Source organism: Pseudomonas sp. CFBP13509, assembly GCF_005233485.1.
Lineage (GTDB): Bacteria > Pseudomonadota > Gammaproteobacteria > Pseudomonadales > Pseudomonadaceae > Aquipseudomonas > Aquipseudomonas marginalis.
In genome coordinates this window covers 1-54,176 of sequence record NZ_QGAA01000012.1, presented here as the reverse complement: position 1 = coordinate 54,176, position 54,176 = coordinate 1, and the positions used below count along the sequence as shown (strand labels likewise).

58 protein-coding genes (1 of these 58 running past the window's edge) are annotated in these 54,176 nt (G+C 60.3%); 38 read left to right on the top strand and 20 right to left on the bottom strand.

From position 1 onward, the window contains the following. A protein-coding gene (locus PspCFBP13509_RS20170; protein ID WP_065924312.1) for an acyl-CoA dehydrogenase family protein crosses the window boundary here: on the top strand, nucleotides 1-415 show its final stretch. It extends 722 nt beyond the left edge of the window; only the last 415 of its 1,137 coding nucleotides appear in the window; its start codon lies beyond the left edge, outside the window; its stop codon occupies nucleotides 413-415. Between the two features lie 60 nt (nucleotides 416-475). Here PspCFBP13509_RS20170 and PspCFBP13509_RS20165 read toward each other — a convergent pair whose 3' ends face one another. Further along, nucleotides 476-1,516, bottom strand: a complete 1,041-nt coding sequence (locus PspCFBP13509_RS20165; RefSeq protein WP_065924311.1) for an NADP(H)-dependent aldo-keto reductase — start codon at nucleotides 1,514-1,516, stop codon at nucleotides 476-478. Nucleotides 1,517-1,764: 248 nt separating this feature from the next. Between PspCFBP13509_RS20165 and rplM the strand changes: the two genes are divergently transcribed. The 8 genes from rplM to PspCFBP13509_RS20125 all read left to right on the top strand — a co-directional run bounded on the left by rplM (nucleotide 1,765) and on the right by PspCFBP13509_RS20125 (nucleotide 7,557). Next, complete coding sequence (gene rplM / locus PspCFBP13509_RS20160; protein WP_003171742.1) at nucleotides 1,765-2,193, top strand: 50S ribosomal protein L13; 429 nt, start codon at nucleotides 1,765-1,767, stop codon at nucleotides 2,191-2,193. A gap of 14 nt (nucleotides 2,194-2,207) precedes the next feature. Next, nucleotides 2,208-2,600 (top strand): 30S ribosomal protein S9, encoded by a 393-nt coding sequence (gene rpsI, locus PspCFBP13509_RS20155; RefSeq protein WP_003171743.1) that lies wholly within the window; start codon nucleotides 2,208-2,210, stop codon nucleotides 2,598-2,600. Nucleotides 2,601-2,866: 266 nt separating this feature from the next. After that, complete coding sequence (gene petA / locus PspCFBP13509_RS20150; protein WP_027604843.1) at nucleotides 2,867-3,460, top strand: ubiquinol-cytochrome c reductase iron-sulfur subunit; 594 nt, start codon at nucleotides 2,867-2,869, stop codon at nucleotides 3,458-3,460. Continuing rightward, on the top strand, nucleotides 3,460-4,671 hold the full coding sequence (locus tag PspCFBP13509_RS20145; RefSeq protein ID WP_003171746.1) for a cytochrome b: 1,212 nt from the start codon (nucleotides 3,460-3,462) through the stop codon (nucleotides 4,669-4,671). Before petA ends, PspCFBP13509_RS20145 begins: the two co-directional genes overlap by 1 nt. Further along, complete coding sequence (locus tag PspCFBP13509_RS20140; RefSeq protein WP_074843894.1) at nucleotides 4,671-5,450, top strand: cytochrome c1; 780 nt, start codon at nucleotides 4,671-4,673, stop codon at nucleotides 5,448-5,450. The genes PspCFBP13509_RS20145 and PspCFBP13509_RS20140 overlap by 1 nt, the downstream gene beginning before the upstream one ends. Nucleotides 5,451-5,598: 148 nt before the next feature. Further along, on the top strand, nucleotides 5,599-6,216 hold the full coding sequence (locus PspCFBP13509_RS20135; protein ID WP_027604841.1) for a glutathione S-transferase N-terminal domain-containing protein: 618 nt from the start codon (nucleotides 5,599-5,601) through the stop codon (nucleotides 6,214-6,216). 17 nt (nucleotides 6,217-6,233) lie between these two features. After that, on the top strand, nucleotides 6,234-6,653 hold the full coding sequence (locus PspCFBP13509_RS20130; RefSeq protein WP_065924310.1) for a ClpXP protease specificity-enhancing factor: 420 nt from the start codon (nucleotides 6,234-6,236) through the stop codon (nucleotides 6,651-6,653). 157 nt (nucleotides 6,654-6,810) lie between these two features. Beyond that, a complete protein-coding gene (locus tag PspCFBP13509_RS20125; RefSeq protein ID WP_027604839.1) occupies nucleotides 6,811-7,557 on the top strand; it encodes a FadR/GntR family transcriptional regulator in 747 nt (248 codons plus the stop codon). 36 nt (nucleotides 7,558-7,593) lie between these two features. Here the strand turns inward: PspCFBP13509_RS20125 and PspCFBP13509_RS20120 are convergent, their stop codons facing one another. Both PspCFBP13509_RS20120 and PspCFBP13509_RS20115 read right to left on the bottom strand, forming a co-directional pair. After that, nucleotides 7,594-7,836, bottom strand: coding sequence for a hypothetical protein (locus PspCFBP13509_RS20120; protein ID WP_065924309.1), 243 nt, complete (start codon nucleotides 7,834-7,836; stop codon nucleotides 7,594-7,596). A gap of 275 nt (nucleotides 7,837-8,111) precedes the next feature. After that, nucleotides 8,112-9,266 (bottom strand): phospholipase, encoded by a 1,155-nt coding sequence (locus PspCFBP13509_RS20115; RefSeq protein WP_137212589.1) that lies wholly within the window; start codon nucleotides 9,264-9,266, stop codon nucleotides 8,112-8,114. Nucleotides 9,267-9,508: 242 nt separating this feature from the next. On the opposite strand from PspCFBP13509_RS20115, the gene kdgD reads away from it, so the two are divergent. The 5 genes from kdgD to PspCFBP13509_RS20090 all read left to right on the top strand — a co-directional run bounded on the left by kdgD (nucleotide 9,509) and on the right by PspCFBP13509_RS20090 (nucleotide 16,105). Then, nucleotides 9,509-10,420, top strand: a complete 912-nt coding sequence (kdgD, locus tag PspCFBP13509_RS20110) for a 5-dehydro-4-deoxyglucarate dehydratase (RefSeq protein ID WP_027604837.1) — start codon at nucleotides 9,509-9,511, stop codon at nucleotides 10,418-10,420. A gap of 54 nt (nucleotides 10,421-10,474) precedes the next feature. Continuing rightward, the gene (locus tag PspCFBP13509_RS20105; protein WP_027604836.1) at nucleotides 10,475-11,920 is read left to right on the top strand and encodes an aldehyde dehydrogenase family protein; all 1,446 of its coding nucleotides are present in this window, start codon (nucleotides 10,475-10,477) and stop codon (nucleotides 11,918-11,920) included. 99 nt (nucleotides 11,921-12,019) lie between these two features. Then, complete coding sequence (locus tag PspCFBP13509_RS20100) at nucleotides 12,020-13,384, top strand: MFS transporter (RefSeq protein WP_027604835.1); 1,365 nt, start codon at nucleotides 12,020-12,022, stop codon at nucleotides 13,382-13,384. An 11-nt stretch (nucleotides 13,385-13,395) separates the two neighbouring features. Beyond that, nucleotides 13,396-14,949: a galactarate dehydratase gene (gene garD, locus PspCFBP13509_RS20095; protein WP_065924307.1), complete on the top strand. Its 1,554-nt coding sequence runs from the start codon at nucleotides 13,396-13,398 to the stop codon at nucleotides 14,947-14,949. Between the two features lie 214 nt (nucleotides 14,950-15,163). Further along, entirely contained in the window at nucleotides 15,164-16,105 is a 942-nt protein-coding gene (locus PspCFBP13509_RS20090) for an AEC family transporter (protein WP_027604833.1), read from the top strand. Here the strand turns inward: PspCFBP13509_RS20090 and PspCFBP13509_RS20085 are convergent. The 6 genes from PspCFBP13509_RS20085 to gatC all read right to left on the bottom strand — a co-directional run bounded on the left by PspCFBP13509_RS20085 (nucleotide 16,102) and on the right by gatC (nucleotide 21,326). After that, nucleotides 16,102-16,482 (bottom strand): carboxymuconolactone decarboxylase family protein, encoded by a 381-nt coding sequence (locus PspCFBP13509_RS20085; protein ID WP_065924306.1) that lies wholly within the window; start codon nucleotides 16,480-16,482, stop codon nucleotides 16,102-16,104. The two genes, PspCFBP13509_RS20090 and PspCFBP13509_RS20085, sit on opposite strands and share 4 nt — an antisense overlap. Further along, nucleotides 16,479-17,525 (bottom strand): calcium/sodium antiporter, encoded by a 1,047-nt coding sequence (locus tag PspCFBP13509_RS20080; RefSeq protein WP_065924305.1) that lies wholly within the window; start codon nucleotides 17,523-17,525, stop codon nucleotides 16,479-16,481. The genes PspCFBP13509_RS20085 and PspCFBP13509_RS20080 overlap by 4 nt, the downstream gene beginning before the upstream one ends. 58 nt (nucleotides 17,526-17,583) lie before the next feature. Next, the gene (locus PspCFBP13509_RS20075) at nucleotides 17,584-17,955 is read right to left on the bottom strand and encodes a septal ring lytic transglycosylase RlpA family protein (RefSeq protein WP_065924304.1); all 372 of its coding nucleotides are present in this window, start codon (nucleotides 17,953-17,955) and stop codon (nucleotides 17,584-17,586) included. 159 nt (nucleotides 17,956-18,114) lie between these two features. After that, on the bottom strand, nucleotides 18,115-19,560 hold the full coding sequence (gene gatB, locus PspCFBP13509_RS20070) for an Asp-tRNA(Asn)/Glu-tRNA(Gln) amidotransferase subunit GatB (protein ID WP_065924303.1): 1,446 nt from the start codon (nucleotides 19,558-19,560) through the stop codon (nucleotides 18,115-18,117). 10 nt (nucleotides 19,561-19,570) lie between these two features. Then, nucleotides 19,571-21,022, bottom strand: a complete 1,452-nt coding sequence (gene gatA, locus PspCFBP13509_RS20065; protein ID WP_074843898.1) for an Asp-tRNA(Asn)/Glu-tRNA(Gln) amidotransferase subunit GatA — start codon at nucleotides 21,020-21,022, stop codon at nucleotides 19,571-19,573. Between the two features lie 16 nt (nucleotides 21,023-21,038). Further along, nucleotides 21,039-21,326 (bottom strand): Asp-tRNA(Asn)/Glu-tRNA(Gln) amidotransferase subunit GatC, encoded by a 288-nt coding sequence (gatC, locus tag PspCFBP13509_RS20060; RefSeq protein WP_003171764.1) that lies wholly within the window; start codon nucleotides 21,324-21,326, stop codon nucleotides 21,039-21,041. Nucleotides 21,327-21,536: 210 nt separating this feature from the next. Between gatC and mreB the strand changes: the two genes are divergently transcribed. From mreB to tldD, 8 genes are all read left to right on the top strand, one after another. Beyond that, nucleotides 21,537-22,574 (top strand): rod shape-determining protein MreB, encoded by a 1,038-nt coding sequence (mreB, locus tag PspCFBP13509_RS20055; protein WP_002555108.1) that lies wholly within the window; start codon nucleotides 21,537-21,539, stop codon nucleotides 22,572-22,574. A 138-nt stretch (nucleotides 22,575-22,712) separates the two neighbouring features. Further along, nucleotides 22,713-23,834, top strand: a complete 1,122-nt coding sequence (mreC, locus tag PspCFBP13509_RS20050; protein WP_137212587.1) for a rod shape-determining protein MreC — start codon at nucleotides 22,713-22,715, stop codon at nucleotides 23,832-23,834. Further along, nucleotides 23,834-24,322 carry a rod shape-determining protein MreD gene (gene mreD, locus PspCFBP13509_RS20045; protein WP_027604826.1) on the top strand — a complete coding sequence of 163 codons (489 nt, stop codon included), beginning with the start codon at nucleotides 23,834-23,836 and terminating at the stop codon, nucleotides 24,320-24,322. Before mreC ends, mreD begins: the two co-directional genes overlap by 1 nt. 51 nt (nucleotides 24,323-24,373) lie before the next feature. Beyond that, complete coding sequence (locus PspCFBP13509_RS20040; protein ID WP_027604825.1) at nucleotides 24,374-24,970, top strand: Maf family protein; 597 nt, start codon at nucleotides 24,374-24,376, stop codon at nucleotides 24,968-24,970. Nucleotides 24,971-25,041: 71 nt separating this feature from the next. Next, entirely contained in the window at nucleotides 25,042-26,499 is a 1,458-nt protein-coding gene (gene rng, locus PspCFBP13509_RS20035) for a ribonuclease G (RefSeq protein ID WP_010213134.1), read from the top strand. Between the two features lie 76 nt (nucleotides 26,500-26,575). Further along, nucleotides 26,576-30,391, top strand: a complete 3,816-nt coding sequence (locus PspCFBP13509_RS20030) for a YhdP family protein (RefSeq protein ID WP_065924300.1) — start codon at nucleotides 26,576-26,578, stop codon at nucleotides 30,389-30,391. A gap of 48 nt (nucleotides 30,392-30,439) precedes the next feature. Next, a complete protein-coding gene (locus PspCFBP13509_RS20025) occupies nucleotides 30,440-31,288 on the top strand; it encodes a carbon-nitrogen hydrolase family protein (protein ID WP_065924299.1) in 849 nt (282 codons plus the stop codon). A 16-nt stretch (nucleotides 31,289-31,304) separates the two neighbouring features. Further along, entirely contained in the window at nucleotides 31,305-32,747 is a 1,443-nt protein-coding gene (gene tldD / locus PspCFBP13509_RS20020) for a metalloprotease TldD (protein WP_065924298.1), read from the top strand. Between the two features lie 45 nt (nucleotides 32,748-32,792). Here tldD and yjgA read toward each other — a convergent pair whose 3' ends face one another. Further along, nucleotides 32,793-33,314 carry a ribosome biogenesis factor YjgA gene (gene yjgA, locus PspCFBP13509_RS20015; RefSeq protein ID WP_017138246.1) on the bottom strand — a complete coding sequence of 174 codons (522 nt, stop codon included), beginning with the start codon at nucleotides 33,312-33,314 and terminating at the stop codon, nucleotides 32,793-32,795. Nucleotides 33,315-33,422: 108 nt separating this feature from the next. On the opposite strand from yjgA, the gene pmbA reads away from it, so the two are divergent. From pmbA to PspCFBP13509_RS19985, 6 genes are all read left to right on the top strand, one after another. Continuing rightward, nucleotides 33,423-34,769: a metalloprotease PmbA gene (gene pmbA, locus PspCFBP13509_RS20010; RefSeq protein ID WP_065924297.1), complete on the top strand. Its 1,347-nt coding sequence runs from the start codon at nucleotides 33,423-33,425 to the stop codon at nucleotides 34,767-34,769. 147 nt (nucleotides 34,770-34,916) lie between these two features. Continuing rightward, a complete protein-coding gene (locus tag PspCFBP13509_RS20005) occupies nucleotides 34,917-35,312 on the top strand; it encodes a hypothetical protein (protein WP_027604820.1) in 396 nt (131 codons plus the stop codon). Beyond that, nucleotides 35,305-36,681, top strand: a complete 1,377-nt coding sequence (locus PspCFBP13509_RS20000; RefSeq protein WP_137212586.1) for a class II fumarate hydratase — start codon at nucleotides 35,305-35,307, stop codon at nucleotides 36,679-36,681. The genes PspCFBP13509_RS20005 and PspCFBP13509_RS20000 overlap by 8 nt, the downstream gene beginning before the upstream one ends. A gap of 27 nt (nucleotides 36,682-36,708) precedes the next feature. Beyond that, nucleotides 36,709-37,137 carry a hypothetical protein gene (locus tag PspCFBP13509_RS19995; RefSeq protein ID WP_024073462.1) on the top strand — a complete coding sequence of 143 codons (429 nt, stop codon included), beginning with the start codon at nucleotides 36,709-36,711 and terminating at the stop codon, nucleotides 37,135-37,137. A gap of 1 nt (nucleotide 37,138) precedes the next feature. Continuing rightward, nucleotides 37,139-37,750 (top strand): superoxide dismutase, encoded by a 612-nt coding sequence (locus PspCFBP13509_RS19990; protein WP_137212584.1) that lies wholly within the window; start codon nucleotides 37,139-37,141, stop codon nucleotides 37,748-37,750. A gap of 33 nt (nucleotides 37,751-37,783) precedes the next feature. Continuing rightward, nucleotides 37,784-38,677 carry a ZIP family metal transporter gene (locus PspCFBP13509_RS19985; RefSeq protein WP_065924294.1) on the top strand — a complete coding sequence of 298 codons (894 nt, stop codon included), beginning with the start codon at nucleotides 37,784-37,786 and terminating at the stop codon, nucleotides 38,675-38,677. Between the two features lie 23 nt (nucleotides 38,678-38,700). Here the strand turns inward: PspCFBP13509_RS19985 and PspCFBP13509_RS19980 are convergent, their stop codons facing one another. The 10 genes from PspCFBP13509_RS19980 to PspCFBP13509_RS19935 form a co-directional block, all read right to left on the bottom strand. Next, nucleotides 38,701-38,973, bottom strand: coding sequence for an HPr family phosphocarrier protein (locus PspCFBP13509_RS19980; RefSeq protein WP_027604815.1), 273 nt, complete (start codon nucleotides 38,971-38,973; stop codon nucleotides 38,701-38,703). A 16-nt stretch (nucleotides 38,974-38,989) separates the two neighbouring features. After that, entirely contained in the window at nucleotides 38,990-39,847 is an 858-nt protein-coding gene (gene rapZ / locus PspCFBP13509_RS19975; RefSeq protein ID WP_027604814.1) for an RNase adapter RapZ, read from the bottom strand. 2 nt (nucleotides 39,848-39,849) lie between these two features. Beyond that, a complete protein-coding gene (gene ptsN, locus PspCFBP13509_RS19970; RefSeq protein ID WP_065924293.1) occupies nucleotides 39,850-40,314 on the bottom strand; it encodes a PTS IIA-like nitrogen regulatory protein PtsN in 465 nt (154 codons plus the stop codon). Nucleotides 40,315-40,324: 10 nt separating this feature from the next. Then, complete coding sequence (hpf, locus tag PspCFBP13509_RS19965) at nucleotides 40,325-40,630, bottom strand: ribosome hibernation-promoting factor, HPF/YfiA family (RefSeq protein ID WP_027604812.1); 306 nt, start codon at nucleotides 40,628-40,630, stop codon at nucleotides 40,325-40,327. A gap of 75 nt (nucleotides 40,631-40,705) precedes the next feature. After that, complete coding sequence (locus PspCFBP13509_RS19960) at nucleotides 40,706-42,199, bottom strand: RNA polymerase factor sigma-54 (RefSeq protein ID WP_137212583.1); 1,494 nt, start codon at nucleotides 42,197-42,199, stop codon at nucleotides 40,706-40,708. Between the two features lie 197 nt (nucleotides 42,200-42,396). Then, nucleotides 42,397-43,122: an LPS export ABC transporter ATP-binding protein gene (gene lptB / locus PspCFBP13509_RS19955; protein ID WP_027604810.1), complete on the bottom strand. Its 726-nt coding sequence runs from the start codon at nucleotides 43,120-43,122 to the stop codon at nucleotides 42,397-42,399. Further along, the gene (lptA, locus tag PspCFBP13509_RS19950; protein WP_027604809.1) at nucleotides 43,122-43,655 is read right to left on the bottom strand and encodes a lipopolysaccharide transport periplasmic protein LptA; all 534 of its coding nucleotides are present in this window, start codon (nucleotides 43,653-43,655) and stop codon (nucleotides 43,122-43,124) included. Before lptA ends, lptB begins: the two co-directional genes overlap by 1 nt. Then, the gene (gene lptC, locus PspCFBP13509_RS19945) at nucleotides 43,642-44,214 is read right to left on the bottom strand and encodes an LPS export ABC transporter periplasmic protein LptC (RefSeq protein ID WP_065924291.1); all 573 of its coding nucleotides are present in this window, start codon (nucleotides 44,212-44,214) and stop codon (nucleotides 43,642-43,644) included. The genes lptA and lptC overlap by 14 nt, the downstream gene beginning before the upstream one ends. 8 nt (nucleotides 44,215-44,222) lie before the next feature. Beyond that, nucleotides 44,223-44,747, bottom strand: coding sequence for a KdsC family phosphatase (locus PspCFBP13509_RS19940; protein ID WP_065924290.1), 525 nt, complete (start codon nucleotides 44,745-44,747; stop codon nucleotides 44,223-44,225). Then, nucleotides 44,748-45,722 (bottom strand): KpsF/GutQ family sugar-phosphate isomerase, encoded by a 975-nt coding sequence (locus PspCFBP13509_RS19935; protein ID WP_137212581.1) that lies wholly within the window; start codon nucleotides 45,720-45,722, stop codon nucleotides 44,748-44,750. Nucleotides 45,723-46,033: 311 nt separating this feature from the next. Here PspCFBP13509_RS19935 and PspCFBP13509_RS19930 point away from each other — a divergent pair, with 311 nt between their 5' ends. From PspCFBP13509_RS19930 to hisC, 10 genes are all read left to right on the top strand, one after another. Next, on the top strand, nucleotides 46,034-46,843 hold the full coding sequence (locus tag PspCFBP13509_RS19930; protein WP_003171811.1) for an ATP-binding cassette domain-containing protein: 810 nt from the start codon (nucleotides 46,034-46,036) through the stop codon (nucleotides 46,841-46,843). Further along, complete coding sequence (mlaE, locus tag PspCFBP13509_RS19925) at nucleotides 46,843-47,640, top strand: lipid asymmetry maintenance ABC transporter permease subunit MlaE (RefSeq protein ID WP_010213107.1); 798 nt, start codon at nucleotides 46,843-46,845, stop codon at nucleotides 47,638-47,640. Before PspCFBP13509_RS19930 ends, mlaE begins: the two co-directional genes overlap by 1 nt. Then, nucleotides 47,640-48,107 carry an outer membrane lipid asymmetry maintenance protein MlaD gene (gene mlaD / locus PspCFBP13509_RS19920; RefSeq protein ID WP_003171814.1) on the top strand — a complete coding sequence of 156 codons (468 nt, stop codon included), beginning with the start codon at nucleotides 47,640-47,642 and terminating at the stop codon, nucleotides 48,105-48,107. The genes mlaE and mlaD overlap by 1 nt, the downstream gene beginning before the upstream one ends. A gap of 11 nt (nucleotides 48,108-48,118) precedes the next feature. Beyond that, entirely contained in the window at nucleotides 48,119-48,766 is a 648-nt protein-coding gene (locus tag PspCFBP13509_RS19915; RefSeq protein WP_065924288.1) for an MlaC/ttg2D family ABC transporter substrate-binding protein, read from the top strand. Next, nucleotides 48,763-49,068 carry an STAS domain-containing protein gene (locus tag PspCFBP13509_RS19910; RefSeq protein ID WP_137212580.1) on the top strand — a complete coding sequence of 102 codons (306 nt, stop codon included), beginning with the start codon at nucleotides 48,763-48,765 and terminating at the stop codon, nucleotides 49,066-49,068. Before PspCFBP13509_RS19915 ends, PspCFBP13509_RS19910 begins: the two co-directional genes overlap by 4 nt. Nucleotides 49,069-49,182: 114 nt before the next feature. After that, a complete protein-coding gene (locus tag PspCFBP13509_RS19905) occupies nucleotides 49,183-49,422 on the top strand; it encodes a BolA family protein (protein WP_027604803.1) in 240 nt (79 codons plus the stop codon). Nucleotides 49,423-49,445: 23 nt separating this feature from the next. Then, a complete protein-coding gene (gene murA / locus PspCFBP13509_RS19900) occupies nucleotides 49,446-50,711 on the top strand; it encodes a UDP-N-acetylglucosamine 1-carboxyvinyltransferase (RefSeq protein ID WP_034102217.1) in 1,266 nt (421 codons plus the stop codon). Nucleotides 50,712-50,923: 212 nt separating this feature from the next. Then, on the top strand, nucleotides 50,924-51,559 hold the full coding sequence (gene hisG, locus PspCFBP13509_RS19895) for an ATP phosphoribosyltransferase (RefSeq protein WP_027604802.1): 636 nt from the start codon (nucleotides 50,924-50,926) through the stop codon (nucleotides 51,557-51,559). 128 nt (nucleotides 51,560-51,687) lie between these two features. Further along, nucleotides 51,688-53,007 carry a histidinol dehydrogenase gene (gene hisD / locus PspCFBP13509_RS19890; protein ID WP_065924286.1) on the top strand — a complete coding sequence of 440 codons (1,320 nt, stop codon included), beginning with the start codon at nucleotides 51,688-51,690 and terminating at the stop codon, nucleotides 53,005-53,007. A 3-nt stretch (nucleotides 53,008-53,010) separates the two neighbouring features. Beyond that, nucleotides 53,011-54,063 carry a histidinol-phosphate transaminase gene (hisC, locus tag PspCFBP13509_RS19885; protein ID WP_137212579.1) on the top strand — a complete coding sequence of 351 codons (1,053 nt, stop codon included), beginning with the start codon at nucleotides 53,011-53,013 and terminating at the stop codon, nucleotides 54,061-54,063. Nucleotides 54,064-54,176: the final 113 nt, after the last annotated feature.

Genomic DNA, 54,176 nt, shown 5'->3' with positions numbered 1-54,176 from the left:
CCAGGAGCGTCTGACTGTCGCGATTGGCGCGCTGTCGTCTGCCGAGGCGGCGTTGCAGTGGACCCTGGAATACACCCGTGAGCGCAAGGCGTTCGGCAAGGCGATTGCCGACTTCCAGAACACCCGTTTCAAGCTGGCGGAGATGGCCACGGAGATTCAGATCGGCCGCGTATTCGTCGACAAATGCATGGCGCTGCACCTGGAAGGCAAGCTGGATGTGCCCACTGCCGCGATGGCCAAGTACTGGGCCACGGACCTGCAATGCAAGGTGCTGGACGAGTGCGTGCAGTTGCACGGCGGCTACGGCTTCATGTGGGAATACCCGATTGCGCGGGCGTGGGCGGATGCGCGGGTGCAGCGGATTTATGCGGGGACCAACGAGATCATGAAGGAGATCATTGCGCGGGCGCTTTGATTTTTGCTGGTCTTGAATGCGTCATCGGGGGCAGGCCCCCGATAGCGCTCTACAGATCAATCAAGGCGCAGGATTCGGATGATCCTTCTGAATCGCCTCAATCCCTTCCAGTACTTCCTTCGACAGCTTCAGATCAGCACTGGCGATGTTGCTGTCCAGTTGCTCCAGGTTCGTGGCGCCAATAATGTTGCTGGTCACGAACGGCTGTTGTGTCACAAACGCCAATGCCATCTGCGCCGGATCCAGGCCATGCTCCCGCGCCAGTGCCACATAACGGCTGCACGCCGCCTCCGACTGCGGGTTGAAGTAGCGGCTGAAGCGGCTGTACTCGGTCAGGCGCGCCTTGGCCGGGCGTGCGCCACCTTCGTACTTGCCACTGAGCATGCCGAACGCGAGGGGCGAGTAAGCCAGCAGGCCGCATTGCTCACGGATGGCCACTTCGGCCAAGCCCACTTCAAAGCTGCGGTTGAGCAGGTTGTAGGGGTTCTGGATCGATACCGCGCGGGTCCAGCCACGGGCTTCGGCCAGGGCCAGGAATTTCATGGTGCCCCACGGGGTTTCATTGGACAGGCCGATATGGCGGATCTTACCGGCCTTGACCTGCTCGTCCAGGGCTTCGAGGGTTTCCTCCAGCGGGGTGAGGTCGTCTTCGTCCTTGTGCTTGTAGCTCAGTTGGCCGAAGAAGTTGGTGCTGCGCTCCGGCCAGTGCAACTGGTAGAGGTCGATCCAGTCGGTTTGCAGGCGCTTGAGACTGGCGTCCAGTGCCTCGACGATGTGCTTGCGGTTGTGGCGCAGGTGGCCATCGCGGATGTAGTCGATAGTGTTGCCGGGGCCGGCGATCTTGCTGGCGAGGATCCAGTCGCCGCGGTCGCCGCGGCTTTTGAAGTAATTGCCGATATAGCGTTCGGTGGTGGCATAGGTGTCGGCCTTGGGCGGCACCGGGTACATTTCCGCGGTATCGAGGAAGTTGATCCCCGCCGCCTTGGCCCGTTCGATCTGCGCGAAGGCCTCTGCCTCGCTGTTCTGCTCGCCCCACGTCATGGTGCCCAGGGCTATCGCGCTCACGTTCAGATCCGTACGGCCCAGCTGTCGATAATCCATCGGGTACTCCTTCAGGGAAAACAATCATAAAAGCAGGTTGAATTTTTTTTCGCAATCTGCATAATTGCCCACCTCTTTCTGCAGTGGAAGTGATGCGCCGCCTGCCGAAGAATCTTGCCGTTGAACGGACGCGCCGACCCGAGCCCCCGATAGCGTCTGTATCCGGCTGCCTTTGACTTGTCAAAGTAAGCACTATTCAGTAAGATCCGCCGTCTAATTTACAGGGCGGCCCCTGAGGCTATTAAAGAATGACAACTTTTACTGCAAAACCGGAAACAGTTCAGCGCGACTGGTTTGTCGTCGACGCCGCTGGTCAGACCCTGGGTCGTCTGGCCACTGAAGTCGCCAGCCGTCTGCGTGGCAAGCACAAGCCTGAGTACACCCCTCACGTTGACACCGGTGACTACATCGTGATCATCAACGCTGAGCAGGTACGTGTTACCGGCAACAAAGCGCAAGACAAAATGTACTACCGTCACTCCGGTTTCCCAGGCGGTATCAAGTCTTCCAACTTTGAAGGCCTGATCTCCAAGAAGCCTGAAGCCCCGATCGAAATCGCGGTCAAAGGCATGCTGCCGAAGGGCCCACTGGGTCGCGATATGTTTCGCAAGCTGAAAGTCTATGCGGGCGCTGTACACCCTCATGCTGCTCAGCAGCCCCAAGAACTGAAGTTTTAACGGAATAGTTCATTATGTCGGCGACTCAAAATTACGGCACTGGCCGTCGCAAAACCGCAACCGCACGCGTTTTCCTGCGTCCGGGCACTGGTAACATCTCGATCAACAACCGCACTCTGGACAACTTCTTCGGTCGCGAAACTGCCCGCATGGTAGTTCGTCAGCCGCTGGAATTGACCGAGACTGTTGAAAAGTTCGACATCTACGTCACCGTTATCGGTGGCGGTGTAAGTGGTCAAGCTGGCGCAATCCGCCACGGTATCACTCGCGCTCTGATGCAGTACGACGAAACCCTGCGTGGCGCTCTGCGCAAAGCTGGCTTCGTGACTCGTGATGCCCGTGAAGTTGAACGTAAGAAAGTCGGTCTGCGTAAAGCGCGTAAGCGTCCGCAGTACTCGAAGCGTTAATTCGCTTTACGTTCCACAAAAACGCCCAGCCTCCTTACGGAGCTGGGCGTTTTTTATTGCCTGCGATTTATGCACATTTTTCACCGTGACAACTTGCCACATCCGTAGACCCCCTATACTACAAGGCCTGGAGGCGGAGCCCCGGGCAATTCCCTTGTCAGACGTGGGGCTTTTCATTACCATTCGGCAAAATTTTTATAAGTTCAGATTTAATACTTAGTAGACGCCTGATTTAACAGGCCAAAAAGCTGATGGGAGAGGACTGAATGAGCAATGACGGCGTGAATGCAGGCCGGCGTCGCTTCTTGGTAGCAGCCACATCCGTGGTGGGTGCTGCAGGAGCGGTGGGGGCTGCGGTCCCGTTCGTGGGGTCATGGTTTCCCAGTGCCAAGGCGAAAGCCGCAGGTGCACCGGTGAAGGTGAATATCAGCAAGATCGAACCAGGCCAGCAGATGATTGCTGAGTGGCGCGGCCAGCCGGTATTCATTGTTCGTCGTACGGAGGAAATCCTGGGAAATCTGAAAAAGATCGAAGGCCAGCTGTCTGACCCCAAATCTGAGAAATCCGACCAACCCGCCTACGCCAAAAACGAAGCACGTTCGATCAAGCCAGAGATTCTGCTGCTGGTCGGCCTGTGTACCCACTTGGGATGCTCACCCACCTTCCGCCCGGAAGTTGCCCCAGTCGATCTGGGTAAAGACTGGGTCGGTGGTTATTTCTGCCCCTGCCACGGCTCCCACTACGATCTGGCGGGTCGCGTCTACAAGTCCCAGCCCGCTCCCTTGAACCTGCCCGTGCCTCCGCATACCTACGAAACTGACGACCTCATTGTCATTGGCCTCGATAAGGAGAACGCGTGATGAGCAAGTTCATGGATTGGGTCGATGCACGCTTCCCCGCTACTAAAATGTGGGAAGACCATCTCAGCAAGTATTACGCCCCGAAGAACTTCAACTTCTTCTACTTCTTTGGCTCCCTGGCACTGCTGGTGCTGGTCAACCAGATCGTCACCGGTGTCTGGCTGACGATGAGCTACACCCCGTCGGCGGAGGAGGCGTTTGCTTCCGTCGAATACATCATGCGTGACGTCGAGTACGGCTCGATCCTGCGCCTGCTGCACTCCACCGGCGCTTCAGCGTTCTTTATCGTGGTCTACCTGCACATGTTCCGTGGCTTGCTCTACGGTTCGTACCAGAAGCCCCGCGAGCTGGTGTGGGTGTTCGGCATGCTGATCTACCTGGCGCTGATGGCGGAAGCCTTCATGGGCTACCTGCTGCCATGGGGCCAGATGTCGTACTGGGGCGCCCAGGTGATCATCTCGCTGTTCGGTGCCATTCCGGTCATCGGCAACGACCTGACCCAGTGGATCCGTGGTGACTACCTGATCTCCGGTATCACCCTGAACCGCTTCTTCGCCCTGCACGTCGTGGCGCTGCCGATTGTGATCCTGGGCCTGGTGGTGCTGCACATCCTGGCGCTGCACGAAGTGGGTTCCAACAACCCGGACGGCGTTGACATCAAGAAGCACAAGGACGAGAACGGCATCCCGCTGGATGGCATCCCGTTCCACCCGTACTACACCGTGAAAGACATTGTCGGCGTGGTAGTGTTCCTCTTCGTGTTCTGCTCGATCGTGTTCTTTTTCCCGGAGATGGGTGGTTATTTCCTCGAGAAGCCGAACTTCGAACAGGCGAACGCCTTCAAGACACCTGAGCACATTGCCCCGGTCTGGTACTTCACGCCGTTCTACGCGATCTTGCGGGCGATCCCCGACAAACTCATGGGCGTCATCGCCATGGGCGCGGCCATTGCGGTGCTGTTCGTGTTGCCGTGGCTCGACCGAAGCCCGGTCAAGTCCATGCGCTACAAAGGCTGGCTGAGCAAAATCTGGCTGTGGGTGTTCTGCATAGCATTCGTGATTCTGGGCGTGTTGGGCGTATTGGCGCCGACCCCTGAGCGTACGCTGCTGTCGCAGGTCTGCACCTTCCTGTACTTCGCCTACTTCATTCTGATGCCGTTCTACACCCGGCTCGAGAAGACCAAACCGGTTCCGGAAAGGGTGACTGGCTGATGAAAAAATTATTCGTTGCATTGATGCTTGCGGCGCTGCCGCTACTGTCCTTCGCTGCCGAACACGGCGGCCCGGAACTGGAAAAAGTCGATATCGACGTGTCTGACAAGACGGCTATGCAAGACGGCGCGCGTACGTTCGCCAACTACTGCATGGGCTGCCACAGCGCCAAGTTCCAGCGTTACGAGCGGGTGGCCGATGACCTCGGTATCCCCCATGAAATGATGCTGGAGAAGCTGGTGTTCACCGGTGCCAAGATCGGCGACCACATGAATATCGGCATGAAGCCTGCCGACGCCAAGACCTGGTTCGGCGCAGCACCGCCTGACTTGACGCTGGTGGCACGTGTACGCGGCACCGACTGGCTCTACGGCTACCTGAAATCCTTCTACGAGGACCCGGCGCGCCCTTATGGCGTGAACAACCGTGTGTTCCCGAACGTCGGCATGCCTAACGTTCTGGTCGGCCTGCAAGGCAAGCAAGTGGTAGGATGCAAGCAGGTTCAGGTCGTCGAAGACGGCAAGAAGCAATATGATCCGTTGACCGGGACGCCTTTGACTCATGAAGCGTGCGATCAACTGAAGATAGAAACCCCTGGTTCGTTGACTGACGAGCAGTTTGACGAGAAGGTCAAGAATCTTGTGACCTTCCTGGCCTATTCGGCCAACCCCGTCAAACTGCAACACCAGCGCATCGGGACGTATGTCTTGCTGTACCTGGCTTTCTTCTTCGTATTCGCTTATCTGCTTAAACGCGAATACTGGAAGGATGTGCATTGATCCAACCGTAAGCAATTGCTGTTAATCTTGCGCGCCCAGCGGCATCTCTAACCCGTAGCGACCTGGACTTTCCAGAGGCTGCAGAGATGCTTTCTGGGCGCGCTCGTTTTTGAGCTTTCCATAATTTCAACAAGCGAGGAGGACCGCCATGGGCGTGACCAATCGGTTGGCCTGTTACTCCGACCCCGCCGACCACTATTCCCACCGAGTACGCATCGTACTCGCAGAGAAGGGTGTCAGCGCCGAGATCATCAGTGTGGAGGTGGGTCGTCATCCGCCGAAACTGATCGAAGTGAACCCTTACGGCAGCTTGCCCACCCTGGTCGATCGTGACCTGGCGTTGTGGGAGTCAACCGTGGTGATGGAATATCTGGATGAGCGTTACCCGCATCCGCCTTTGCTGCCGGTGTATCCGGTGGCCCGTGCCAACAGCCGCCTGCTGATCCATCGGATCCAGCGAGATTGGTGCGGGCTGGTGGATTTGATCCTGGATACCCGCAGCAAAGAAGCCGCTCGGGTGCAGGCGCGCAAGGAATTGCGCGAGAGCCTGACCGGTGTTTCGCCGTTGTTCGCCGATAAACCTTTTTTCCTCAGCGAGGAACAAAGCTTGGTGGATTGCTGCCTATTACCCATACTCTGGCGCTTGCCGATTCTGGGCATTGAACTGCCACGGCCGGCCAAGCCGTTGCTTGATTACATGGAGCGCCAGTTTGCGCGTGAGGCTTTCCAGGCAAGTCTGTCTGGTGTCGAACGCGATATGCGCTAAGGCTTAAGGAGCCGTTGATGAACTCCAGTCGACCTTACCTGGTCCGCGCGCTCTATGAGTGGATTGTGGATAACGATTGCACCCCGCACATGCTGGTCAATTCCGAGTTTCCTGCGGTTCAGGTACCGCAGGGGTTTGCCAGTGACGGGCAGATTGTGTTGAACGTATCACCCAGTGCCGTGCGCCACCTGCACATGGACAATGAAGCGGTCAGCTTCGAAGGGCGTTTCGGCGGTGTGCCGCACACGCTGTACGTGCCGATTGGCGCTATCCTCGGCATCTATGCCCGGGAGAACGGCCAAGGCATGGTGTTCGATCTGGAGTCGCCTTTCGAGGACGACGAAGTGATTGAAGAGGAAGACGGCGATGATGTGCCGCCACCGGATAGCGAGCCACCGCGTCCAAGCGGTCGGCCGAGTCTGAAAGTGGTGAAGTAAGCGGCGTTCGCCTTCGGGTGCGCTGGAAAAATGCCTCGATCCGTATCGAGGCATTTTTTTGCACGCAGGATATGAGTGAAAGTCGCGACTGAACGGTGATCGTACAACCACCATGGGCTATGATGCCTCTTTACCCAACCGAGATAGATGACTCCAAATGGAAAACGCCAGCACCGCCCCTCGTCTTCCCCGCAAGCGCCGCAGCCTTGCCCAGGAATTGGTCACGGTGTTGTCCGAGCAGATCCGCGACGGCCAACTCAAGCGTGGCGACAAGCTGCCCACCGAATCGGCGATCATGGACGCCCATGGCGTCAGCCGCACCGTGGTCCGCGAAGCCATCTCCCGCTTGCAGGCGGCGGGGCAGGTGGAAACCCGTCATGGTATCGGCACCTTTGTGCTCGACACGCCGAGCCCGAGCGGCTTTCGAATCGACCCGGCTACGGTAGTCACTTTGCGTGACGTGCTGGCGATTCTCGAACTGCGTATCAGCCTGGAAGTGGAATCCGCCGGGCTGGCCGCACTGCGCCGTAGCGATGAACAGCTGGCCGCCATGCGCGCGGCCCTCGATGCCCTGAATGAAAGCGCGGCGCACGCCGGTGATGCAGTGGCCTCGGACTTCGCATTCCACCTGGAAATTGCGTTGTCCACCGGCAACCGCTACTTCACCGACATCATGACCCACCTGGGCACCAGCATCATCCCGCGTACGCGCCTGAACTCGGCACGCCTGGCCCATGATGACCACCAGCACTACATGGGGCGCCTGAGCCGCGAACACGAAGAAATTTATGAGGCGATTGCCCGCCAGGATTCGGATGCGGCGAGGGCGGCGATGCGCTTGCACCTGACCAATAGCCGTGAGCGGCTGCGCCATGCTCATGAAGAGGCTGAAAGGGCAGGCTGATCGTCAGCAGGTGGCTTATGTGCCGTTCAGCGTTTTCTATGACGTTTGCATTGATTGGATGTAGGACGCTAACGAGTCCAGTGTCGCTTTCTTCGCCACGTCATCAGGAAGGTTCAACTGAAGCGCCTTCACGGACGTGTCAATCACACGACGCCTTTCGTTCTCGTCAGCAATCAGCTCGGCCAAAGGCATATCGGGATCAAAGTCTTGATCTTTATTGTCCCGATGGGCTTCGAAACTGGAGGCCAGTAGGCCGAAAATTTCATCAGTGGTTTTCATGACGCACCTCTCTCATCAACCTTAGTAAAAGAAGCAAAAATCAAGCACAGACCGGAGCTGGCGCAACGTTAGGGTCCTTGATATTCAGTCGCATTGATTTTCCTGGGGTCCGTTCCCTTGTCGGCCTATGGTGCGGTGGCCTGACGCTTCAGGCATCAGGAGTGCTGCAACAAATCGCCTCAGGAGCCAATTTCTAAGCCCCCTGAGGTGTGTTATCCGCCCTTGATGAACGGTACATAACTGTTAGAACTCACAGTATCGACAGGCGGTACCGCTCAAGCCGGCGTATTCGGCTTGTAATCCTTGAGCAACAAATACGTACTCCACCCCCACCAATCATTGGTCCAGTGCTTGTCGTTGAGGTCATTCACGTCCTTGCGACGCAGCACCTTGTCTCCCTCCATCTTGAACAGCGGCGAAAAGTTATTCGCCGGGTTCTGCGCGGCATTCAGATCCGGCACATACAGCGGTGCCTTGAAGTTGGCCGGGGAGGGCGCAACGCCACTGATGAAGGTTTCGAAGATCTCATCAGCGGATGCCTGAACGGCGCGTTTGACCTGTGCCCGATTGGCTGCGTCGATACTGTCGAAATAGCGTTTGTCGCCATAGGCATGCCACTCGTCACCCATGGCATTGCGCACCTTGAGCCCGAACTTGCTGTCTTCATCGTGCATGAAGCGGCTGATCAGCGAGCCCAGTTCGCCCGGAGTGACGACCGCCGCCAGCTGTTTGCGCGGCACGCGCAGGTGGCCGGCAGAAAATAGATCGGTCAAGAAGTGATCGGCAAAGCCGTTCATGGCGTAGGCCAGTTCCAATGCCTGATCGGTACCGGTCTGGTGGGCCACTACAGCCTGTTGCAAGGCGGCTGTATGCCCCGCCAGGTAGGCCGCCATCGCCCATTCGCCGAAGTGGTCGGCGTTGTCCGCCGCCAGCTTCAGGTAGCGTCCAAGTGGGATCAATGCCGACACCGCGCTGCCGCCACCGGTGATGCGGTTCCATTCCTCGGACAATGTATCACCCAGGGCATCATAGGCTTCATGGGCTTGCTTGCCATCCTTGATCGCCTGGTTGACCGCGTTGATCTCTTTTTGCATCACCGCCAGGATCTTCGGCGCTTCGTCCCGCGCGGCTGGCAGCACGGCCAGTGAGTTGAACGCGGCGCTGAAGCGTTGCACACGATCGGCAGGTGAGGTGCCCTCGTTGATAGGCTGGCCGGGGATGCCATAAAAGTCACCGCCCAGGGCGATCACTTGGCCGTAGGTCAGTGCCAGCCCGTTGGGCAGGTGCAGTTCGACTTGCCGCGCGGGGATTGCCGGGGCGTCCTTGCTGAAGCGCAACAACGTATCGTCGCCGATGGCGGTGTGTTCACCGCCTTCGAAGCGCAGGGTAGGCGGTTTTTTTTGGGGTGCCGCAAGTTCAGGGCCTGACATGTTAGCTCCTTGCTATGTCGTAGGAATCTTCCTTGATGACTGTATGTATATACAGTAATGCCGAGCATAGAGGAATAATTTCCTACGTCAAGAACACCGCTGCCCAAGCCTTTCAACTCCCTCAAGTGCACAACGCCGATGAATTGCAGTTGACGAAATTATTTATAGTTGTACGATGACGTACGACATCAACAAAACCAACAACCTTTCAATAGAAAGTCTTCGCCCAGGGTGTTCGAATAATGAATCCACAAGAACTGAAGTCCATCCTCTCCCACGGTCTGCTGTCTTTCCCGGTGACCGATTTCAACGCCCAGGGTGACTTCCACCAGGCGGGCTACATCAAGCGCCTGGAATGGCTGGCCCCCTACGGCGCCACTGCTTTGTTCGCAGCGGGCGGCACAGGTGAGTTTTTCTCCCTCGCCGCCAGCGAATATTCCCAAGTGATCAAGACCGCCGTTGATACCTGCGCTACCAGCGTGCCGATCCTCGCCGGTGTCGGTGGTTCGACCCGCCAGGCCATCGAGTACGCGCAAGAAGCCGAGCGCCTGGGCGCCAAAGGCCTGCTGCTGCTGCCGCACTACCTCACCGAAGCCAGCCAGGATGGCGTTGCCGCCCACGTTGAAGCGGTGTGCAAATCGGTCAAGATCGGTGTGGTGGTCTACAACCGCAACGTGTGCCGCCTGACCGCTCCGCTGCTGGAACGCCTGGCCGAGCGCTGCCCGAACCTGATCGGCTACAAGGATGGCCTGGGTGACATCGAGTTGATGGTGTCGATCCGCCGCCGTCTGGGCGATCGTTTCAGCTACCTCGGCGGCCTGCCGACCGCAGAGGTCTACGCCGCTGCCTACAAGGCCCTGGGCGTACCGGTGTACTCCTCGGCGGTGTTCAACTTCATCCCGAAAACCGCGATGGATTTCTACCACGCCATTGCCAAGGACGATCACGCCACCGTCGCCAAGATCATCGACGACTTCTTCCTGCCGTACCTGGACATCCGTAACCGCAAGGCCGGTTATGCCGTGAGCATCGTCAAGGCGGGTGCAAAAATCGTCGGCTATGACGCAGGCCCTGTGCGCACGCCGCTGACCGATCTGCTGCCGGAAGAATACGAAGCCCTGGCCGCGCTGATCGACAAGCAAGGTCCGCAATAAATTATCCACAAGGCCGCTGAGCAATCAGCGGCCTTTTGCGTCAGGAGAAGATTCGTGTCCCAAGTAAAGCGTTTTGAGAACTACATCAACGGTGAATGGGTTGCCGGCGCCGACTACTGCGTCAACCTCAACCCGTCGGAGTTGTCCGATGTCATTGGTGAATACGCCAAGGCCGACGTCACCCAGGTCAACGCCGCCATCGACGCCGCCCGTGCCGCATTCCCGGCCTGGTCCACTTCCGGGATCCAGGCTCGCCACGATGCCCTGGATAAAGTCGGCAGCGAAATCCTCGCCCGTCGCGAAGAACTCGGCACCCTGTTGGCCCGTGAAGAAGGCAAGACCCTGCCGGAAGCCATCGGCGAAGTGACCCGCGCCGGTAACATCTTCAAGTTCTTCGCCGGTGAATGCCTGCGGTTGTCCGGCGACTACGTGCCGTCGGTACGCCCGGGCGTCAACGTGGAAGTCACCCGTGAAGCCCTCGGCGTGGTCGGCCTGATCACCCCGTGGAACTTCCCGATCGCCATTCCCGCCTGGAAAATCGCCCCGGCCCTGGCCTACGGCAACTGCGTGGTGATCAAGCCGGCTGAACTGGTACCGGGCTGCGCCTGGGCCCTGGCGGAGATCATCTCCCGGGCCGGTTTCCCTGCCGGTGTGTTCAACCTGGTAATGGGCAGCGGCCGTGTGGTGGGCGATGTGCTGGTCAACAGCCCGAAAGTCGACGGCATCAGCTTCACCGGCTCCGTCGGTGTGGGTCGCCAGATCGCTGTCAGCTGCGTATCGCGCCAAGCCAAAGTGCAGTTGGAAATGGGCGGCAAGAACCCGCAGATCATTCTCGACGACGCCGATCTCAAGCAGGCCGTCGAGTTGTCGGTACAGAGCGCGTTCTACTCCACCGGCCAGCGTTGCACGGCGTCCAGCCGCCTGATCGTCACCGCCGGTATCCACGACCAGTTCGTCGCGGCCATGGCCGAGCGCATGAAGTCGATCAAGGTCGGCCACGCGCTGAAAAGCGGCACCGACATCGGCCCGGTGGTTTCCCAGGCTCAACTGGACCAGGACATGAAGTACATCGACATCGGCCAAAGCGAAGGCGCGCGGCTGGTGAGCGGTGGCGGCCTGGTCACCTGCGACACCGAAGGCTACTACCTGGCGCCAACGCTGTTTGCCGACAGCGAAGCCGCCATGCGTATCAGCCGTGAAGAGATCTTCGGCCCAGTCGCCAACGTCGTGCGCGTGGCGGACTACGAGGCGGCACTGGCCATGGCCAACGACACCGAGTTCGGTTTGTCGGCGGGCATTGCCACCACGTCGTTGAAGTACGCCAACCACTTCAAGCGCCACTCCCAGGCGGGGATGGTGATGGTCAACCTGCCGACCGCAGGTGTGGATTACCACGTTCCATTCGGTGGCCGTAAAGGCTCGTCCTATGGCTCGCGGGAGCAAGGTCGCTATGCCCAGGAGTTCTACACCGTGGTGAAAACCAGCTACATCGGTTCGTAATACGCAACACCCAGTGGGGGCCGGAGGCCTGCCGGTCCCCACGACAAAAAACAGAAAACCATTACCCGCAAAAAAAATAATTAGTGGGAGTACTTCTACATGCAAGCGACCAAGCCGACCCATGTCCGCTATTTGATCCTGCTCATGCTGTTCCTGGTGACCACGATCAACTATGCCGACCGGGCCACCATTGCAATCGCGGGCTCCAGCCTGCAAAAAGACCTCGGCATCGACGCGGTCACCCTCGGTTATATCTTCTCCGCATTCGGTTGGGCCTACGTGGCCGGGCAAATCCCCGGCGGCTGGCTGCTGGACCGATTCGGCTCGAAAAAAGTCTATGCCCTGAGCATCTTCACCTGGTCACTGTTCACCGTGCTGCAAGGCTATGTCGGTGAGTTCGGTGTCTCCACCGCAGTGGTTGCGCTGTTCATGCTGCGCTTCATGGTGGGCCTGGCCGAGGCGCCGTCCTTCCCGGGCAACGCGCGCATTGTTGCCGCCTGGTTCCCGACCGCCGAGCGCGGTACGGCCTCGGCGATCTTCAATTCGGCGCAGTACTTCGCCACGGTGTTGTTCGCGCCGCTGATGGGCTGGATCGTCTACCGCTTCGGCTGGCAGCACGTGTTTATCGTGATGGGCGTGATCGGCATCGTGTTCTCGCTGATCTGGCTGAAAGTTATCCACAGCCCGCGCCAGCACCCGATGATCAACGAAGCCGAGCTCAATCACATCGCCGCCAATGGCGCGATGGTCGATATGGATCAGGACAAGGGCAAGGGTAAGAAAACCGACGGTCCGAAGTGGGATTACATCCGTCAGTTGCTGACCAACCGCATGATGCTTGGCGTGTACCTGGGCCAGTACTGCATCAACGGCATCACCTACTTCTTCCTGACCTGGTTCCCGGTGTACCTGGTGCAGGATCGCGGCATGACCATCCTCAAGGCCGGTTTCATCGCCTCGTTGCCGGCGATCTGCGGGTTTATCGGTGGCGTGCTGGGCGGGGTGATTTCCGACTACCTGCTGCGCAAAGGCCATTCGCTGACGTTCGCCCGCAAGGCGCCGATCATTGCCGGCCTGCTGGTCTCCAGCAGCATCATCGCGTGTAACTACGTTGACGTTGAGTGGATGGTGGTGGGCTTCATGGCCTTGGCCTTCTTCGGCAAGGGCGTCGGCGCACTGGGCTGGGCGGTCGTGTCCGACACCTCGCCGAAACAAATCGCCGGTCTCAGTGGCGGCTTGTTCAACACCTTCGGTAACCTCGCGTCGATCACCACGCCGATTGTCATCGGCTACATCATCAGCACCACCGGCTCGTTCAAGTGGGCCCTGGTGTTTGTCGGCGCCAACGCGCTGGTGGCGGTGTTCAGCTATCTGGTCATCGTCGGCCCGATCAAGCGTGTAGTACTCAAAGAGCCGCCAAGCAAGGGGCCTGAGTTGACCAACCTAACCGAAGCGCATTCCTGAGAGGCCCCGTGATGCAGTTGATTGAACATGCCGACTCGCCGCGCTCCATCCGCCTGCACGAGCGCGACAACGTAGTGATCGTGGTCAACGACCAGGGCGTACCGGCCGGGACCGAGTTCCCGGACGGCCTGGTGACCGTGGATTTCATCCCCCAGAGCCACAAAGTGACCCTGGAAGACATCCCCGAAGGCGGTCAGATTATTCGCTACGGACAGACCATCGGTTACGCCCTGGCGCCGATTCCGCGCGGCAGTTGGGTCCAGGAAGATCAACTGCGCATGCCCACCGCGCCACCGCTGGACAGCTTGCCGCTGTCCACCGAGGTGCCTGAAGCCCAGGCACCGTTGGAGGGGTTTACCTTCGAGGGCTATCGCAACGCCGACGGTACCGTGGGCACGCGCAATATCCTCGGCATCACCACCACGGTGCAGTGTGTGACGGGCGTGCTGGACCATGCGGTCAAGCGCATCAAGGACGAATTGCTGCCCAAGTACCCTCACGTCGATGACGTGGTGGCGCTGACCCACAGCTACGGCTGCGGGGTAGCGATCACCGCGACGGATGCCTACATCCCGATCCGTACCGTGCGTAACCTGGCGCGCAACCCGAACCTGGGCGGCGAAGCCCTGGTGATCAGCCTGGGCTGCGAGAAATTGCAGGCCGGGCAGGTGATGCACGACAACGACAGCTCCGTCGACCTCAGCGAGCCGTGGCTGTATCGGTTGCAGGATTCCAGCCATGGCTTTACCGAGATGATCGAGCAGATCATGGACTTGGCCGAAGTGCGCCTGAAGAAGCTCGACCAGCGTCGCCGGGAAACCGTGCCGGCGTCCGAGTTGATCCTGGGCATGCAGTGCGGCGGCAGTGATGCGTTTTCCGGCATCACCGCCAACCCGGCGCTGGGCTATGCCTCGGATTTGTTGCTGCGGGCCGGGGCAACGGTGATGTTTTCCGAAGTCACCGAAGTGCGGGATGCCATTTACCTGCTGACTTCGCGCGCAGAGACGAAGGAAGTTGCCGAAGAGTTGGTCAGGGAAATGGACTGGTACGACCGTTACCTGGCCAAGGGTGAAGCGGATCGCAGTGCCAACACCACGCCAGGCAACAAGAAGGGCGGGCTGTCGAACATTGTCGAGAAGTCCCTGGGCTCCATCGTCAAGTCCGGCAGCAGCGCGATCAACGGCGTGCTGGGCCCGGGCGAGCGCTTCAAGAGCAAGGGCCTGATCTTCTGCGCGACACCGGCCAGTGATTTTGTCTGCGGCACCCTGCAACTGGCGGCGGGGATGAACCTGCATGTGTTCACCACCGGGCGTGGTACCCCTTACGGGCTGGCGATGGCCCCGGTGGTGAAGGTCTCGACGCGTACGGAGCTGGCGCAGCGCTGGCCGGACCTCATCGATATCGACGCCGGGCGCATTGCCACCGGGCGCGCGACCATCGAGGAGTTGGGCTGGGAGTTGTTCCACTTCTACCTGGACGTGGCCAGCGGTAAGAAGCAGACCTGGGCGGAACATCACAAGCTGCATAACGACATCACCTTGTTCAACCCGGCGCCGATTACCTGATTGTGGTGAGCGGGCTTGCCCCGCGCTGGGTGGCGAAGCCGCCCTAAACTCAGGACTTTCAACTCTAACTGAAGGAACTCAGTGCCTGAGATGGGGCGGCTTCGCCACCCAGCGCGGGGCAAGCCCGCTCACTACAGGGATCTGGACCAGACTAACCGGGTTGTAGTGGCTTATCATTAGCCACCTGACGACGCTCACCAAGGTTCTCCCCGGCATGCTGGCTATTTTCCTCACCACCCTCACCATCACTGCGCCGGTATTCGCCATGCTGTTCCTGGGTGTGCTGCTCAAGCGCATCAACTGGATCAACGACAACTTTATCCACACGGCTTCGTCCCTGGTGTTCAACGTCACCATGCCGGCGCTGCTGTTCCTCGGCATCCTCCACGCCGACCTGCACTCGGCGCTCAAGCCGGGGTTGCTGATCTATTTTGCCGTCGCCACGCTGCTGAGCTTTGCCCTGGCCTGGGGCTGGGCGATTTTTCGCTGCAAGCGTGAAGACCGAGGCATCTACACCCAGGGCGCGTTTCGCGGCAATAACGGAGTGATCGGCCTGGCCCTGGCGGCCAGCATGTACGGCGACTACGGCATTTCCCTCGGCGCGATCCTCGCGGCGCTGGTGATCCTGTTCTACAACACCCTGTCGACCATTGTGCTGGCGGTGTACAGCCCGGTGATCAAGTCCGACCCGTGGAGCATCTGCAAAAGTGTGGTAGCCAATCCGCTGATCATCAGCGTGATCGTGGCGGCGCCGTTCGCGTATTTTCAGATTGGCCTGCCGGGCTGGCTGGAAAAATCCATGCAGTACCTGGCGGACACCACCTTGCCGCTGGCATTGATCTGCATTGGCGGCACCCTGTCCCTGGCGGCGCTGCGCAAGAGCGGCAATATGGCGCTGAGCGCGAGCTTGATGAAGATGGTCTGGCTGCCGGTGGTCGCGACCCTGGGCGCGTGGCTGCTGGGCTTTCGCGGGCCGGAGTTGGGGATCCTGTTCCTGTACTTCGGTGCGCCGACTGCCGCGGCGAGCTTCGTGATGGCCAGGGCGGCCGAGGGCAATCATGAACTGGCGGCGGCGATTATCGTGATCACCACGCTGATGGCGGCAGTGACCACGAATATCGGGATTTTCGTGTTGCAGGCGGGTGGCTGGATCTAGCCTTCTTTCTGATAGGTGTCGATGACTTCCTGCGCCGCCCGAAACGCATCAATCGCCGCCGGTACGCCGGCATACACCGCGCAATGCAGCAGCGCTTCGCGAATTTCCTCCACAGTACAGCCATTGTTCAACGCGCCACGCACGTGGCCCTTGAGCTCCTGGGGGCACTTGAGTGCGGTGAGGGCGGCGAGGGTGATCAGGCTGCGCGTCTTCAGCGGCAAGCCTTCGCGGGTCCACACGCTGCCCCAGGCATGTTCGTTGACGAAGTCCTGCAGCGGCTGGGTGAATTCGGTGGCGTTGCCCAGGGCGCGGTCGACGAACACATCGCCCATCACCTGGCGACGCATTTCAACCCCGGGCTTTTTCTGATCGGTCATTGCGATTCCCTCTTGTGTTGGCGGCGCCAGGCTCGCAGCGTGCTGAACAACAGGAAAGCCACCAGCACTGGCAGGACGTAATACAGCATCAGTTGTTCAAGCTTGTTGGCCAGGGGCATGCCGGTGGTGAACGACATCACGTGCAGCCCATACGCCAGGTACAGGCCCAGCAGTACCAGGCCTTCGGCGCGGGTGACGCGGTAGCCGGTATAAAACACCGGCAGGCACAGCACCACCACGCCGAGCATCACCGGCAGGTCAAAGTCCAGGGCGTTGGGCGACACCGACAGCGGCGAAGGCGCGAGCAACGCGGTCAGCCCCAGTACGCCCAGCAGGTTGAACAGGTTGCTGCCGATCACGTTGCCCACGGCAATTTCCCGCTGGCCGCGCAGGGCGGCAATCAGTGAGGTGGCCAGGCAGGGCAGTGACGTGCCGACGCCGATCAGCGTAAGGCCGATGATGCGCTCCGACAGGCCCAGGTCAGCCGCCACATCCACCGCCGCGCCGAGCAGCAAGTGCCCGGCCAGCACGAGGATCAACAACCCGCCGAGCATCTGCAGCACACTGCTCAGCCACGGCGCCCGGGCGACGGTATCCAGGGTGCGCGGGCGGCGCGAATGGCGGGTCTGGTAATGCAGCACGCCGAGGTAGGCCAGCAGGGCAATCAGCAGCAGCAGGCCATCGACCGGCGTCAGTTCTTCATTGGCCGCCAGGGTAAACACCAGCAGTCCGGCGAGGATCATCACCGGAATATCCAGGCGCACCAGCTGCCGTGAGACGCGCAGGGGGATGATCAGCGCCGACAGGCCCAGGGTCACGAGGATGTTGAAGATGCTGCTGCCGATCACGCTGCCCACGGCAATGTCGGTATTGCCGGCCAGGGTGGCCTGCAGGCTGACGGTCATCTGGGGCGCGCTGCTGCCGAAGGCGACGACCGTAAGACCGATGATCAGCGGCCGCACCTTGAGGCTGGCGGCCAGGCGCACGGCGGCGCGCACCAGGATCTCGGCGCCGAGGATCAGCAGCACCAGGCCGCTGACCAGTTCGAGCAGGCTCCAGGGCGAGAGGGCGGTTAATCCGAAAATGACCAGGGCTCCGTCTTCAATTGCTCAGGGCTTGCACGCGAACCCGCGCAGTGCCGCTGCCCAGCATACCCAGTTGCTCGGCCGCCTTGCGTGATAGATCGATCAAGCGCCCACGGGTATGCGGGCCGCGATCGTTGATGCGGACCACGACGGATTTGTCGTTGTCGAGATTGGTGACCTTGACCTGGGTGCCGAAGGGCAGTCGCCGGTGGGCGGCGGTCAGGGCGTTCTGGTTGAAGGGTTCACCGCTGGCGGTTTTCTTGCCATGGTGCCTGGCGCCGTAATAAGAGGCGGTGCCGGTTTCGTCGTAGCCGTTGGGGTCGATGAGGCCGCTGGCGCAGCCGGCCAGCAGTGAGAACAGAGCCCATAGGCCTAATAGACGCTTCATTATCAAGGTGCCCCCATCACAAATGTGGGAGGGGGCTTGCCCCCGATAGCGGTGATTCAGTCAAAACAGCAGTGACTGACACTCTGCTATCGGGGGCAAGCCCCCTCCCACAGGGAGTCCGAGTCAGGCATGAAGTCTCGCCCGGACCATTCATCGCAATCAGCCTTCGAGCTTGCTTTTCAGCAGTTCGTTCACCTGTTGCGGGTTGGCCTTGCCTTTGGAGGCTTTCATCGCCTGGCCGACAAAGAAACCGAACATCTTGCCGCGCTTGGCTTCGTCTGCCGCACGGTACTGTTCGACCTGCTCGGCGTTGGCCGCCAGCATTTCATCCAGCACGGCCGAGATGGCGCCGCTGTCGGTGACTTGCTTGAGACCGCGTTTCTCGATGATCTCGTCGGCGCTGCCTTCACCGCTGGCCATGGCTTCGAACACGGTCTTGGCGATTTTGCCGGAGATGGTGTTGTCCTTGATGCGCAGCAGCATGCCGCCCAATTGCTCGGCCGACACCGGTGCTTCGTCGATCTCCAGGCCCTGTTTGTTCAGCAGGCTGCCCAGCTCGACCATCACCCAGTTGGCCGCCAGCTTGGCGTCACCGGCAATGCTCACGACCTTTTCGAAGTAGTCGGCTTGCTCACGGCTCGAAGCCAGCACGCTGGCATCGTAGATCGACAGGCCGAACTGCGCCTGGAAGCGCTCGCGTTTTTGCGGCGGCAACTCCGGCAGGGTGGCGCGGATGTCATTGAGGAACGAATCCTCAAGCACCACCGGTAACAGGTCCGGATCGGGGAAGTAACGGTAGTCGTTGGCTTCCTCTTTGCTGCGCATGGCGCGGGTTTCGTCTTTGTTCGGGTCGTACAGGCGCGTTTGCTGGATCACCTTGCCGCCGTCCTCGATCAATTCGATCTGGCGCCGCACTTCGGTGTTGATCGCTTTCTCGATAAAGCGGAACGAGTTGACGTTCTTGATCTCGCAGCGAGTGCCGTACTCGGCCTGGCCTTTTGGCCGCACCGACACGTTGCAGTCGCAACGCAGCGAGCCTTCGGCCATGTTGCCGTCACAGATGCCCAGGTAACGCACCAGCGCGTGGATGGTCTTGACGTAGGCCACGGCTTCCTTGGCGCTGCGCATGTCCGGCTCGGACACGATCTCCAGCAGCGGGGTGCCGGCACGGTTCAGGTCGATACCGGTGGCACCGTTGAACTCTTCGTGCAGGCTCTTGCCGGCGTCTTCTTCCAGGTGCGCACGGGTGACGCCGACACGCTTGATGGTGCCGTCTTCCAGCGGGATGTCCAGGTAGCCCTTGCCGACGATCGGCAATTCCATCTGGCTGATCTGGTAGCCCTTGGGCAGGTCCGGGTAGAAGTAGTTCTTGCGCGCGAACACGTTGTGCTGGCCGATCTCGGCGTCAATCGCCAGGCCGAACATCACCGCCATGCGCACGGCTTCCTGGTTCAGCACCGGCAGTACGCCAGGCATGCCCAGGTCTACCAGGCTGGCCTGGGTGTTGGGCTCGGAGCCGAACGTGGTGGCGCTACCGGAGAAAATCTTCGATTGGGTGGCGAGCTGGGTATGAATCTCCAGCCCGATCACAACTTCCCATTGCATAGTGTTCTCCTCAGAAGCCGGTAGGGGTGCGAGTGTGCCAGTCGGTGTTCAACTGGTACTGGTGCGCCACATTGAGCAGGCGGCCTTCCTGGAAGTACGGGGCGAGCAATTGCACGCCCACCGGCAGGCCATCGACGAAACCGGCAGGCATGGACAAGCCCGGCAGGCCCGCGAGGTTGGCGGTGATGGTGTAGAGGTCTTCCAGGTACTCGGCAATCGGGTCGCCGGTCTTGGCGCCGATCTTCCAGGCCGGGTTCGGCGTGGTTGGGCCGAGGATCACGTCGACTTCTTCAAAGGCAGCCATGAAGTCGTTCTTGATCAGGCGTCGGATCTTTTGCGCCTTGAGGTAGTACGCGTCGTAATAGCCGGCGGACAGGGCGTAGGCACCGACCATGATCCGGCGTTGCACTTCGGCACCGAAGCCTTCGCCACGGGAGCGTTTGTACAGGTCGGTCAGGTCCTTCGGGTTCTCGCAGCGGTAGCCGAAGCGCACGCCGTCGAAACGCGACAGGTTGGAAGAGGCTTCTGCCGGCGCGATCACGTAGTAGGCAGGAATCGCATGCTGGTTGTTCGGCAGGCTGATTTCCTTGATCACGGCGCCGAGCTTTTCCAGCTCCTTGACGCTGTTGTGCACCAATTCGGCAATGCACGGGTCGAGACCGGCGCTGAAGTATTCCTTCGGCACGCCGATGCGCAGGCCCTTGAGCGAAGCATTGAGGCTGGCGCTGTAGTCCGGCACCGGTTCATCGATGCTGGTGGAGTCCTGGGCGTCGAAGCCTGCCATGCCTTGTAACAAAATCGCGCAGTCTTCGGCCGTGCGGGCCAGTGGGCCGCCCTGATCGAGGCTGGAGGCGTAGGCGATCATGCCCCAGCGGGAAACCCGACCGTAGGTCGGCTTCAGGCCGGTGAGGTTGGTGAAGGCCGCCGGCTGGCGGATCGAGCCGCCGGTGTCGGTCGCCGTGGCGGCTGGCAGGAAGCGCGCGGCAACGGCCGCAGCCGAACCACCGGATGAACCGCCGGGCACGTGTTCCAGGTTCCATGGGTTCTTCACCGCGCCGTAGTAGCTCGACTCGTTGGCCGACCCCATGGCGAATTCGTCCATGTTGGTCTTGCCCAGGGTCACGGCCCCGGCAGCGGCCAGCTTGGCGACCACGGTGGCGTCGTAGGGCGCCTTGAAGTTGTCGAGCATCTTCGAGCCGCAGCTGGTGCGCACGCCCTGGGTGCAGAACAGGTCCTTGTGGGCGATCGGTGCGCCCAGCAGGGCACCGTTTTCACCGTTGGCGCGGCGTACATCCGCGGCCTTGGCCTGGCTCAGGGCCAGCTCTTCGGTGAGGCTGATGAAGCTGTTGACCTTGGGGTCCAGCTCGGCGATGCGCGCAAGCAGGGTCTTGGTCAGCTCTTCGGAGGAAAACTTTTTGTCGGCGAGACCGCGGGCGATCTCGGCCAGAGTCATGTGATGCATGAAAGGCTCTTTCCCTTTAGTCGATGACTTTCGGAACCAGGTACAGGCCGTTTTCGACCGCTGGCGCGATGGACTGGTAGGCCTCGCGATTATTGCGCTCGGTCACGACGTCTGCGCGCAGGCGCTGGCTGGCTTCCAGCGGGTGAGCCAGGGGCTCGATGCCGTCGGTATTCACGGCCTGCATTTGGTCAACCAGCCCGAGAATGCTGTTCAGGGCTGCGGTGGTCTGTGGAAGATCGGCTTCATTCAGGCCAAGCGAGGCCAGATGAGCGATTTTTTCCACGTCGGAGCGTTCAAGCGCCATGGGAATCTCCAGTGGAAAACAGAACGGAGGCTGTCCGTGTGTTAGATTGTCGGAACACTACCGCATTTCTACGGTCTTACGGCCGCGATTGTGGGGGTTGGTGCACAGAAAGTCGGCCAATTTAGCACATTGGCGCCTTGCCCAAAATCCCTGTCGTTGTTAGAGTTTGCCGCACTTTTTTACCCACGCGTTGCCTAGGGTCCTTTCCCCATGTTCAAGAAACTGCGTGGCATGTTTTCCAGCGATCTTTCCATTGACCTGGGCACTGCCAACACCCTTATTTACGTGCGCGAGCGCGGTATCGTCCTGAATGAGCCGTCGGTTGTGGCCATTCGGACCCATGGTAATCAGAAAAGTGTCGTTGCCGTCGGCACCGAGGCCAAGCGCATGCTCGGCCGAACACCAGGCAATATTGCTGCCATTCGTCCGATGAAAGACGGCGTGATCGCCGACTTCAGCGTCTGCGAAAAGATGCTGCAGTACTTCATCAACAAGGTTCACGAAAACAGTTTCCTGCAGCCCAGCCCTCGTGTGCTGATCTGTGTTCCGTGCAAATCCACCCAGGTGGAGCGTCGTGCCATCCGTGAATCGGCCCTTGGCGCCGGTGCCCGCGAAGTGTTCCTGATCGAAGAGCCGATGGCTGCTGCGATCGGTGCCGGCCTGCCGGTTGAAGAAGCGCGCGGTTCGATGGTGGTGGATATCGGTGGTGGTACCACTGAAATCGCCCTGATTTCTCTGAACGGTGTGGTGTATGCCGAATCCGTACGTGTAGGCGGCGACCGTTTCGACGAAGCGATCATCACTTATGTACGTCGCAACTACGGCAGCCTGATCGGCGAATCCACCGCCGAGCGCATCAAGCAGGAAATCGGTACCGCTTACCCGGGCGGCGAAGTTCGCGAAGTCGATGTTCGCGGTCGCAACCTGGCCGAAGGCGTTCCACGTGCCTTCACCCTGAACTCCAATGAAGTGCTGGAAGCTCTGCAAGAGTCCCTGGCCACCATCGTTCAGGCTGTGAAGAGCGCCCTGGAGCAATCGCCGCCGGAGCTGGCTTCCGACATCGCCGAGCGAGGCCTGGTGCTGACCGGTGGTGGCGCCCTGTTGCGCGACCTCGACAAGCTGCTGGCCCAGGAAACCGGCCTGCCGGTGATCGTCGCCGAAGACCCGCTGACCTGCGTTGCCCGTGGCGGTGGTCGTGCACTGGAAATGATGGATAAACACACCATGGACCTGCTCTCCAGCGAATAAGATCGTTGGTTGCACCATGTTTCGCCCGCAGGCAGCACTTTGCAGTGCTGCCTGTTGGCGTTTATCTTCTTCAATCTGCATCCAGGCCGGTTAGATGCCGTATGAATAAAGAGAACATTTGCCTGGGAGGAGCGGCCTATTAAACCGCTTTTCGCCAAAGGCCCCTCATTGGGCGTGCGCTTATTGGTGCTGGTCGTGCTTTCGGTCGCATTGATGGTGGTCGATGCCCGCTTTGCGCTGCTCAAGCCGGTGCGTAGCCAAATGTCGCTGGTGTTGATGCAGACCTACTGGATCACCGACCTGCCGCAACGTCTCTACCAGGGCGTGGCCAGCCAATTTGGCAGCCGCACCGAACTGGTTGCCGAGAACGAAAAACTCAAGACCGAAAACCTGCTGTTGCAGGGGCGCATGCAAAAGCTGGCAGCCCTCACCGAGCAGAACGTTCGGCTGCGCGAGTTGCTTAACTCTTCTGCGTTGGTCAACGAAAAGGTCGAAGTGGCCGAGTTGATCGGCATGGACCCCAACCCCTTTACCCATCGCATCATCATCAACAAGGGTGAGCGCGACGGTGTGGTCCTTGGTCAGCCGGTACTGGATGCTCGGGGACTGATGGGGCAGGTCGTCGAGCTGATGCCCTACACCTCGCGGGTCCTGCTGCTGACGGACACCACCCACAGCATTCCGGTGCAGGTCAACCGTAACGGCTTGCGCGCGATTGCCAGCGGTACCGGTAACCCTGAACGCCTGGAATTACGTCACGTCGCGGATACGGCCGACATCAAGGAAGGCGACCTGCTGGTCAGCTCCGGCCTGGGCCAGCGGTTCCCGGCAGGCTATCCGGTGGCAACGGTCAAGGAAGTGATCCACGATTCCGGCCAGCCCTTCGCCATTGTGCGTGCCGTGCCCACTGCCGCCCTGAACCGCAGCCGCTACCTGTTGCTGGTGTTCAGCGACAACCGTACTCCGGAAGAACGCGCCAACGACGCCGCCCAGGCCCAGGAAGCGGAAGACAAGAAGAACGGCACCGCGCCGATCATTCCTGCGACCGTGCCCAAGCCTCAGTCGACTACCCCCGCTGTACCGGCGGCAACTCCGGCAGCTACTGCGCCTGTGGCCACACCGGTCAAGCCTGCGGTCCATAGCGTGCACCCGGTGAAACCGACTGCAGCGAAACCGCCGGCCACCACGCCTGCCACTACGACGCCCGCTGCGAAGCCTCCAGCCGCAGCCCCGGCCACCACACGGCAGAGGGAGGAATAATGGCCGGTACTCATTCGAGCAATGGCTGGATCGTCTGGCTGACATTCGCCATCGGCTTGCTGCTCAGCGTTTCGCCGCTGCCGCAGTTCATGGAGATCCTGCGTCCGCTGTGGCTGGCATTGCTGCTGGCATTCTGGTCGCTGAACCTGCCGCATAAAGTGGGCATGGTCACGGCCATGTTCCTGGGCTTGGCGGAAGATGTGCTGTATGGCACCTTGCTGGGCCAGAACGCGTTGATCCTGACCCTGATCACCTTCCTGGTGCTGTCGTTGCAGCAGCGCCTGCGCATGTTCCCGATGTGGCAGCAATGCCTGGTGATCCTGGTGATCTTCGGCCTGGCGCAGTTGGTACAGTTGTGGCTCAGTGCCTTGACCGGCAACCGCCAGCCAACCCTGGCGCTGGTGTTGCCGGCCCTGGTCAGTGCGCTGTTGTGGCCGTGGATCAGCTTCGGCCTGCGTGGGTTACGTCGTCGCTATAAAATCAATTGAATGGATTGCGAGGCTCTGCCTGGTTATCGAACCCCACAGGGAGAGTCTGCAATGAATTCGCTATATCTGGCCTCGGGCTCCCCGAGGCGGCGTGAACTGCTGACCCAGATCGGTGTGCCTTTCACCGTGGTCAGCGCCGCCATTGATGAAACCCCTCTTACAAACGAAACCCCTGTTTCCTACGTCGAGCGTCTCGCTCGAGGTAAGGCCGCAGCGGGTTTTGCTGCGCTCGGGCAACGCTCGGCCGCCTGCGTCCTGGGCGCCGATACCGCAGTGATCGTGGACGGCAAGATCCTCGGCAAGCCCGTAGACCAAGCCGATGCGTTGGCGATGTTGATGGCACTGGCGGGGCGTGAACATGAAGTTCTGACTGCGATTGCCCTGACTGACGGCCAGCGCTGTGAAACCCGATGTGTAAGCAGTCGTGTACTTTTCCGTGGGATTTCTGTCGAGGAGGCTACAAGCTACTGGCACAGCGGCGAACCCCAGGACAAGGCGGGCGGCTATGCTATCCAAGGGCTTGGCTCGGTGTTTGTGGCCGGGCTCAATGGCAGCTATTCCGCCGTGGTAGGCCTGCCGGTGTGCGAAACCGCGCAACTGCTTGCCCAATTCGGCATACCCTGTTGGCAAAACCTTACCGCGCGCTGAACGCGTTACTCCAGCGCCCAGCCTTACAGCGATCGGTCACTATTGTGAAAACGCCTGAACGAGACCCAGCCATGAGTGAAGAGATTCTGATCAATATCACGCCGATGGAATCGCGAGTGGCGGTGGTAGAGAACGGTGTTCTGCAAGAAGTGCATGTCGAGCGCACCCAGAAACGCGGGATCGTCGGCAATATCTACAAGGGCAAGGTGGTGCGGGTGTTGCCGGGGATGCAGGCGGCATTTGTCGATATCGGCCTGGACCGGGCAGCATTTATCCACGCCTCGGAGATTTCCCTGCGCGAAGGGCCGGCGGTGGAAAGCATCAGTGCCTTGGTGCATGAAGGGCAGAGCCTGGTGGTGCAAGTCACCAAGGACCCCATCGGCTCCAAGGGCGCACGCCTGACCACTCAACTGTCGATTCCGTCGCGCTACCTGGTGTATATGCCGCGCACCGCCCATGTCGGCATTTCCCTGAAAATTGAAGACGAAGCCGAGCGCGAGCGCCTGAAAAAGGTGGTCAGCGATTGCGTGGCCGCTGAAGGTATCAAGGAAGCGGGCGGCTTTATCCTGCGCACCGCAGCCGAGGGCGCCGGTGCCGACGAAATCCTCATGGACATTCGCTACCTGCGGCGCCTGTGGGACCAGATCGGCGCACAGATCAAGACCATCGGCGCGCCGAGTGTGATCTACGAAGACCTGGGCCTGGCCCTGCGTACCTTGCGCGACCTGGTCAGCCCCAAGATCGAGAAAATTCGCATCGACTCGCGGGAAACCTTCCAGCGCACCACGCAATTTGTTGCCGAGCTGATGCCGGAAATTGCCGATCGCCTGGAGCATTATCCTGGCGAACGGCCGATCTTCGACCTGTATGGCGTCGAGGACGAAATCCAGAAAGCCCTGGAGCGCAAGGTGCCGCTCAAGTCCGGTGGCTACCTGGTGGTGGACCCGGCGGAAGCGATGACCACCATCGACGTCAACACCGGCGCGTTCGTAGGCCATCGCAACCTTGAAGAGACCATCTTCAAGACCAATCTCGAAGCGGCCACGGCGATTGCTCGTCAACTGCGCCTGCGTAACCTGGGCGGCATCATCATCATCGACTTCATCGACATGGAAGATGAAGAGCACCAGCGCCAGGTGCTGCGCACGCTCGAAAAACAGCTGGAGCGCGATCACGCCAAGACCAATATCATCGGCATCACCGAGCTGGGCCTGGTGCAGATGACCCGCAAGCGCACCCGCGAGAGCCTGGAGCAGGTGCTGTGCGAGCCCTGCAGCAGTTGCCAGGGCCGCGGTAAGTTGAAGACTCCGGAAACGGTTTGCTACGAGATTTTCCGGGAGATCCTCCGAGAGGCACGGGCCTACCAGGCCGAAGGTTATAGAGTGCTTGCCAACCAGAAAGTGGTCGACCGCCTGCTGGATGAAGAGTCCGGTAACGTGGCTGAGCTGGAGGGGTTTATCGGGCGTACGATTCGCTTCCAGGTCGAAACCATGTATTCCCAGGAACAATATGACGTGGTGCTGCTCTGATCCCCATTCGCTTTCTTTTTACGCGACTCGCAGACCTTGATCTGCAGTCCGACTACTGCCTTGAGGGTCGCCTGACATGGAGCGTCTGACACGCTTTTTTGCCGCTTTGACCCGTTGGGGCCTTGGGCTGTGCGCCTTGCTGCTGGTGTTGGCGGCGGTGTATGTGAGCCTGGGGCGTGAATTGACCCCGCTGGTGGCCGAATACCGCGCGGAAATCGAAGCCAAGGCCCAGGCTGCGGTGGACATGCCTGTGCACATCGGCAGCCTTGAAGGCCGCTGGAGCGGTTTTGCGCCCGTGTTGCTGGCCCACGACGTAATGGTCGGCGAGGGCAGCAGTGCCTTGCGCCTGGACCAGGTCGAAGTGGTGCCGGACATGTGGGCCAGCCTGATGGCGCGCGAAGTGCGTATTGCGCACCTGGAAGTCAGTGGCCTGCAACTGAGCGCCAAGGAAGACAAGGACGGCCATTGGGCGCTGCAAGGCTTGCCGATACAGGACGACCAGCCGCTGGACCCGGAGCAATTGCTCAAGCGCATGCAGATGGTCAAGCGCGTATCGCTGCTCGACAGCCAGGTCACCCTGCAACCGTTCGACCAAGCGCCGCTGACCCTGACGTATGTGGGCTTGAGCCTGCACACGGGCGTCACCCGCCAGCGCCTGGACGCTCGCCTGACCTTGCCCGACGGCCAGCCCCTTGCCCTGAGCCTGCGCAGCCGCATTCGCGCGAGCCAGTGGAAGGACGCTGAAGTCGAGGCCTACCTGAGCCTGCCGCAGAGCGACTGGGCCAAGTGGATCCCCGCCAGGCTGACCCAGCAGTGGAAACTCACGCAGTTCAAGGCCGGCGGTGAGTTCTGGCTGAACTGGGGTAAAGGCACGGTGCAAAGTGCGGTCGTGCGCCTCAACTCGCCGCAGGTGAAGGGCAGCTACGCCGAACGCAAGCCGGTGCATATCGAAAACCTTGCACTCACGGCCTATCTGCAACGCAGCGATACCGGCTTGAAGGTGTTGTTTGATTCCCTGGCGATGAACCTGGGCGAGACCCGATGGGAATCGCGCCTGCAATTGCAACAGACCCTGGCGACCGACAAGGACCAGGAAGCCTGGAAGCTGCAGGCTGACCGCCTTGACCTGACCCCCATCACACCGTTGCTCAACGCCCTGGCGCCGCTGCCGGAAGGCGTCGCCAAGACCGTCGAGCACCTGAAGGCCACCGGCCTGCTGCGTAATGTGCTGGTGGATTTCCGTCCTCAAGACACCACCGATCAAAAAGTCAGCTTTGCCGCCAACCTGGAGCGGGTCGGGTTTGACGCCTACTTCGGTGCGCCGGCCGCACGCAACGTTTCCGGCAGCATCAGCGGCGACCTGGGCCAGGGCGAGTTGCGCATGGACAGCAAGGATTTTTCCCTGCACCTCGATCCGATCTTCGCCAAGCCCTGGCAATACCTCCAGGCCAATGCACGCCTGACGTGGAAGCTGGATAAACAAGGCTTCACCCTGATCGCCCCGTATATCAAGGTGCTGGGGGAAGAGGGCAAGATCGCCGCCGATTTCCTGATTCGCCTGCATTTCGACCATAGCCAGGAAGACTATATGGACCTGCGGGTCGGTATGGTCGATGGCGATGGACGCTTTACCCCTAAATACCTGCCGGCCGTACTGAGCCCCGCGTTGGATGAGTGGCTGCGAACGGCAATTCTCAAGGGCGCGGTGGACCAGGGGTTCTTCCAGTACCAGGGCTCGCTGAACCACGACGCATTGCCGGCCGCGCGCAATATCAGCCTGTTCTTCAAGGTGCATGACGCCGAACTGGCGTTCCAGCCGGGTTGGCCCCATGTGAACAAGGTCAATGGTGAAGTGTTTGTCGAAGAGACGGGCGTACGCATCCTGGCCAGCAAGGGGCAGTTGCTCGACACCAAGGTCAAGGACGTCTACGTCAATATTCCCCACGCGCCGTCCGGCAAGGAAAGCCATCTGCTGCTTACCGGTGGTTTTGCCGGTGGCCTGGGCGATGGGCTGAAGATTCTCCAGGAAGCGCCAATTGGTACGGCCTCCACCTTCGCCGGCTGGAAAGGCGAGGGAGACCTGCAGGGCTCGCTGGATCTGGACGTTCCGCTGGTCAAGGGCATCGAGCCCAGGATCGTGGTGGATTTCCAGACTGACAAGGCACGCCTGCAATTGGCGGAACCGCCTCTGGACCTGACGCAGCTCAAGGGTAATTTCCGCTTCGATAGCGCCAAGGGCTTGAGCGGCGAAAAGATTACCGCCCAGGCATTTGACCGGCCGATCACCGCGCAGATCTTTGCCGATGGCAAGCCAGGCAATATCAGCACCCGTGTCGCTGCCAAGGGGCAGGTGACGGTCAAGCGTCTGACGGATTGGTTGAAAGTCAGTCAGCCGTTGCCGGTGTCCGGTGATATTTCGTATCAGTTACAGCTCAACCTGGACGGTGCCGACAGCCAACTGATGGTCAGCTCCAACCTCAAGGGCGTTGCGGTGGACTTGCCGGCGCCGTTCGGCATGCCGGCCAGCCAGGGACGTGACAGCGTATTCCGCATGACCTTGCAGGGGGCTGAGCGCCGCTACTGGTTTGATTACGGTGAGTTGGCCAACTTCACCTTTGCCGCGCCGCCGGACAAACTCAATGACGGCCGTGGCGAGTTGTTCCTTGGCGATGGCGATGCCGTGCTGCCAGGCGCCAAGGGCTTGCGCATCCGTGGCGTACTCTCGGAGCTGGATATCGACCCGTGGAAAAAACTGGTGAACCAGTATGCTGGCAATGACCCAGGTGGCAGTGCCAAGCAGCTGCTGAGCGGTGCCGAATTCAAGATTGGCAAGCTCACCGGCCTGGGTACCCAGTTCGATCAGGTTAACCTGCAGTTGGATCGAAAGCCCGCTGCCTGGGGCTTACAGTTCGACAGCCAGCAGGCCAAGGGGGCGGTGAACCTGCCGGATGCCAAGGGCGCGCCGATTGCGGTCAACCTGCAATACGTGAAGCTGCCGGCGGTGGACCCGACGGTACAGGCTGATGAAAATGCACCGGACCCGTTGGCCAGTATCGATCCCAAGGATATTCCGGCGCTGGATATCGCCATTGACCAGCTGTTCCAGGGGCCGGACCTGATTGGCGCCTGGTCACTCAAGATCCGGCCAACGGCCAAAGGCCTGGCCTTCAATACGCTGGACCTGGGCCTCAAGGGCATGCAACTCAAGGGCGCCGGCGGATGGGAAGGTGTCCCGGGTGACAGCAGCAGTTGGTACAAGGGGCGCCTGGACGGCAAGAACATCGCCGATGTACTCAAAGGCTGGGGCTATGCGCCCACGGTCACCAGCGAGGATTTCCACCTGGATGTGGATGGGCGGTGGCCGGGTTCGCCGGCCTGGGTCGGGCCTAAACGTTTCTCCGGCAGCCTGGATGCGACGTTCCGTAAAGGTCAGTTTGTCGAGGTGGAAGGTGGCGCCCAGGCGCTGCGGGTATTCGGCCTGCTCAACTTCAACTCCATCGGGCGCCGCCTGCGCCTGGACTTCTCCGACCTGCTGGGCAAGGGCTTGAGTTATGACCGGGTCAAGGGCCAATTGGTCGCCAGCAATGGCGTGTTCGTGACGCGCGAGCCGATCACCATGACCGGCCCGTCGAGCAACCTGGAGCTCAACGGCACCCTGGACCTGGTGGCTGACCGTGTCGATGCGAAGTTGCTGGTGACGTTGCCGGTGACCAACAACCTGCCGATTGCCGCGCTGATCGTGGGCGCGCCGGCGATTGGTGGCGCACTGTTCCTGATCGACAAGCTGATCGGTGACCGTGTTTCGCGTTTCGCCAGCGTGCAATACAAGGTGGAAGGCCCATGGAAGGATCCAAAAATCACCTTCGACAAGCCCTTTGAAAAACCAAACTGAGAGCCTGTGGAGTAGCATGGCCCCATGCCTTTTACGGAGTATCGGCCCATGTCCTTTGCAGTAATCCAAATGGTCAGTCAGAGCGATGTGCTGGCCAACCTGGTCCAGGCCCGGCGCTTGTTGGAACAAGCGGCGGCCGGCGGTGCGAAGCTGGCGGTGCTGCCGGAAAACTTTGCCGCCATGGGCCGCCGCGACGTGGCGGATATCGGCCGCGCCGAGGCGCTGGGTGAAGGTCCGATCCTGCCATGGTTGAAACAGACCGCCCGCGACCTCACCTTATGGATAGTGGCTGGCACACTGCCGTTGCCGCCCAAGGATCAACCGCACGCCAAGTCCAATGCCTGCTCGCTGCTGATCGATGATCGCGGCGAAGTCGTCGCCCGTTACGACAAGCTGCATTTGTTTGATGTGGACGTGGCGGACGCCCGGGGTCGCTATCGGGAGTCCGATGACTATGCTTTCGGGAGCAACGTGGTGGTGGCGGATACGCCGGTGGGCCGTTTGGGCCTGACGGTGTGCTACGACTTGCGCTTCCCCGAGCTGTACAGCGAGCTGCGCGCGGCGGGGGCTGAATTGATTACCGCGCCCTCGGCCTTTACCGCCGTGACCGGTGCCGCCCACTGGGATGTGCTGATTCGTGCACGGGCCATCGAAACCCAGTGTTACCTGCTGGCGGCCGCCCAGGGCGGTGTGCATCCAGGGCCACGGGAAACCTATGGTCATGCGGCGATCGTCGACCCATGGGGCCAGGTGCTGGCACAACAGGATCAAGGCGAAGCGGTGTTGCTGGCCGAACGCGATAGCAGTGAACAGGCGTCGATACGGGCGCGCATGCCGGTGGTCAACCATCGGCGCTTTTTCTCGCAGGGCGCACAGCGGCCTGCTTCAGAACGATGAATTTAAGGCCAAACCTATGAGCGAGTTGTTGTCCTCAGTCAGTGAACACCTCCTGGCACCCGGTGGCGTGACCATCGAAAGCTTGCAAACCGTGCTCGGCGATCTGGCCGGGCCAGGCATCGATGCCGCCGACCTGTATTTCCAGGGGCAGATCTCCGAGTCCTGGGCCCTGGAAGATGGCATCGTCAAGGAAGGCAGTTTCAATCTTGACCAAGGTGTAGGCGTCCGCGCGCAATCCGGTGAAAAGACCGGTTTTGCCTACAGTAACGCGATCACTCTGGAGGCGTTGGGCCTGGCCGCACGTGCCGCGCGTTCGATCTCCCGTGCCGGTCAACATGGCACGGTACAGGCGTTCAGTACCCAGGACGTGGCGCAGTTGTATGCGCCGGACAACCCCCTGGAAGTGATCAGCCGCGCGGAAAAGGTCGAGTTGCTCAAGCGTATCGATGCGGCCACTCGCGCTCTGGACCCGCGTATCCAGCAGGTCTCCGTGAGCATGGCCGGTGTGTGGGAACGCATCCTGGTGGCGTCCACCGACGGGGGGCTGGCGGCGGACGTACGGCCGCTGGTGCGTTTCAATGTCAGCGTGATCGTCGAGCAGAACGGCCGCCGCGAGCGTGGCGGCCACGGCGGCGGCGGGCGTACCGACTACCGTTACTTCCTCACCGACGACCGTGCCATGGGCTATGCCCGTGAGGCTTTGCGCCAGGCGTTGGTGAACCTGGAAGCCATTCCTGCGCCGGCCGGCACGCTGCCGGTGGTGTTGGGCTCGGGCTGGTCCGGCGTATTGCTGCACGAGGCCGTGGGCCATGGCCTGGAAGGCGATTTCAACCGCAAGGGCAGTTCCGCCTACAGCGGGCGCATGGGCGAGATGGTTGCGTCCAAGCTCTGCACCATTGTCGATGATGGCACCCTGGCCGGTCGCCGCGGCTCGCTGAGCGTCGATGATGAAGGCACGCCGACCGAATGCACCACCTTGATTGAAAACGGTGTGCTCAAGGGCTACATGCAAGACAAGCTCAATGCCCGCCTGATGGGCGTTGCGCGCACCGGTAATGGCCGTCGCGAATCTTATGCGCACCTGCCGATGCCACGCATGACCAACACCTACATGCTCGGTGGCGAAAGCGACCCGGCGGAGATCATCGCCTCGGTGAAGCGTGGCATCTACTGCGCCAACCTCGGCGGCGGCCAGGTGGATATCACCAGCGGCAAGTTCGTGTTCTCTACCAGCGAGGCATACCTGATCGAAGACGGCAGGATTACCGCGCCGGTCAAAGGGGCAACGTTGATTGGCAATGGCCCGGAAGCCATGAGCAAGGTGTCGATGGTCGGCAACGACCTGGCCCTGGACAGTGGTGTGGGCATGTGCGGGAAAGATGGGCAGTCGGTGCCGGTAGGGGTCGGCCAGCCAACGCTGAAAATTGATGCGATCACCGTGGGTGGCACGGGGTCGTAAGGGGTGGAGCTTCGGGTGGCGAAGATCGCCACCCGGGGAAGGGCATCAACGCAGGCCGCGTTGAGTCTCGTCCAGCTCACGGATGTATTTGAAGATTTTACGGCTGGTGGCCGGCGCCTTGTTATGCGCCTGCTCGTGCTGGGCCTGACGGATCAGGGAGCGCAGTTGCTGGCGGTCCGCGTCCGGGTAGTCCAACACGAATTTCTCCAGCACCGCGTCATCGCCCGAGATCAGGCGGTCACGCCAACGTTCCAGGTTATGGAAACGTTCGTTGTACTGGCGAGTGGAGGCATCGGTTTGATCAAGCAAGGCGAGAATGGCGTCAGTGTCCTGATCGCGCATCAGCTTGCCGATAAACATGATGTGCCGTTTACGCGCGATATTCGCGGTGTGCTTGGGTGCGTCCGCAAGCGCCCGGCGCATTTCGTCGGTCAGTGGCAGTTTTGCAATCAAGTCTTTCTTGAGCGTTGTAAGGCGCTCGCCAAGGTCAACCAGAGCATGCAGCTCACGTTTGACCTGGGTTTTGCTTTTCTCCCCATCGAGGGAGTCGTCGTAAGAATCAACCATGGTGGCAGTCCGCAAAGAAACGCCGCCATGATAACCAGTCGGGGGCCGCTTGTCCGGCCCGGTCGCTCGATGGCCTTAGCCGAAAGCAGAATTTGAGTGGAGAAAACCATGAGTGCAGCCCAAAGCGTCGGTCCGCAAGCGTTACCGGCCCTGCAGGAACAAGTCGAGCAGATCCTTGCCGAGGCCAAGCGCCAGGGGGCCAGTGCCTGTGAAGTGGCGGTGTCGCTGGAGCAGGGGTTGTCGACGTCGGTACGTCAACGGGAAGTGGAAACCGTCGAATTCAACCGTGACCAAGGCTTTGGCATCACCTTGTATGTGGGGCAGCGCAAAGGTTCGGCCAGTACGTCGGCCAGCGGTCCGGAGGCCATACGCGAAACGGTTGCCGCGGCATTGGCGATTGCCCAGCACACTTCCGAGGATGAAAGCTCGGGCTTGGCCGATAAGGCGCTGATGGCCAAGGACTTGAAGGATTTCGATCTGTTCCATGCCTGGGACATCACGCCCGAACGGGCCATCGAGCTGGCGCTGACCTGCGAAGCGGCGGCGTTCGATGCCGATGCCCGCATCAAGAACGCCGATGGCACCACGTTGAACACGCATCAGGGCTGTCGCGTCTACGGCAACAGCCACGGGTTTATCGGCGGGTATGCGTCCACGCGCCATAGTCTGAGCTGCGTGATGATCGCCGAGGCCAATGGCCAGATGCAGCGTGATTACTGGTACGACGTAAGTCGTCAGGGTGAGTTGCTGGCAGACCCGGTCAGCATTGGTCAGCGTGCCGCACAACGTGCCGCGAGCCGCCTGGGCGCGCGCCCGGTGCCGACGTGTGAAGTGCCTGTACTGTTTTCGGCGGAGCTGGCAGGCGGTCTGTTTGGCAGTTTCCTGGGGGCCATTTCTGGCGGCAACCTGTATCGCAAGTCTTCGTTCCTTGAAGGGGCGATTGGCCAGACGTTGTTTCCCGATTGGCTGACCATTGATGAGCGTCCGCACTTGATGCGGGCCATGGGCAGTTCGGCGTTCGATGGGGACGGCCTGGCCACGTATGCCAAGCCGTTCGTCGAAAACGGGGAGCTGGTGTCTTACGTACTCGGCACCTACTCAGGCCGCAAACTCGGCCTGCCAAGCACTGCCAACGCCGGTGGCGTGCATAACCTGTTCGTGACCCATGGTGATGAAGACCAGGCGGCGCTGTTGCGTCGCATGGGACGTGGTCTGTTGGTGACCGAATTGATGGGCCATGGCCTGAATATGGTCACTGGGGATTATTCCCGTGGCGCGGCGGGCTTCTGGGTGGAAAACGGTGAGATTCAGTTTGCCGTCCAGGAAGTGACCATCGCCGGCAACATGCGCGATATGTTCAAGCAGATCGTTGCCGTGGGAAATGACCTGGAGCTGCGCAGCAATATTCGCACAGGCTCGGTGCTGATCGAGCGGATGACTGTCGCAGGCAGCTAATCCCGCTACAGCGGCACAAAAAGGCGCGCCCTCTTACGGAGGGCGCGCCTTTTTTGTGGCCGTGTTTCAGGGGGATTGAGGTGCTGCTCTTGTTTTGATTCTCAATATCATTTAATAATAAATATCATTACCGGATGAGTGTGGATCATGAGTTCTGTCCTGCATGAGGATCCTTACCTGGAAAGCTGGCGCTGGATGAGTCGCCAGATTCGCTGTGGTCTGGATCCCAATGAGCCTCGCCTGATCGAACATTACCTCAATGAGGGCCGATACCTGGCGTGCTGTACCGCGACCCATCCGTGGACCATCGCTGAAACCTCATTCCGCCTGCTGATCGACACCGCCAGCGATATTGCACTGCCGTGGCATTGGCGATCCCTGTGTCTGGATCAAGCCTGGCGGCCACTGCGCGACCTGGAAAAACTCTCTCACTGTGCCTGCCGCCTCAAGCGCTGGCAGACCTTTGCCTGGCAATTGGCGACCTGCGAACTGCTTCCCTCCATTTCCGTTTCTGACCTGGTGCAAGGATCTTCCGATGAGTAACACCCGTATCGAACGCGACAGCATGGGCGAACTGCAAGTCCCCGCCGAGGCCTTGTACGGTGCGCAAACCCAGCGCGCGGTGAACAACTTTCCGATCAGCCACCAACGCATGCCGGCGCAATTCATTCGCGCACTGATCCTGGCCAAGGCGGCGGCTGCCAAGGTCAACGTCGACCTCAAGCAGATCAGTGAAGGGCAGGGCAAAGCCATCGTCGATGCCGCCCAAGGCTTGCTCGAAGGCGATTACATGCGGCACTTCCCGGTGGATATCTTCCAGACCGGTTCCGGCACCAGTTCGAATATGAATGCCAACGAAGTGATTGCGACGCTCGCCAGCCGTTTGCTCGGCGAAGCGGTCAATCCCAACGATCATGTGAACTGCGGCCAAAGCAGCAACGACATCATTCCGACCACCATCCATGTCAGTGCTGCGCTGGTGCTGCACGAGCAAACGCTGCCGGCCCTGCTGCACCTGGTGCAGGTGATCGAGCAGAAAGCCGAAGAGGTTCACCCATTCATCAAGACCGGCCGCACGCACCTGATGGACGCCATGCCCGTGCGCATGAGCCAGGTGCTCAATGGTTGGGCCCAGCAACTCAAGGCCAACATCGGCCATCTGCAAGATTTGCTGCCGAGCCTGCAGGCTTTGGCCCAGGGCGGTACGGCGGTGGGCACCGGGATCAACGCGCACCCGGAATTCGCCGCGCGTTTCAGTCAACAGCTCAGTAGCCTGGCGGGTGTGAAATTCACCCCCGGCAAGAACCTGTTCGCGCTGATCGGCTCCCAGGACACTGCTGTCGCCGTCTCCGGCCAGTTGAAAGCCACCGCCGTATCGCTGATGAAAATTGCCAATGACCTGCGCTGGATGAACTCCGGCCCGCTGGCCGGCCTGGGGGAAATCGAACTGGAGGGCCTGCAGCCGGGGTCTTCGATCATGCCAGGCAAGGTCAATCCAGTGATTCCGGAAGCGACCGCCATGGTCGCTGCACAAGTCATCGGCAATGACACGGTGATCACCATTGCCGGCCAATCCGGCAACTTCGAATTAAACGTGATGTTGCCGATCATTGCCCAGAACCTGCTCAGCAGCCTCGAGTTGCTGGCCAATTCCAGCCGTCTGCTGGCAGACAAGGCCATCGCCAGCTTCAAGGTCAACGAAGCCAAGCTCAAGGAAGCGCTGTCGCGCAACCCGATCCTGGTCACCGCACTCAACCCGATCATTGGTTACCAAAAGGCCGCTGAGATTGCCAAGAAAGCTTATCAGCAGGGCCGTCCGGTGATTGAGGTGGCCCTTGAGCACACCGACCTGCCCCGTAGCCAACTGGAAGTCCTGTTGGATCCGGAAAAACTCACGGCTGGCGGCGTGTAATCACCGACCCTGCTTTGGAGGCTCACCATGGAGCACTGGAAACGCACGATCGAACGGGCCAATCGCTGCTTTATGCAGGGCGAATTGGTTGACGCTCGCGAGGCCTATCTGCAAGCCCTGGCCCTGGCTCAAGTGCTGTTCGAGCGCTGGGCGAATGCCGACGAAGCAGTGGCGGCCTGCGTCATTTCCCATCACAACCTGGCGGATTTGCACCTGCGCCTGAATCAGCCCGAGGAAAGCGCCGAATACCTCTGCGCCATTCACCAGCGCTTGCTCCAGGCCATGCAGGACGTGCGCCTGAGCCCGCAGCTGCGGGAAGCGGCCCTGCGCCAGAGCAGTAAGACTTACGTCGAACTGTTGAATTTCATCAGCGATCACGGTGAGTACCCGCGCACCCATCGCTTGCTGGGCGGTACTGCGGTGCAGCCGACCACGTCTCAATACGGAGCACATTGATATGACCTACATCTTGCCTGCCTTGCCCTATGCCTACGATGCCCTGGAACCGCATATCGATGCGCAAACCATGGAGATTCACTACACCAAGCACCACCAGACCTACATCAATAACCTCAATGCGGCGGTCGAGGGCACCGAGTTTGCGGGCTGGCCTGTAGAGAAACTGGTGTCCAGCGTGCAGCAACTGCCGGAAAAACTGCGTGCGGCCGTCATCAACCAAGGCGGTGGCCACGCCAACCATTCACTGTTCTGGGCGGTGATGTCGCCTAAAGGTGGCGGCAAGCCCGACGGCGCGTTGGGAAAAGCCGTAGAAGAGCAACTCGGCGGTTTCGACAGTTTCAAGGAAGCCTTCACCAAAGCCGCCTTGACCCGTTTCGGCAGCGGTTGGGCGTGGTTGAGTGTCACTCCGCACAAGACGCTGATAGTGGAAAGCAGCGGCAACCAGGACAGCCCGTTGATGAATGGCAACACGCCAATCCTCGGCCTGGACGTCTGGGAGCATGCTTATTACCTGCGCTACCAGAACCGTCGCCCTGAATACATCAATGCGTTCTACAGCGTCATCAACTGGCCGGAAGTTGCCGCACGCTATCAGGCCGCGTTGGCCTGACATTCACCTCGATAACAAGATCTAAGGCCGACTATGGGCACTGAAACACTGGCGATCAGCAGCGTGCGAATGTTTCGTTATGCGTTTGGCTCGCTGCTGCTATTGGCAGGTACTGCATTGCTGGTGGCCCACGGGCTGGCCTGGCTGGATCTGGAGCCGCGCATCATGCGCGCCTTGCAGGGCGGGGCGATTTGCGCGCTTGGCACGGCGCTGGGGGCGGTTCCGGTCTTGGTGATTCGGCGGATGCCGGTGGCGTTGAGCGATACCTTGTTGGGCTTCGGTGCCGGTGTGATGCTGGCGGCGACCGCGTTTTCGCTGGTCGTGCCGGGAATTGCTGCGGCCGAAGCCCTTGGTCTTTCGCCCTGGGGTGCAGGTGGGCTGATCAGCTTCGGCATCATGCTGGGGGCATTCGGTTTGTATCTGGTGGACCGCAAGGTCTCCGGCGCCAGTCCGGAAATGTTGGTGGGCACACCGGATAAACCGGTGATTCCACCGCGTATCTGGCTGTTCGTGTTTGCCATCATCGCCCACAACATCCCCGAAGGCATGGCGGTTGGCGTCTCAGCCGGCGGCGGCATGCCGGATGCCGATAGTTTGGCCATGGGCATTGCTTTGCAGGATGTGCCCGAAGGTCTGGTCATTGCGCTGGTATTGGCTGGGGCAGGGATGTCGCGGATCAGGGCGTTCCTGATCGGCGCCGCGTCAGGCTTGGTGGAGCCGGTGTTCGCCGTGCTTTGCGCCTGGCTGGTGACCCTGGCCGAGGTGCTGTTACCGTTGGGCCTGGCACTGGCCGCTGGCGCGATGCTGTTGGTGGTCACCCACGAAGTGATCCCGGAGTCGCGCCGCAACGGTCACGAAAAACTCGCGAGCCTGGGGCTGTGCATGGGGTTCTGCTTGATGATGGTGATGGATACCGCCTTGGGGTGAGGCCTCAGCGGGGATAGGGGTTACTACTCACCCTCATCAAAGAAGTTGTTGATCAGCGCTACCAGGGCGTCCATTGCTTCCTGCTCTTGCTCGCCCTCGGTGCTCAAATGAATCTTGGTGCCCTTGCCGGCCGCCAACATCATCATCGCCATGATGCTTTTGCCATCGACCATGCTCTCCGGTGTACGCCCGGCGCGGATCTGGCAAGGGAACTGCCCGGCAATACCGACGAATTTGGCCGAGGCGCGGGCATGCAGGCCCAGCTTGTTGATGATTTCAATTTCCAGAGCGGGCATCGCGGGGGTGTTCCTTTCAGCTAAGGTCGCGGTGGCGAACCTGGACGTTCTTGAGGGTTTGTTGCAGCACCTGGCCCAGGCGCTCGGTCAGGTAGACAGAGCGGTGGTGACCGCCGGTGCAGCCGATGGCAATGGTGACATAGGCTCGGTTGCTCGCAGCAAAGCGCGGCAACCATTTGAGCAGGTAGCTGGAAATGTCCTGGAACATCTCCTCCACATCCGGTTGCGCGGCCAGGTAATCGGCCACAGGCTGATCCAGCCCCGACTGGTCGCGCAGTTCCGGCTTCCAATAAGGATTGGGCAGGCAGCGCACGTCGAACACCAGGTCGGCATCCACCGGCATGCCACGCTTGAAACCAAAGGACTCGACCAGAAATGCAGTGCCAGGCTCCGGCTGGTTCAGCAGGCGTAGCTTGATGGCATCGCGCAACTGGTACAGGTTGAGGCTGGTGGTGTTGATCTTGAGGTCAGCGAGGTCAATGATCGGCCCGAGCAGCTTGGTTTCATCCTCGATGGCTTCGGCCAGGGAGCGGTGTGGGCTGCTGAGGGGGTGACGTCTACGGGTCTCTGAGAAGCGCTTGAGCAGGGTTTCTTCGTCGGCGTCCAGATATAGCACATCGCAATGAATGTGTTTGGCACGCACCTCTTCGAGCAATTCCGGAAAACGCGTGAGGTGGCTCGGCAGGTTGCGGGCGTCAATCGAAACGGCGACCAGAGGTTGTGCCAATTCGGTATGGATCAGTGCCCGCTCCGCCAATTCCGGGAGCAGGCCGGCGGGCAGGTTGTCGATGCAATAGAAGCCGTTGTCCTCAAGGACGTTGAGGGCGGTACTTTTACCCGAGCCGGAGCGGCCGCTGACGATGATCAAACGCATGATTACTGCCCGTTTTGCTCATCCAGGACAACTTGATACAGCGCCTCGTTGCTACTGGCACTGCGCAGTTTGTCGCGTACTTCCTTGCGGTCGAGCATGCTTGCGATCTGCCGAAGCAGTTCCAGGTGTGCATCGGTGGCGGCCTGTGGGACCAGCAGAACAAACAGCAGGTCTACCGGGGCGCCGTCGATCGCGTCGAAATCTATAGGTGCGTCCAGGTGCAGCAGGGCGCTGACAGGTGACTCGCAGCCTTTGAGGCGGCAGTGGGGAATGGCGATGCCGTTGCCAAAACCGGTGGAGCCGAGTTTTTCACGGGCAATCAGAGCCTCAAAGACATCTTGCATCTCCAGTTCAGGCACTTGGCTGCTGATCAGGTTGGCAATTTGTTCGAGGGCTTTCTTCTTGCTGCCGCCCGGCACGTTCACGAGGGAACGGCCGGGGGTCAGGATGGTTTCAAGTCGGATCATGGGGGGAGAGTTAACGACCTGTGCCCTGAAGCAGGCTCAGATTCTTTTCCTTATGCTTTTTGAGTTGGCGGTCAAGCTTGTCTGTGAGCAAGTCGATTGATGCATACATGTCTTCATGTTCGGCATTGGCGACCACTTCTCCACCGGGTATCTGAAGAGTCGCTTCGATTTTCTGCTGAAGCTTGTCGACCTTCATGATGACCTGCACGTTGGTGATCTTGTCGAAATGACCCTCAAGCTTCCTCAGCTTCTGCTCGACGTAGTCGCGTAGTGGAGGGGTGACTTCTACATGGTGTCCACTGATGTTGACTTGCATACAGCTTCTCCTTCGTTGCCAGTGCATAAAGCGGCGGGTAGGAATACCCACCACTGGAACGCTGTGGCCCGCCCGTCACATCAAACGCTTACGCTCGCTGGAAGGCGCGATCCCAAGGGACTCGCGGTACTTGGCGACGGTTCGACGGGCGACCTGAATGCCTTGTGCCTCCAGTAAACCAGCGATCTTGCTGTCACTCAACGGCTTTTTCTGATTTTCCGCAGCAACCAGTTTTTTGATGATTGCGCGGATCGCCGTGGACGAGCATTCGCCGCCTTCGGATGTGCTGACATGACTGGAGAAAAAGTATTTCAGCTCATATATGCCCCGTGGGGTATGCATGAATTTTTGTGTGGTCACCCGGGAAATCGTCGATTCGTGCATGCCCACCGCTTCTGCGATGTCGTGCAGGACCAGCGGTTTCATCGCCTCGTCACCATATTCCAGGAAGCCGCGCTGATGCTCGACGATCTGGGTGGCCACTTTCATCAGGGTTTCGTTGCGGCTCTGCAGGCTCTTGATGAACCAGCGCGCTTCCTGCAACTGGTTGCGCATGAAGGTGTTGTCGGCGCTGGTGTCGGCACGGCGCACAAAACCGGCATATTGCGGGTTGACCCGCAGGCGCGGCACCGACTCCTGGTTCAGTTCCACCAACCAGCGCTCGTTGTCCTTGCGCACGATCACGTCGGGAACGACGTATTCGGCTTCGCTGGACTCGATCTGCGAGCCTGGACGCGGGTTGAGGCTTTGCACCAGCTCGATGACCTGGCGCAGGTCGTCTTCCTTGAGCTTCATGCGCCGCATCAACTGGCTATAGTCGCGGCTGCCCAGCAGGTCGATATAGTCGGTGACCAGGCGCTGGGCCTCGGCGAGCCATGGGGTCTTGGCGGGCAGCTGGCGCAGTTGCAGCAGCAGGCATTCGCTCAGGGTGCGGGCACCGATGCCGGCGGGCTCGAACTGTTGGATGCGGTGCAGGACCGCTTCGATTTCGTCCAGCTCGATGTCCAGTTCCGGGTCGAAGGCCTCGAGAATCTCTTCGAGCGTCTCGTCCAGGTAACCCTGGTTATTGATGCAGTCGATCAGGGTCACGGCGATCAGGCGATCGGTGTCCGACATCGGCGCGAGGTTCAGTTGCCACAGCAGATGGCTCTGCAGGCTCTCGCCGGCGGAAGTGCGGGTGGTGAAGTCCCACTCGTCATCGTCATTACTGGGCAAGCTGCTGGCGCTGGTCTGGTAGACGTCATCCCAGGCGGTGTCCACCGGGAGTTCGTTGGGAATGCGTTCGTTCCAATCGCCTTCCTCAAGGTTATCCACCGTGGGGGCGGTTTCCTGGTAGGAGGGTTCCTGTACGTCGGAATTGGGTTTTTGCTCGATGTTGTCGGCCAATGGGTCTGCATTATCGAAGTCGTCGCCTTCTTCCTGGCGTTCGAGCATCGGATTGGACTCCAGGGCCTCCTGGATTTCCTGTTGCAGGTCCAGGGTCGACAATTGGAGCAGGCGGATGGCCTGTTGCAGCTGCGGTGTCATCGTCAGCTGCTGGCCCATTCTCAGGACTAGCGATGGTTTCATGGCAGGGGCTTAACACCTTATTCGCCGGCGCAATGCGCCATCCACGACAGGGCGCGTGAGCGCCAAACATAAGCAAATTATATGCCTGATATCGGGGGCTTTGCCTAGAGCGCGGTAACAATAAAAATCCGGAGGTTTTCATTGACTCCCGCGCGTCGGGCAAACGACCTGCCGCCGCCTTGTTTTTGCAGGCGGCCTTACAGGCGGAACTCGTGACCCAGGTACACTTCCTTGACCAGTTCGTTGGCCAGGATGGTGGCAGAGTCGCCCTCGGCGATCAGCTGGCCATCGTTGACGATATACGCGGTTTCGCAGATATCGAGGGTCTCACGCACGTTGTGGTCAGTGATCAGTACACCGATGCCCTTGGCCTTGAGGTGGTGGATGATCTGCTTGATGTCGCCGACCGAGATGGGGTCGACGCCGGCAAACGGTTCGTCCAGCAGGATGAACTTGGGGGCAGTGGCCAGGGCGCGGGCGATTTCCACGCGACGACGCTCACCACCGGACAGGCTCATGCCAAGGTTGTCGCGAATATGGTTGATGTGGAATTCCTGGAGCAGGCTTTCCAATTCTTTGCGGCGGCCTTCACGGTCGAGTTCCTTGCGGGTTTCAAGGATGGCCATGATGTTGTCGGATACCGACAGCTTGCGGAAGATCGACGCTTCCTGCGGAAGATAGCCGATACCTGCGCGGGCACGGCCATGCATTGGCTGGTGGCTGACATCCAGGTCGTCGATCAGTACGCGACCTTGGTCCGCCTGGACCAGGCCGACGATCATGTAGAAGCAGGTGGTCTTGCCGGCGCCGTTAGGGCCAAGCAAGCCGACGATCTGGCCGCTGTCGATCGACAGGCTGACGTCGCGCACGACCTGACGGCTTTTATAGGCCTTGGCCAGATGCTGGGCTTTCAGGGTTGCCATTACTCGGCCTTCTTCTTCGGCTGGATAACCATGTCGATACGTGGGCGTGGCGCGGTGACCTTGCTGCCATTGGCGCGACCGGCGTTGGCGATCTGCTTCACGGTGTCATAGGTGATCTTCTCGCCTTCCGTGGAGTTGCCATCGGGGCTGAGTACCTTGGCCTGGTCGATCAGCACGATGCGATTCTGCTGGGCGTGATACTGGATGGTCTTGCCGTAGCCCTTCATCGGGCCGGTGTCGGTAGCCGACTGCTTCTGTTCGAAGTAAGCCAGGTTGCCCACCGAAGTCACCACGTCGATATCGCCCGCCTGGGTGCGCGTCAGTGTCACCGTGTTGCCGGTGATCTTCATCGAGCCCTGGGTGATGATCACGCCGCCGGTATAGGTGGCGACGCCTTGCTTGTCATCCAGCTGCGCATCGTCAGCCGAGATGTGGATCGGTTGCTGGCTATCGTTCGGCAGAGCCCAGGCGCTCACGCTTCCCAGTGCTGCGCCCAGACCGAGCAAAATAGGGAGAGTTTTAACGAGCCTCATACTGTCCTCTTACGTTCGATAGCAGGTGTATCCTGCTTTCTTTCAAATACGCTTTCATTCCCTTGCCAGTCGATACACCGCCAGCGCCGTCGATTCTAACGTCTTGCTCGGTCTGCGCATATTGCTTCTGTGGGAATACGGTCATGCGACTGCTGGTAATCACGGTGTCACGGTTTTTGGCGTCAGTACGCGCAACGCGTACCGAGTCAATCAGTTCTACCTCGGTGCCGTCCGGGTTCACCTCGCCACGCTTGCTCGTGACATGCCATGGGAACTCGGTGCCGCGGTACAGGTTCAGGTCCGGGTTAGTCAGCAGGGTGACTTCGGTGGCCTTCAAATGCTCGACTTTGTCCGAGGTCATTTCGTACTGCACCTTGCCGTCAGGCAGGAACTGCACGCTGTAGGCATTGGTTGCGTAATAGTCGATAGCCCCTTCTTCAACCTGCGCTGCAGGCTGGTCGAGGAAGCGCCCCGGGCTGATATTCCAGTAGCCCACCGCGAGGAACAGTGCGGCGATGACTCCGAATAGCAGGAAGTTGCGAATCTTTTTACTCAGCATAAAACGCTCTATAGGTAGGCGGCGTGGGCCGCTTCAAGACTGCCCTGGGCTCGCAGGATCAGTTCACAGAACTCGCGGGCGGCACCTTCGCCGCCACGGGCGGTGGTGACGCCATGGGCGTGCTCGCGAACAAACGTCGCCGCATTGGCGACGGCCATGCCCAGGCCCACTCGGCGAATGACCGGCAAGTCGGGCAGATCATCGCCCAGATAGGCGACCTGCTCATAGCTTAGGTTGAGTTGGCCAAGAAGCTCGTCCAGAACCGCCAGTTTATCCTCGCGGCCCTGATACAGGTGAGGAATACCGAGGTTTTGTGCGCGGCGTTCCACAACGGGGGTTTTTCTGCCGCTGATAATCGCCGTTTGCACGCCCGAAGCCATCAGCATCTTGATGCCCTGGCCGTCGAGGGTATTGAACGTCTTGAATTCGCTGCCATCTTCGAGAAAGTACAGGCGGCCATCGGTCAGCACGCCGTCAACGTCGAAAATCGCCAGTTTGATGTGTTTGCCGCGTTGCAACAGGTCGCTGGTCATTTACATCACTCCCGCACGCAGCAAGTCGTGCATGTTCAGGGCGCCAACCGGGTGGTCGTCGCTATCGACCACCACCAGCGCGCCGATCTTGTGGTCTTCCATGATCTTCAAAGCTTCGGCCGCCAGCATTTCAGGGCGTGCAGTCTTGCCATGGGGGGTCATCACGGCGTCGATGGTCGCGGTGCGGATATCGATGGTGCGGTCCAGGGTGCGGCGCAGGTCACCGTCAGTGAATACCCCGGCCAGGCGCCCGTCGGCTTCCAGGATCACGGTCATGCCCAGGCCCTTGCGGGTCATTTCCATCAGCGCGTCCTTCAGCATGGTGCCGCGCTGGACGTGGGGCAATTCCTCGCCCGAATGCATGACGTTTTCCACTTTCAGCAGCAGGCGGCGGCCCAAGGCACCACCCGGGTGGGAAAATGCGAAGTCTTCAGCGGTGAATCCACGGGCTTCCAGCAGCGCCACGGCCAGGGCGTCGCCCATGACCAGGGCGGCGGTGGTGGAGGAGGTCGGCGCCAGGTTCAGCGGGCAGGCCTCGTGGTCCACGTGAACATTCAGGTTCACGTCGGCGGCCTTGGCCAGGGTGGATTCCGGGTTGCCGGTGAGGCTGATCATCTTGATGCCCAGGCGCTTGATCAGCGGCAGCAGGGTCACGATTTCGTTGGTGGTGCCGGAGTTGGACAGCGCCAGGATGATGTCATCCTTGGTGATCATGCCCATGTCGCCGTGGCTGGCTTCGGCCGGATGCACGAAAAATGCGGTAGTCCCGGTGCTGGCCAGGGTGGCGGCGATCTTGTTGCCGACGTGGCCCGATTTGCCCATGCCAACCACGACAACACGGCCCTTGCTGGCCAGGATCATCTCGCAGGCGCGTACGAAATCTGCGTCGATATGGGCCAGCAAGCCTTCTACGGCTTCAACTTCGAGGCGGATGGTGCGTTGCGCGGATTGAATAAGGTCGCTGGATTGGCTCATGTCTGAAGTCGTATAGCCTGACGAAAAGTCGGCGATTATAGCGGTAATGATCAATTCCCTCACGCAAGTTCGTCAGGCTTTATTCAACGAATGCCTGAGATCGATCCTCAGTAACATAGCCAGCAACGTTTTTTCCCTGTCCTTAAACTGAACTAGCGCAGTTCCGGCCTTGGGCGCCCTGTACCAGCAGTGATATAGTTCGCCGCCAGTTCGGTCCGCCCAGCCCATGTGGCTATCTATATGCGTCACCGTTGCAAACGTTTGTCGCATGCATGGTGTCTGAGTGAGAGGCTGCATCCCAAGGAGTTTAGATGAGTGCCGATAACGCCTACGCGGTCGAGCTGAAGGGACTGACCTTCAAGCGCGGGACGCGCAGCATCTTCAATAACGTCGATATTCGCATTCCCCGCGGCAAGGTCACGGGCATCATGGGTCCGTCCGGTTGCGGCAAGACCACGCTGCTGCGTCTGATGGGCATGCAATTGCGCCCCAGCGCCGGTGAAGTATGGGTCAACGGCCAGAACCTGCCGACACTGTCGCGCAGCGATCTGTTCGATGCGCGCAAGCATATGGGGGTGCTGTTCCAGAGCGGTGCGCTGTTTACCGACCTCGATGTGTTCGAGAACGTGGCATTTCCGTTGCGGGTGCATACCCAGCTGTCCGATGAAATGATTCGTGACATTGTGTTGCTGAAATTGCAGGCCGTGGGCCTTCGCGGCGCCATCGACCTGATGCCCGACGAACTGTCCGGCGGCATGAAGCGCCGCGTGGCCCTGGCGCGCGCCATTGCCCTCGACCCGCAGATCCTCATGTACGACGAGCCCTTCGTCGGCCAGGATCCGATTGCCATGGGCGTGCTGGTACGCCTGATCCGTCTGCTCAACGATGCCCTGGGTATCACCAGCATCGTGGTCTCCCACGACCTTGCAGAAACCGCGAGCATTGCCGATTACCTTTATGTAGTCGGCGATGGCCAGGTGCTGGGGCAGGGTACGCCTGAAGAACTGATGAACGCCGACAACCCGCGTATTCGCCAATTCATGACCGGCGATCCCGATGGCCCCGTGCCTTTTCACTTTCCGGCAGCGGATTACCGCTCAGACCTTCTGGGGAAGCGCTGATGCGCAAGACATCTCTTATCGAGAAGGTTCGCCTTTTCGGTCGATCCGGTATCGACATCGTCGAAGTGCTGGGCCGCTCGACGATTTTCCTGTTTCACGCGTTGCTCGGCCGCGGTGGCATTGGTGGCGGCTTCGGCCTGTTGATCAAGCAGTTGCATTCGGTGGGCGTGATGTCCCTGGTGATCATTGTGGTCTCCGGGGTGTTCATCGGGATGGTGCTGGCGTTGCAGGGCTTCAATATCCTGTCCAGCTACGGTTCGGAGCAGGCAGTGGGGCAGATGGTTGCCCTGACGCTGCTGCGTGAGCTGGGGCCGGTCGTGACTGCGTTGCTGTTCGCCGGGCGTGCAGGTTCTGCGTTGACCGCCGAAATCGGCAACATGAAGTCCACCGAGCAGTTGTCCAGCCTGGAAATGATCGGCGTGGACCCGCTCAAGTACATTGTTGCCCCGCGCCTGTGGGCCGGCTTTATTTCCCTGCCGTTGCTGGCGATGATCTTCAGCGTGGTCGGTATCTGGGGCGGCTCGTGGGTGGCGGTGGACTGGCTGGGCGTCTATGACGGCTCCTACTGGGCCAACATGCAAAACAGCGTGACCTTCAGCGGTGACGTGCTCAACGGCATCATAAAGAGCATCGTCTTCGCCTTTGTAGTGACCTGGATCGCCGTATTCCAAGGCTATGACTGTGAGCCCACTTCAGAAGGGATCAGTCGCGCCACCACCAAGACCGTTGTGTACGCCTCGTTGGCAGTACTGGGCCTTGACTTCATTTTGACCGCCTTGATGTTTGGAGATTTCTGATGCAAAACCGCACTGTGGAAATCGGTGTCGGCCTTTTCTTGCTGGCTGGCATCCTGGCTTTACTGTTGCTGGCCCTGCGAGTCAGCGGCCTTTCGGCCAGCCCCACCGCCGATACTTATAAACTTTACGCGTACTTCGACAATATCGCCGGTTTGACTGTCAGAGCTAAAGTGACCATGGCCGGTGTGACCATCGGCAAGGTCACGGCAATCGATCTGGATCGCGACAGCTTCACCGGGCGAGTGACGATGCAACTGGACAAGAAGGTAGATAATCTGCCGACCGACTCCACTGCATCTATCCTCACTGCGGGTCTGCTGGGCGAGAAGTACATCGGTGTCAGCGTGGGCGGGGAAACAGCCCTGCTCAAGGATGGCTCGACCATCCACGACACGCAGTCGTCGCTGGTACTTGAAGACCTGATCGGTAAATTCCTGCTCAATACGGTCAATAAAGACGCCAAATGAGGAATCTGTACATGATCTCTACCTTGCGACGTGGCCTCCTGGTACTGCTGGCAGCGCTGCCGTTGATGGCCAACGCAGCGGGTTCTGCGCACGAACTGGTGCAGGACACTACCAACAGGATGTTGGCTGACCTGACTGCCAATAAAGAGCAGTACAAGCAAGACCCGAGCAAATTCTACGAAGCACTGAATACCATCGTCGGCCCGGTCGTCGATGCTGAAGGTATTTCGCGCAGCATCATGACGGTCAAATATTCGCGCAAGGCCACCCCTGCGCAAATGCAGACGTTCCAGGAAAACTTCAAGCGCGGCCTGTTCCAGTTCTATGGCAACGCTTTGCTTGAGTACAACAACCAGGGCATTACCGTCGCTCCCGCCGGGGATGAGTCGGGCGACCGCACCAGTGTCAACATGAGTGTCAAGGGCAACAATGGTGCCGTCTACCCTGTGCAGTACACGCTGGAGAAGATCAATGGCGAGTGGAAACTGCGCAATGTGATCATCAATGGCATCAACATCGGCAAGCTGTTCCGTGACCAGTTCGCCGACGCCATGCAGCGCAATGGCAACGACCTGGACAAAACCATCAATGGTTGGGCCGGTGAAGTCGCCAAGGCCAAGGAAGAGACCGATAAAGCCGCTGGGAAACCTGCGCAATGACCGAGTCGGCTGTTCGTCTCGGCGACGCGGGCGAGCTGTTCCTCAGCGGCGTGCTGGATTACCGCACCGGGCCTGACCTGCGCAAGCAGGGCCAGGCGCTGATCAAGGCCAGCACGGCCCCTGCGCTGGTGCTGGATTGCTCGGCGGTAACCAAGTCCAGCAGTGTCGGCTTGTCGTTGCTGCTGTGTTTCATGCGCGATGCCGAAGCGGCCAAAAAGTCGGTCACCCTTCGTGCATTGCCCGAAGACATGCGTGAAATCGCCGAAGTTTCCGGTTTGACCGAGCTGTTGGCGCATCCTTAATACACATTATCGATAAAGCCCCCCGTCAGAGTCCTGCTATGCGGGGTTCGCAGGCGCGGGGCTTTTTTGTATGATGTGCGACCCGTGCGCACTGGGCGCCGATAGAGGTTGATCATGCAGGCCCTAGAAGTTAAGAGCTTTCTCGAAGGAAAGCTGCCGGATACGAACGTAGAAGTTGAAGGCGAAGGCTGCAACTTCCAGCTGAACGTGATTAGCGATGAACTGGCGGCACTCAGCCCGGTCAAGCGTCAGCAGCAGATCTATGCCCATTTGAACCCGTGGATCACCGATGGCAGCATCCACGCGGTCACTATGAAATTTTTCAGCCGCGCGGCCTGGGCCGAGCGCACCTGAGCCCCCAAGGCGTCGAGATTCTTATGGATAAATTGATTATTACCGGCGGTGCCCGCCTTGATGGCGAGATTCGCATTTCCGGTGCGAAAAACTCTGCCTTGCCGATCCTGGCTGCGACCCTGCTGTGCGATGGCCCTGTGACCGTGGCCAACCTGCCGCACCTGCACGACATCACCACCATGATCGAGCTGTTTGGTCGCATGGGTATCGAGCCGGTAATCGACGAAAAGTTGGCCGTCGAAATCGACCCGCGCACCATCAAGACCCTGATCGCCCCGTACGAACTGGTAAAAACCATGCGTGCGTCGATCCTGGTACTGGGCCCGATGGTCGCTCGTTTCGGCGAAGCCGAAGTCGCATTGCCTGGCGGCTGCGCCATTGGCTCGCGTCCGGTGGACCTGCACATCCGTGGCCTCGAGGCCATGGGCGCGACCATCGACGTCGAAGGCGGCTACATCAAGGCCAAGGCTCCGGAGGGCGGCCTGCGTGGCGCCAACTTCTTCTTTGATACCGTCAGTGTGACCGGTACCGAGAACATCATGATGGCGGCCGCCCTGGCCAACGGCCGCAGTGTGCTGCAAAACGCTGCGCGCGAGCCTGAAGTGGTCGACCTGGCCAACTTCCTGATCGCCATGGGTGCCAACATCACCGGCGCCGGCACCGACACCATCACCATCGACGGTGTGAAACGCCTGCACCCGGCCACCTACAAAGTGATGCCGGACCGCATCGAGACCGGTACCTACCTGGTGGCTGCCGCCGTCACCGGTGGTCGCGTCAAGGTCAAGGACACCGATCCGACCATCCTGGAAGCGGTCCTGGAAAAACTGCGCGAAGCCGGTGCCGAAATCACCACCGGTGAAGACTGGATCGAGCTGAACATGCACGGCAAGCGGCCAAAAGCCGTTAACGTGCGTACCGCTCCGTACCCGGCGTTCCCGACCGACATGCAGGCGCAGTTCATCTCCTTGAACGCCATTGCCGAAGGCACGGGGGCCGTGATCGAGACCATCTTCGAAAACCGTTTCATGCACGTGTACGAACTGCACCGCATGGGCGCGAAGATCCAGGTCGAAGGCAACACTGCCATCGTGACCGGCACCGAGAAGCTCAAGGGCGCGCCAGTCATGGCTACCGACCTGCGCGCTTCGGCCAGCCTGGTGATCTCGGCGCTGATCGCCGAAGGCGATACCCTGATCGACCGCATCTACCACATAGACCGTGGTTACGAGTGCATCGAAGAAAAACTGCAGATGCTCGGCGCGAAAATCCGCCGCGTACCGGGCTAGTCCCTCTGCATTGTAGGAGCGAGCTTGCTCGCGAAGAACTCGTGGGCACCGCGTTGAGTCTGAATAAACGCGTTATCGTTGACGTTTTTCGCGAGCAAGCTCGCTCCTACAGACACTGGTTTGTTTCAAATCGAGGCTGTCATGGCCTCGATCTGTGTCTGGCGCCGTTTGCGACCGGACAGCAATAGCCTGATGAAGGACTGACGTTTCCCATGTTGACCATCGCACTGTCCAAGGGCCGCATCCTTGACGACACTTTGCCGCTTCTGGCTGAAGCGGGCATCGTGCCGACCGAGAATCCGGACAAGAGCCGCAAGCTGATCATCCCAACGACCCAGGACGACGTTCGCCTGCTGATCGTACGGGCTACCGACGTGCCGACCTATGTTGAACATGGCGCGGCCGACCTCGGTGTCGCCGGTAAAGACGTGTTGATGGAATACGGCGGCCAAGGCCTGTACGAGCCGCTGGACCTGCGCATTGCCCTGTGCAAGCTGATGACCGCCGGCCGTGTCGGTGATGTCGAGCCTAAGGGCCGCCTGCGCGTGGCCACCAAGTTCGTCAACGTCGCCAAGCGCTACTACGCCGAGCAAGGCCGCCAGGTCGACATCATCAAGCTCTACGGCTCGATGGAGCTGGCGCCGCTGATCGGCCTGGCCGACAAGATCATCGACGTGGTCGACACCGGCAACACCCTGCGTGCCAACGGTCTCGAACCACAGGACTTTATCGCCGACATCAGCTCTCGGCTGATCGTCAACAAAGCGTCGATGAAGATGCAGCACGCCCGTATCCAGGCGTTGATCGACACCCTGCGCCAGGCAGTGGAGTCTCGACACCGCGGTTGACTCACCCGCGTAGCTGAAAAGCTGCGCCCGTCTATCCGCCTCATAGCCAGAATTCTCAGGTGCCCAAGCGGAAACGACTGCTAGTTTAGGGTGCCTGAGTTTTTGCCAATTCTATTGAGGCCCTCGCTATGACCACGTCCACTGCAATTGCCCGACTCAACGCTGCCGACCCGGATTTCGCCCATCATCTGGATCATCTGCTGAGCTGGGAAAGCGTGTCCGACGACTCGGTCAACCAGCGGGTCCTCGACATTATCAAGGCCGTGCGCGAGCGCGGTGATGCGGCGCTGGTGGATTTCACCCGGCAGTTCGACGGTCTGGACGTCAAGTCCATGTCCGACCTCATCCTGCCCCGCGAACGCCTGGAACTGGCCCTGACGCGCATCACCGCGCCCCAGCGCCAGGCCCTCGAAGTCGCCGCGACCCGAGTGCGCAGCTACCACGAAAAACAGAAGCAGGACTCCTGGAGCTATACCGAGGCTGACGGCACCGTACTGGGCCAGAAGGTCACGCCCCTGGACCGTGCCGGCTTGTACGTGCCGGGTGGTAAGGCCTCGTACCCCTCGTCGGTGTTGATGAACGCGATTCCCGCCAAGGTGGCCGGCGTCACCGAAGTGGTCATGGTGGTACCGACCCCGCGCGGTGAAATCAACGAACTGGTACTGGCTGCCGCCTGCATTGCCGGTGTCGACCGCGTGTTCACCATCGGCGGTGCCCAAGCGGTTGCCGCCCTGGCTTATGGCACCGAAAGCGTGCCGAAGGTCGACAAGGTGGTCGGCCCCGGCAACATCTACGTGGCCACTGCCAAGCGCCACGTGTTCGGCCAGGTCGGTATCGACATGATCGCTGGCCCTTCGGAAATCCTCGTGGTGTGCGACGGCCAGACCGACCCGGACTGGATCGCCATGGACCTGTTCTCCCAGGCCGAGCACGATGAGGACGCCCAGGCGATCCTGGTCAGCCCGGACGCCGAGTTCCTCGACAAGGTCGCCGCCAGCATCAATAAGCTGCTGCCGACCATGGACCGTGCCGAGATCATCGAGAAATCGATCAATGGCCGTGGCGCGCTGATCCTGGTGCGTGACATGGAGCAGGCTATCGAAGTGGCCAACCGTATCGCGCCGGAGCACCTGGAGCTGTCCGTGGCCGATCCACAGGCCTGGCTGCCGTCGATTCGCCATGCGGGTGCGATCTTCATGGGCCGCCACACCAGCGAAGCCCTGGGCGACTACTGCGCCGGCCCCAACCACGTCTTGCCAACCTCTGGCACCGCGCGCTTCTCGTCGCCGCTGGGGGTGTATGACTTCCAGAAGCGTTCGTCGATCATCTTCTGCTCGCCACAAGGCGCGTCCGAGTTGGGCAAGACCGCCTCGGTGCTGGCCCGTGGTGAATCCCTGAGCGCCCACGCCCGTAGCGCTGAGTATCGAATCCTGGAAGAGGGGAAATAACACATGAGCAAATTCTGGAGCCCCTTCGTCAAGGACCTCGTGCCTTACGTGCCCGGCGAGCAACCGAAGCTGACCAGGCTGGTCAAGCTCAACACCAATGAAAACCCCTACGGCCCGTCGCCCAAGGCGCTGGCTGCGATGCAGGCCGAGTTGAACGACAACCTGCGCCTGTACCCGGACCCCAACAGCGACCTGCTCAAGCAGGCCGTGGCCAAGTACTACGGGATAGACGCCGACAAGGTGTTCCTCGGTAACGGCTCCGATGAAGTCCTGGCACACATCTTCCACGGCCTGTTCCAGCACGAGCTGCCGTTGCTGTTCCCGGATATCAGCTACAGCTTCTATCCGGTGTACTGCGGCCTCTACGGCATCAAGTCCGACCCGGTGCCGTTGGACGAGCAGTTCCAGATCCGCGTAGCGGACTACACCAGGCCCAACGGCGGGATCATCTTCCCCAACCCGAACGCGCCCACCGGCTGTGTGCTGGCGCTGGACGCCGTGGAGCAGATTCTCAAGGCCAACCCGGATTCGGTGGTGGTGGTCGATGAAGCCTATATCGACTTTGGCGGCGAAACAGCCATCAGCCTGGTGGACCGCTACCCGAACCTGCTGGTGACCCAGACCCTGTCCAAATCGCGCTCACTGGCCGGTTTGCGCGTGGGCCTGGCCGTGGGCCACCCGGACCTCATCGAGGCGCTGGAGCGGGTCAAGAACAGCTTCAACTCCTATCCGCTGGATCGCCTGGCGATTGTCGGCGCGGCGGCGGCGTTCGAGGACCGGGAGTACTTCGAGAAGACGTGCCGGTTGGTCATCGACAGTCGCGACCAATTGGTCGCGCAATTGGAAGGCAAGGGCTTTGAAGTGCTGCCATCGGCGGCCAACTTCATCTTTGCCCGCCACCCACGGCACGACGCAGCCGGCCTGGCGGCCAAGCTGCGTGAGCAAGGGGTGATCGTGCGGCACTTCAAACAGGAGCGGATTGCCCAGTTCCTGCGGATCAGCATCGGTACGCCGGAGCAGAACCAGGCGCTGATCGATGGGTTGGGTGAGCTCTAAGCCACACTGAAGATCAAAAAATGTGGGAGGGGGCAAGCCCTAATGCCAGTCAGTTAAGCGTACATCGCCTCCTGTAGGAGCGAGCTTGCTCGCGAAAAACGTCAACGATAACG

What these genes read in the sequence shown, in the direction of transcription:
- PspCFBP13509_RS20135 (WP_027604841.1), top strand. Translation starts at nt 5,599, where the DNA reads ATGGGCGTGACCAATCGGTTGGCCTGTTACTCCGACCCCGCCGACCAC.
- petA (WP_027604843.1), top strand. Translation starts at nt 2,867, where the DNA reads ATGAGCAATGACGGCGTGAATGCAGGCCGGCGTCGCTTCTTGGTAGCA.
- PspCFBP13509_RS20040 (WP_027604825.1), top strand. Translation starts at nt 24,374, where the DNA reads ATGAATTCGCTATATCTGGCCTCGGGCTCCCCGAGGCGGCGTGAACTG.
- PspCFBP13509_RS20130 (WP_065924310.1), top strand. Translation starts at nt 6,234, where the DNA reads ATGAACTCCAGTCGACCTTACCTGGTCCGCGCGCTCTATGAGTGGATT.
- PspCFBP13509_RS20075 (WP_065924304.1), bottom strand. Translation starts at nt 17,955, where the DNA reads ATGAAGCGTCTATTAGGCCTATGGGCTCTGTTCTCACTGCTGGCCGGC.
- mreD (WP_027604826.1), top strand. Translation starts at nt 23,834, where the DNA reads ATGGCCGGTACTCATTCGAGCAATGGCTGGATCGTCTGGCTGACATTC.
- PspCFBP13509_RS19980 (WP_027604815.1), bottom strand. Translation starts at nt 38,973, where the DNA reads ATGCCCGCTCTGGAAATTGAAATCATCAACAAGCTGGGCCTGCATGCC.
- rapZ (WP_027604814.1), bottom strand. Translation starts at nt 39,847, where the DNA reads ATGCGTTTGATCATCGTCAGCGGCCGCTCCGGCTCGGGTAAAAGTACC.
- PspCFBP13509_RS20000 (WP_137212586.1), top strand. Translation starts at nt 35,305, where the DNA reads ATGAGTAACACCCGTATCGAACGCGACAGCATGGGCGAACTGCAAGTC.
- PspCFBP13509_RS20030 (WP_065924300.1), top strand. Translation starts at nt 26,576, where the DNA reads ATGGAGCGTCTGACACGCTTTTTTGCCGCTTTGACCCGTTGGGGCCTT.
- ptsN (WP_065924293.1), bottom strand. Translation starts at nt 40,314, where the DNA reads ATGATCCGACTTGAAACCATCCTGACCCCCGGCCGTTCCCTCGTGAAC.
- gatA (WP_074843898.1), bottom strand. Translation starts at nt 21,022, where the DNA reads ATGCATCACATGACTCTGGCCGAGATCGCCCGCGGTCTCGCCGACAAA.
- murA (WP_034102217.1), top strand. Translation starts at nt 49,446, where the DNA reads ATGGATAAATTGATTATTACCGGCGGTGCCCGCCTTGATGGCGAGATT.
- hpf (WP_027604812.1), bottom strand. Translation starts at nt 40,630, where the DNA reads ATGCAAGTCAACATCAGTGGACACCATGTAGAAGTCACCCCTCCACTA.
- gatB (WP_065924303.1), bottom strand. Translation starts at nt 19,560, where the DNA reads ATGCAATGGGAAGTTGTGATCGGGCTGGAGATTCATACCCAGCTCGCC.
- PspCFBP13509_RS20140 (WP_074843894.1), top strand. Translation starts at nt 4,671, where the DNA reads ATGAAAAAATTATTCGTTGCATTGATGCTTGCGGCGCTGCCGCTACTG.
- lptC (WP_065924291.1), bottom strand. Translation starts at nt 44,214, where the DNA reads ATGCTGAGTAAAAAGATTCGCAACTTCCTGCTATTCGGAGTCATCGCC.
- mreB (WP_002555108.1), top strand. Translation starts at nt 21,537, where the DNA reads ATGTTCAAGAAACTGCGTGGCATGTTTTCCAGCGATCTTTCCATTGAC.
- PspCFBP13509_RS20120 (WP_065924309.1), bottom strand. Translation starts at nt 7,836, where the DNA reads ATGAAAACCACTGATGAAATTTTCGGCCTACTGGCCTCCAGTTTCGAA.
- PspCFBP13509_RS20125 (WP_027604839.1), top strand. Translation starts at nt 6,811, where the DNA reads ATGGAAAACGCCAGCACCGCCCCTCGTCTTCCCCGCAAGCGCCGCAGC.
- lptB (WP_027604810.1), bottom strand. Translation starts at nt 43,122, where the DNA reads ATGGCAACCCTGAAAGCCCAGCATCTGGCCAAGGCCTATAAAAGCCGT.
- yjgA (WP_017138246.1), bottom strand. Translation starts at nt 33,314, where the DNA reads ATGGTTGATTCTTACGACGACTCCCTCGATGGGGAGAAAAGCAAAACC.
- PspCFBP13509_RS19985 (WP_065924294.1), top strand. Translation starts at nt 37,784, where the DNA reads ATGGGCACTGAAACACTGGCGATCAGCAGCGTGCGAATGTTTCGTTAT.
- PspCFBP13509_RS19990 (WP_137212584.1), top strand. Translation starts at nt 37,139, where the DNA reads ATGACCTACATCTTGCCTGCCTTGCCCTATGCCTACGATGCCCTGGAA.
- hisD (WP_065924286.1), top strand. Translation starts at nt 51,688, where the DNA reads ATGACCACGTCCACTGCAATTGCCCGACTCAACGCTGCCGACCCGGAT.
- rpsI (WP_003171743.1), top strand. Translation starts at nt 2,208, where the DNA reads ATGTCGGCGACTCAAAATTACGGCACTGGCCGTCGCAAAACCGCAACC.
- PspCFBP13509_RS19935 (WP_137212581.1), bottom strand. Translation starts at nt 45,722, where the DNA reads ATGAGCCAATCCAGCGACCTTATTCAATCCGCGCAACGCACCATCCGC.
- hisC (WP_137212579.1), top strand. Translation starts at nt 53,011, where the DNA reads ATGAGCAAATTCTGGAGCCCCTTCGTCAAGGACCTCGTGCCTTACGTG.
- PspCFBP13509_RS20115 (WP_137212589.1), bottom strand. Translation starts at nt 9,266, where the DNA reads ATGTCAGGCCCTGAACTTGCGGCACCCCAAAAAAAACCGCCTACCCTG.
- kdgD (WP_027604837.1), top strand. Translation starts at nt 9,509, where the DNA reads ATGAATCCACAAGAACTGAAGTCCATCCTCTCCCACGGTCTGCTGTCT.
- rng (WP_010213134.1), top strand. Translation starts at nt 25,042, where the DNA reads ATGAGTGAAGAGATTCTGATCAATATCACGCCGATGGAATCGCGAGTG.
- lptA (WP_027604809.1), bottom strand. Translation starts at nt 43,655, where the DNA reads ATGAGGCTCGTTAAAACTCTCCCTATTTTGCTCGGTCTGGGCGCAGCA.
- PspCFBP13509_RS19995 (WP_024073462.1), top strand. Translation starts at nt 36,709, where the DNA reads ATGGAGCACTGGAAACGCACGATCGAACGGGCCAATCGCTGCTTTATG.
- PspCFBP13509_RS20100 (WP_027604835.1), top strand. Translation starts at nt 12,020, where the DNA reads ATGCAAGCGACCAAGCCGACCCATGTCCGCTATTTGATCCTGCTCATG.
- PspCFBP13509_RS20145 (WP_003171746.1), top strand. Translation starts at nt 3,460, where the DNA reads ATGAGCAAGTTCATGGATTGGGTCGATGCACGCTTCCCCGCTACTAAA.
- PspCFBP13509_RS20005 (WP_027604820.1), top strand. Translation starts at nt 34,917, where the DNA reads ATGAGTTCTGTCCTGCATGAGGATCCTTACCTGGAAAGCTGGCGCTGG.
- garD (WP_065924307.1), top strand. Translation starts at nt 13,396, where the DNA reads ATGCAGTTGATTGAACATGCCGACTCGCCGCGCTCCATCCGCCTGCAC.
- pmbA (WP_065924297.1), top strand. Translation starts at nt 33,423, where the DNA reads ATGAGTGCAGCCCAAAGCGTCGGTCCGCAAGCGTTACCGGCCCTGCAG.
- rplM (WP_003171742.1), top strand. Translation starts at nt 1,765, where the DNA reads ATGACAACTTTTACTGCAAAACCGGAAACAGTTCAGCGCGACTGGTTT.
- PspCFBP13509_RS19930 (WP_003171811.1), top strand. Translation starts at nt 46,034, where the DNA reads ATGAGTGCCGATAACGCCTACGCGGTCGAGCTGAAGGGACTGACCTTC.
- PspCFBP13509_RS19915 (WP_065924288.1), top strand. Translation starts at nt 48,119, where the DNA reads ATGATCTCTACCTTGCGACGTGGCCTCCTGGTACTGCTGGCAGCGCTG.
- tldD (WP_065924298.1), top strand. Translation starts at nt 31,305, where the DNA reads ATGAGCGAGTTGTTGTCCTCAGTCAGTGAACACCTCCTGGCACCCGGT.
- PspCFBP13509_RS20085 (WP_065924306.1), bottom strand. Translation starts at nt 16,482, where the DNA reads ATGACCGATCAGAAAAAGCCCGGGGTTGAAATGCGTCGCCAGGTGATG.
- PspCFBP13509_RS19905 (WP_027604803.1), top strand. Translation starts at nt 49,183, where the DNA reads ATGCAGGCCCTAGAAGTTAAGAGCTTTCTCGAAGGAAAGCTGCCGGAT.
- mlaE (WP_010213107.1), top strand. Translation starts at nt 46,843, where the DNA reads ATGCGCAAGACATCTCTTATCGAGAAGGTTCGCCTTTTCGGTCGATCC.
- PspCFBP13509_RS20090 (WP_027604833.1), top strand. Translation starts at nt 15,164, where the DNA reads ATGCTGGCTATTTTCCTCACCACCCTCACCATCACTGCGCCGGTATTC.
- mlaD (WP_003171814.1), top strand. Translation starts at nt 47,640, where the DNA reads ATGCAAAACCGCACTGTGGAAATCGGTGTCGGCCTTTTCTTGCTGGCT.
- PspCFBP13509_RS20165 (WP_065924311.1), bottom strand. Translation starts at nt 1,516, where the DNA reads ATGGATTATCGACAGCTGGGCCGTACGGATCTGAACGTGAGCGCGATA.
- PspCFBP13509_RS19910 (WP_137212580.1), top strand. Translation starts at nt 48,763, where the DNA reads ATGACCGAGTCGGCTGTTCGTCTCGGCGACGCGGGCGAGCTGTTCCTC.
- gatC (WP_003171764.1), bottom strand. Translation starts at nt 21,326, where the DNA reads ATGGCGCTTGAACGCTCCGACGTGGAAAAAATCGCTCATCTGGCCTCG.
- PspCFBP13509_RS19940 (WP_065924290.1), bottom strand. Translation starts at nt 44,747, where the DNA reads ATGACCAGCGACCTGTTGCAACGCGGCAAACACATCAAACTGGCGATT.
- PspCFBP13509_RS19960 (WP_137212583.1), bottom strand. Translation starts at nt 42,199, where the DNA reads ATGAAACCATCGCTAGTCCTGAGAATGGGCCAGCAGCTGACGATGACA.
- hisG (WP_027604802.1), top strand. Translation starts at nt 50,924, where the DNA reads ATGTTGACCATCGCACTGTCCAAGGGCCGCATCCTTGACGACACTTTG.
- PspCFBP13509_RS20025 (WP_065924299.1), top strand. Translation starts at nt 30,440, where the DNA reads ATGTCCTTTGCAGTAATCCAAATGGTCAGTCAGAGCGATGTGCTGGCC.